Source organism: Streptomyces sp. NPDC005070 (assembly GCF_053600395.1).
This window is the reverse complement of the sequence record NZ_JBSFZS010000014.1, coordinates 1-56,416: the sequence shown is the minus strand read 5'-3', so window position 1 is coordinate 56,416 and position 56,416 is coordinate 1. Positions and strand designations below refer to the sequence as shown.

The following is a 56,416-nucleotide window of genomic DNA, read 5'->3' as shown; positions in this document are numbered from 1 at the left end:
CTGGCGCGGTTCCCCGACGAGGAGCCGAGCGCGGTGTGGTGGTACGACGCCGCGCTCGCCCACAAGTTCCTGCGGAACTGGGACAAGGCCCTCGACCTCGGACGGGCGGCGGCGGCCCGCTCCCCGCGCGGCGAGGGCGATCCCGCGTACTGGAACCTCGGCATCGCCGCCACGATCCTGCGGGACTGGGCGACGGCCCGCGACGCCTGGGCCGGCTTCGGCATCGAGATCCCCGAGGGGGAGGGCGAGATCGCGGGCCGCTTCGGCGCCGCGTGCGTACGGCTGGACACCGACGGGGAGCGGGAGGTCGTGTGGATCGAGCGGTTGTGCCCGACCCGGGGGCGCGTGATGAACGTGCCCGTCACGGGCGGGCGGCGGTACGGCGAGATCGTCGTGCACGACGGCGAACCCAAGGGCGAACGGGTCTACGAGGGCACGGCGTACCCGGTGTTCGACGAGCTCACGCTCTTCGAGCCCTCGCCGCTGCCGACCCTGGAGGTGACGGTCGCCGCCGGCGAGGCGGGGGACCTGGAAGCCCTGCTCGCCCTGTTCACCGAGCACGGCTTCGGCGCCGAGCCCGCCAGTGCCGTACGCGTCCTGTGCGCCTGCTGCAGCGAGGGCACCCATCAGCAGGAGGGCGCCCAGGCGGTGTCGCTCGCGGCCCCGGAGCCGGAGGCGCGACGGCTGCTGGAGCGCTGGGCGGCAGAGACGGCGATCGGCCGGAGCTGGAGCGGCCTGGAGCGGGTGGGCTAGGAGCGGCACACCAGCACCCGTTCGTGCCGGCGTTCCCGTTGGCACGGGCGCACCCGTTCGTTCCGGCGACTCCGTTGGCACGGGCGCACCCGTTCCTTCCGGCGCTCCTCCTCGTACGGGTGCTTCCGTTCGTACCGGAGTTACCGGTCGTCCGGGCCGGTCAGGTCGATCAGGCGGCAGACCGTCTCGATGTCTATCTTGACCTGGGCGATCGAGGCACGGCCCGAGAGCCAGGTGATCAGGGCCGAATGCCAGGTGTGCTCGATGACCCGGACGGCGGAGAGCTGGTCCGGCGTCGGGTCGTCGAGGCCCATCGCGTCCAGGATGATCACCGTGGTCTGCCGCGAGACCTGGTCGACCTCGGGACTGACACTGCGGTCCGCGAAAGTGAGCGCGCGGACCATCGCGTCGGCCAGGTGCGGCTCCCGCTGGAGGGCGCGGAACGCCCGCATCAGGGTCTCCGCCACCCGCTCGGCGGCCGTGTCCCCGGCCGGAGGCTTCTTGCGCAGCGTGCCGTGCATGTGCTCGAGCTGGTCCTGCATCGTGGCGACCAGCAGATGCACCTTCGAGGGGAAGTAGCGGTACAAGGTGCCGAGAGCGACCTGCGACGACTCCGCGACCTCGCGCATCTGCACGGCGTCGAAACCGCCCCGGCTGGCGAGCTGCGCGCTCGCGTGCAGGATCCGGCGGCGGCGCGCCTCCTGCCGCTGGGTGAGCGGCGGAGAGGCGGGATGCGCGATGGAGTGCGGCCGGCTGTGCGCGCCGCCGGAGGACGCGGCGGGCGTGCTGGCCCCCGGCGCCGGTCGCGCGTTGTTCGAGTCCGCCTTGGCTTCCGCAGGCATGGGTCCGTTCCGTGACATCAGCGAGGGGGAGCGACGAGCCGGCCCGGCAGGGCGTGACACCACCGGGTGAACCAGGCGATCCAGCCGCCCGGTCGTGGCGTGAATCACCTGATCCACCGCTCACAGCGGCGCTACCTGCCGGTAGATTCAGTGCTCCGTGAACGATCAAGTCTGAAACTTGTTCTAGATTAGCGTCCCGGCGTAATCTCGCGGGAAAGTGCAGGGAGAAGGGGACCGGAAGTGACCGCTGAGGCCATGGAGGCGGACCCCGGGAAGGGCGCGGCAGCCGACAGGGACCGACCCCTGCGCATCGCGCTCCTCACGTACAAGGGAAACCCGTTCTGCGGCGGCCAGGGTGTCTATGTACGGCATCTCTCCCGCGAACTCGCCCGCCTCGGGCACCGCGTCGAGGTCATCGGCTCCCAGCCTTACCCCGTGCTCGACGAGGGCCTGCCCGCCCTGAGTCTCACCGAGCTGCCCAGCCTGGACCTGTACCGCCAGCCCGATCCCTTCCGCACCCCCGGGCGCGACGAGTACCGCGACTGGATCGACGCCCTCGAGGTCGGCACGATGTGGACCGGCGGCTTCCCCGAGCCGCTGACCTTCTCGCTGCGCGCCCGCCGTCATCTGCGGGCCCGGCGCGGCGAGTTCGACGTCGTCCACGACAACCAGACCCTCGGCTACGGCCTCCTCGGGGACGTCGGCGCCCCGCTGGTCACCACCATCCATCACCCCATCACCGTCGACCGGCAGCTCGAACTGGACGCCGCCGAGGGCTGGCAGCGACGCGCCTCCGTCCGCCGCTGGTACGCCTTCACCCGCATGCAGAAGCGCGTCGCGCGCCGCCTGCCGTCCGTGCTCACCGTCTCCGGAACCTCCCGTCAGGAGATCGTCGACCACCTGAGGGTCGAGCAGGAGCGCATCCACGTCGTCCACATCGGCGCGGACACCGACCTCTTCTCGCCGGATCCGTCCGTGCCCCAGGTGCCGGGCCGCATCGTCACCACGTCCAGCGCCGACGTACCCCTCAAGGGTCTGGTGTTCCTCGTCGAGGCGCTCGCGAAGCTGCGGACCGAACACCCGGGCGCGCACCTCGTCGTCGTCGGCAAGCGCGCCGAGGACGGCCCGGTCGCCCAGGCCATCGAGCGGTACGGCCTCGACGGCGCCGTCGAGTTCGTCAAGGGCATCTCCGACGCCGAACTCGTCGACCTCGTCCGCTCGGCCGAGGTCGCCTGCGTGCCCTCCCTGTACGAGGGCTTCTCGCTGCCCGCCGCCGAGGCCATGGCCACCGGGACACCGCTGGTGGCCACCACCGGCGGAGCGATCCCGGAGGTCGCGGGCCCCGACGGCGAGACCTGCCTCGCGGTTCCGCCGGGCGACCCGGGAGCGCTGGCGGCGGCCCTCGGCCGGCTCCTCGGCGACCCCGCGCTGCGGGCACGGCTCGGCGCCGCCGGGCGCGAGCGCGTCCTCGCGCGCTTCACCTGGGCCAAGGCGGCCGAGGGCACGGTGGCCCACTACCGTGCGGCGATGGCCCTCCCCGCGTCCCGGCTCCGCTCGCGCGCGGCCGCCGCGGGCACCGACGGGCGCGGCGGCTCCCCGGCGACCCCGGGACCCGACCGCGCCGAGGCCGCGGAAGCCACTCCCGCCGCCGTAGAACTAGTTGCAGCCAACCGCGAAAGCAGGGCCACGTGCTGACCGTCGACTTCTCCCGGTTCCCGCTCGCCCCCGGCGACCGCGTCCTGGACCTCGGATGCGGTGCCGGCCGGCACGCGTTCGAGTGCTACCGGCGCGGCGCGCAGGTCGTGGCGCTGGACCAGAACGGCGAGGAGATCCGCGAGGTCGCGAAGTGGTTCGCGGCGATGAAGGAGGCCGGGGAGGCGCCCGCCGGGGCCACCGCGACGGCCATGGAAGGCGACGCGCTCGCGCTGCCCTTCCCCGACGAGTCCTTCGACGTCGTGATCATCTCCGAGGTCATGGAGCACATCCCCGACGACAAGGGCGTCCTCGCCGAGATGGTCCGCGTGCTCAAGCCGGGCGGACGCATCGCCATCACCGTGCCGCGCTACGGCCCGGAGAAGGTCTGCTGGGCACTGTCCGACGCCTACCACGAGGTCGAGGGCGGCCACATCCGCATCTACAAGGCGGACGAACTGCTCGGGAAGATCCGCGAGGCCGGTCTGCGGCCCTACGGCTCGCACCACGCGCACGCGCTGCACTCGCCGTACTGGTGGCTGAAGTGCGCGTTCGGCGTCGACAACGACAAGGCGCTGCCCGTGCGGGCGTACCACAAGCTGCTGGTCTGGGACATCATGAAGAAGCCGCTGGCCACCCGGGTCGTCGAGCAGGCGCTGAACCCGCTGATCGGCAAGAGCTTCGTGGCGTACGCGACCAAGCCCCACCTGCCGGCGCTCGCCGGCACGTCGGACTCCGCGCAGGCCGCTTCCGAGGCGGACGCCACGTGACCACTCCCCGGCGGACCGAACACCTCGTCCTGCCCGGGGTCCTCACCGCGGAGGAGGCCGCCGCCACGGTGCGCGGGATCCTCGCGGTGCAGCGCCCCGACGGAGCCATCCCGTGGTTCCGCGGCCACCACCTCGACCCGTGGGACCACACCGAGGCCGCCATGGCACTCGACGCGGCCGGCGAGCACGAGGCCGCCGAGCGGGCCTACGAGTGGCTGGCACGGCACCAGAACGAGGACGGGTCCTGGTACGCGGCCTACGCCGACGGGGACTTCGAGGACGTCACCGACCGCGGCCGTGAGACCAACTTCTGCGCGTACATCGCGGTGGGTGTCTGGCACCACTACCTGGCGACCGGCGACGACGTCTTCCTGGACCGCATGTGGCCCGCCGTCTACGCGGCCGTGGAGTTCGTGCTGCGGCTCCAGCAGCCCGGCGGACAGATCGGCTGGAAGCGCGAGGACGACGGAACGCCGGTCGACGACGCGCTGCTGACCGGGAGTTCGTCGGTCCACCACGCGCTGCGCTGCGCCCTCGCCGTCGCCGAGCAGCGCGAAGAGCCGCAGCCCGACTGGGAGCTGGCCGTCGGCGCGCTGCGGCACGCCATCCGGCTGCACCCGGAGCGGTTCCTCGACAAGGACCGCTACTCCATGGACTGGTACTACCCGGTGCTCGGGGGCGCGTTGACGGGCGCCGAGGCCAAGTCCCGCATAGAGGAGGGCTGGGACCGCTTCGTGGTGCCCGGTCTCGGGGTGCGCTGCGTGGTTCCCAACCCGTGGGTGACCGGCGGCGAATCGGCCGAACTCGCCCTGGCGCTCTGGGTGATGGGTGAGTCGGACCGTGCCCTGGAGATCCTCCAGTCCATCCAGCACCTGCGCGATCCGCAGTCCGGTCTGTACTGGACGGGCTACGTCTTCGAGGACCGGGCCGTCTGGCCCGAGGAGCTCACCACCTGGACGGCGGGTTCCCTGCTCCTCGCGGTCGCCGCACTGGGCGGCGACGAGCCCACCTGCGCGGTGTTCGGCGGCGAGCGTCTGCCGGCCGGCCTGGATCCCGACTGCTGCACGCCGACCCGCTGAAGGTCCGGACGGTCCCCGTTTCTCGGACCGTCCGGACGCTCCGGATTCTTCGAACTCGTTGAACTCTTAGGACTCTTCGGGTGTTCCCGGCCGTTTCGGTGCCGGTCAGTGACGGTGGATGCGGTTGGCCACCGCGTGGCCGATGAACAGATAGACGACGGCGGCGAGACCGTAGCCCGCGACGACACGCGCCCACTCCTTGTCGAAGGTGAACAGGTCGCGCGACCAGCCGGCGAGCCAGGCCGCGGTGTTGTGGATGAACTGCACGAGGTCGTTGCCACGATTGGCGTCGAGCAGATACATCAGGATCCAGAGACCGAGGATGACGGCCATGACGTCCGCGACGATCGCGATGACCGTCCCCGCCTGATTCGAACCGTTGCGATATCTAGGGGACATGACCAGCGGATTGCCCGTCGTTCCCGGATGAAACCCGAACGGCTCCCGCAGGGTGGCACGGCCGCCGGGCCCGGGGCGGGCCGAAGCGGGAGGGAACGGCCGTACCCTCCCTAGGAGTTCAGCTCGGCCAGCACGCGCAGGGTGCGGGGATCCGGGGACAGCACCAGCAGGTCGGTCACCGGGCCCTTGCGCCACGACTCCAGTCGCTCGGCGATGCGTTCACGCGGTCCGACGAGGGAGATCTCGTCCGCGAAGGCGTCGGGGACGGCCAGGACGGCCTCTTCCCGGCGTCCTTCCAGGAACAGCCGCTGGATCCTGCGGGCCTCTTCCCCGAAGCCCATCCGGGCCATCAGATCGGCGTGGAAGTTGCGGGCCGCGTGCCCCATCCCGCCGATGTAGAAGCCGAGCATCGCCTTGACCGGCAGCAGCCCTTCGGCGACGTCGTCACAGACGTGCGCACGGGCCATCGGCGCGACGAGGAAGCCCTCGGGCAGGTCGGTGAGCGAGGCCTCGTACGCCTGAGGACGGGTCGGCGACCAGTACAGCGGCAGCCAGCCGTCGGCGATCCGGGTCGTCTGCGCGATGTTCTTCGGCCCCTCGGCGCCGAGCAGGAGCGGCAGTTCGGCCCGCAGCGGATGCGTGATCGGCTTCAGCGCCTTGCCGAGCCCCGTGCCGTCGGCACCCCGGTACGGGTGGGAGTGGAAGCGGCCGTCCAGCTCGACCGGTCCCTTGCGCCGCAGGACCTGGCGTACGACGTCGACGTACTCCCGGGTCGCGGTCAGCGGCGACTTCGGGAACGGCCGTCCGTACCAGCCCTCGACGACCTGGGGCCCCGACAGGCCGAGGCCGAGCATCATGCGCCCGCCGGAGAGATGGTCGAGCGTGAGCGCGTGCATCGCGGTCGTGGTGGGGGAGCGGGCGGCCATCTGCGCGACGGCCGTGCCGAGCCGGATGCGCGTGGTCCGCGCGGCGATCCAGGTGAGCGGGGTGAACGCGTCCGAGCCCCAGGACTCCGCGGTCCACACCGAGTGATAGCCGAGCCGCTCCGCCTCCTGGGCGAGCGGCACATGGTCCGCCGAGGGACCGCGCCCCCAGTAGCCGAGCGCGAGACCGAGCCGCATGGCACCTCCAGAAGCAGAATTCTGACGATCCGTCAGTTCCTGGCGTGCTGCGACTGTACGACAACGGCCCCTCGCCGGAAAGGGCGAGGGGCCGTCGCGAGAACGAGGAGCGGATCAGCCGCGCTGGATCCCCGAGGTGTCCTGCAGCACACCACGACGGCCGTCCTGGGTCTGCGCCACGATGGTCGCACCACGCTGCTCGACGGCCAGGTACCAGGTGCCCGGCGCCAGTTCGGCGATCGGCGACGAGGCGCCGTCCTCCGAGAAGAGCGGCCGGGCGACCGGGACGGCGAACCAGAACGGCGAGAAGTCCTGGGCCGGCGACTGCGTCTGCGGAGCCGACGGCTGGCTCGGCTGTCCGCCGAACGGCTGCGTGGGCTGGGAGGGCTGGGAGGGCTGGGCGCCGTAGGGCTGCTGGCCGGGCTGACCGGGCTGCGAGGCGCCCGGGTAGCCGTAACCGCCCTGCGGCTGACCGCCGTAGGGCGCCGGGGCGATCGCCGTCGGGGCACCCGTGAGGGCGGCCTGGAGGGCGGGGACGAGCGGGGTCGCGACGGCCGCGCCGGCCAGGACGAGGGCGGCGATGAAGCCGAGGATGAGACCTGCGGCGGCGCTCGCGCCTTGGCCGACGTCCACGAGCGACCAGAACAGGGTCCACGCGACGAGAACCGTGAACGCCACGCCGACCGCGCCCAGGTCGAGCCCGAGCACCTTGCGCGGCTGCGGCAGGCACCGGTTGATCACGATCAGGGCGGCGCCGACGACCCCGCCCATGTAGACGCCGAGGCCGTAACCGAGGTTGTCCCAGGCGTTCGTGTCCAGGCTGTACCCGGAAACGGAGTAGAGGTGCAGGAAAGACGCGATGAAGAGCAACACCGCTGCTCCGATCACCACGCCGTCGCCTCGAGTGAGGGAGCGGATATTCACTTCAGGTCCTTCGTCAGTCGTCTCGTCGTCGGTGAGGCATCGCAGTACGCCGTGTCGCCGAACATGGTGCCGTTGTCGGGACTCGGTGTGAAGCACGGGGGGTGGCCCTTTATCGTACGGACGACACTATCGTCCGGACGATCAGGGTGTCCGCCGGGTTGGGACCGTAGATCACTACCCGTGCAGGAAACCAACGATTCCTTCAGAGATCCCCCGTGCCGCTTTCTCTCGCCAGGCGCCACTGGTGAGCAGCGCAGCGTCCTTCGTATCGCGCATGTTGCCGCACTCGATGAACACCTTCGGAACCGTTGACAGATTGAGACCGCCGAGATCCTTACGGACCACCAGTCCGGTGCCGTCACCGACGTAGTTGGAGGGTGCGCTGCCCGTCTCGCGGACGAACAGGCCGGCGATGTGCTCGCCGAGGTCGCGGGAGGCGGAGACGATCGGGCGGGTGTCGGCGGCCCCCGCGTGCACGGATGCCGGAAGGATCACGTGGAAGCCGCGGTTGCCGGCCGCCGATCCGTCGGCGTGCAGGGAGACGACCGCGTCCGCGTGCGCCGCGTTGCCGATACGGGCGCGCTCGTCGACGCAGGGGCCGAAGGAGCGGTCGCCGTCCTGGGTCAACTTCACCGTGGCGCCCTGCTTTTCGAGGATGGCCCGCATCCGGTGCGCGACGTCGAGGGTGAACCGGGCTTCCGTGTAACCCGCGTTGGTCGACGTGCCGGTGGTGTCGCACTCTTTCCAGTTCGTTCCGATGTTCACCTTGCGGTTGATCTCGGACGCATGCTGGAAGTTGTCGGGGTTGTGCCCCGGGTCGATGACGATGACCTTGCCCTTGAGGGAGCCGGACGCGGCGGGCTTCGAGGACGAGGGCGAGGAGGAGGACGAGGGGGGTGCCGAGGACCTACTCGGCTTGCCGTCGTCCTTCGTGGAGGCGGACGCCGGCGCGGAAGGGGAGTCGGAGCCGGGCGCGGAGGACGAGGCCGGGGAGACGGCCCGGTCGGACCCGCCCCCCGAGTCGTCTCCCACGGCCTGCCACACCAGGTATCCGGCCAGTGCGCCGGGTACGAGCGCGGCGAGCGCGACGGTGAGCGGACCTCGCCGGGAACGGCGGGGTCGGGGCGGTTCGAAGTCTGGGCCTACGTACGACACGTCAGCGACTCTAACCGTGCGCTCAGATCCCTGCTCCGGTTCGCCGCAGTACGCGCAGTGAGCCGGTCGCCGAGGTCTCGGTGAACGCGCCCGATTCCAGGGCCCGGAGGTAGACGCGGTACGGCGCCTGGCCGGTGAACTCGTCGACGGGGTCCGGGAACACGTCGTGGATGACGAGGAGGCCGCCCTCGGCGACATGCGGCGCCCAGCCCTCGTAGTCGCCGCTCGCGTGCTCGTCGGTGTGGCCGCCGTCGATGAAGACGAGGCCGAGGGGCGTGCCCCAGAACGCGGCGATCTGCGGCGAGCGGCCGACGAGCGCGACCACGTGCTCCTCCAGGCCCGCCCGGTGCAGGGTGCGGCGGAAGGTGGGGAGCGTGTCCATCAGGCCGATCTCCGGGTCGACCGTGGACGGGTCGTGGTACTCCCAGCCCGGCTGCTGCTCCTCGCTGCCCCGGTGGTGGTCGACCGTGATGGCGGTCACCCCGGCCTCGCGGGCCGCGTCCGCGAGCAGGATCGTGGAACGGCCGCAGTAGGTGCCGACCTCCAGGAGCGGCAGCCCGAGCCGTCCGGCCGCGACCGCGGCCTCGTGGAGCGCGAGACCCTCACCGCGCGGCATGAACCCCTTCGCGGCCTCGAAGGCGGCGAGGATCTCGGGCTTGGGTGCCGAGGACATGGGGTTTCCCTCCATCGGTGCGAACTCCATCGGTGCGAACAACGGGTACGCGCAGCATCGTGCACCACACCCCCGCCGCGTGGGCGGCGGGGGTGGCGATGATCACTCGCGGGGAGCCCGCGCGTCAGGCCGTGACGTCGGCGTTCTCGCCCGGGAGCGACAGGTCGAGGGCGACCGGCCGGTCGTCGCCCGTGTGCGTGGCCGACGAGGCGAGCGGGCCGTGTCCGGCGGCCCGTGCGGCGAGCACGTACGCGCCCCGGTCCGGCACGGCGAGCGCGTAGCTGCCGTCCTCGGCGGAGAGGGTGGCGCCCGCCTGGCGGCCGCGCCGGTCGATCAGGGTGACCTTGGCGCGGGGGACCGGGCCGCCGTCGGCGTCCAGCACCCGGCCGCGGAAACCGCCGAGTACCTCGTGCGCCCGCTCCAGCGCCGCGTCCTCCTCGCTGCTCGCCAGCAGCGAGGGCTTGGTGGCCGGGCGGCGGCCCGGCAGGAACAGCGCCATCAGCACGCCGACCGCGACCGCGCCCGTGGCGATCAGGAAGGACACGTGGAAGCCGCGCATGGTCGGGACGGCGACCCCGCCGACGTGGTGCGCCGTGTTGGCGAGCACCATGCCGATGACGGCGCTCGACACCGATGTGCCGATGGACCGCATCAGGGTGTTCAGACCGTTGGCCGCGCCCGTCTCCGAGGCCGGGACCGAACCGATGATCAGGGCGGGCAGCGAGGAGTAGGCGAGGCCGATGCCCGCGCCGAGGATCACCGCGATGACCAGCGACTGCCAGGCGGCGCTCATCAGGCCGAGTCCGGCGCCGTAGCCGATTCCGATGATCACCATGCCGATGATCAGGGTGACCTTCGGGCCGTACTTCGCCGACAGACGGGCGTACACGGGCGCCGTGACCATCATCGTCAGGCCGAGCGGCATGACGAGCAGACCCGCGCTCACCATCGACTGGCCGAGGCCGTAGCCCGTGGACTTCGGGAGCTGGAGCAGTTGCGGCAGGACCAGCGAGACGACGTAGAACGAGACGCCGACCATGATCGAGGCGAGGTTGGTGAAGAGGACGGCGGGGCGGGCCGTGGTGCGCAGATCGACCAGCGGGGCCTTCAGGCGGAGCTCCATCACGCCCCACAGGAGCAGGACGGCGATCGACGCGCCGAACAGGCCGAGCGTGGTGGGCGCGGTCCAGCCCCAGTCGCTGCCCTTGGTGATCGGCAGCAGGAAGAGCACGAGTCCGATGGACAGGCCGATCGCGCCGAGTACGTCGAAGGTGCCCTTGGCCCGCATCGGGGACTCCGGCACGACGAGGAGGGTGAGGACGATCGAGAGGACGCCGAGGCCGGCGGCGCCGTAGAAGAGGGCGTGCCAGTTCGCGTGCTGGGCGACGAGGGCCGCGGCGGGCAGCGCGAGTCCGCCGCCGACGCCGATCGAGGAGCTCATCAGGGCCATCGCGGAGCCGAGCTTCTCGCGGGGGAGCAGGTCGCGCATCAGGCCGATGCCGAGCGGGATCGCGCCCATCGCGAAGCCCTGGAGCGAACGGCCCACGATCATCGGCAGCAGGGTGCTGGTCAGCGCGCTGATCAGGGCGCCGATCACCATGATGGACAGGCTGGTCAGCAGCATGCGCCGCTTGCCGAAGAGGTCGCCGAGGCGGCCCATGATCGGGGTGGCCACGGCACCCGCGAGCAGGGTCGAGGTCAGGACCCAGGTGGCGTTGCTGGGAGCGGTGTCCAGCAGCGTCGGCAGATCCTTGATGACCGGGACGAGCAGGGTCTGCATCACCGCGACAACGATGCCCGCGAAGGCGAGCACCGGGACGGTCGCGGCGCCGGGCCTCGGCGCGGGCCGGCCGGTCGTCGTGTGCGTCATTGAGGGGGGCCTCCAGGCCGTAGCGAAGGGAGCTCTCGGGAGCGGAGCGAGGGGGTCCGTGCGGATGCGGGGGGACGGTCGGCCGGGTGATCCATAGGGATGCGGGGGCGTCGGTCGGGTGATCCACGCGAGGTACGTGCAGAGGGAACCCGGTGTGCCCGGGCAACTATTCCGATGCTTCGGCGTACTAACGAATCCTTGACCGATCCATGGGTATCTGACCTATCGTCAGAATGGAACGTGTTCTAGTCTGGCGCCGATCCACGCACCTTGGGCCTTTGGGGAGGCATGCATGGGCATCGCGGTCACGCCGGAGCAAGGGGAGCTGGCCGAGGCCGTGCGCGGCTGGATCGCCCGCGCCGTGCCGCCCGAGGAGGTCCGCAAACTCCTGGACGTGCCGGGCGGCGGCAGGCCTCCGTTCTGGGACGCGCTGGCGGCGCAGGGGCTGCTCGCCGTGCACCTGCCCGAGGCGTACGGGGGTGGCGGCGGCGGCCTGGTCGACCTCGCCGTCGTCGTGGAGGAGGCCGCGCGGGCGGCGCTGCCCGGACCCTTCGTGGCGAACGTCCTGGCGTCGGCGGTGCTGGCGGCGGAACCGGCGGCTGAACCGGGTCTATCGGTTTTATCGGGTGATTCCGTACGGAGTTCAGGGCGCGCCGATCTCGTACGGGCCCTGGGGTGCGGGGAGCGCATCGGTGCCGTCGCGTTCGGCGCCGGTTCCCTGACGGCTCTGGCGGTGGACGGCGGATACGTGCTGGACGGGACGGCGCCGCCCGTGCTGTCCGGAGCCGACGCGGACGTGCTCGTGCTGGCGGCGACGATCGCCGGGCCCGGCCGCCTCCGCGACGCGGGCAGCGGGGCCGCTCCGGCCTCCGGATCGGGCGCGCCGCCGGATCCGGCCTCCGGCGGGGGCACCGCGGCCGCCTCGGCTTCCGGCGCGGGTGCTGTGGCCGCCTCGGCTTCCGATGCGGGTGCCGTGGCCGCCCCGGCCTCCGGCGCGGGTGCCGCTCCCGCTTCGGCTGCCGATGCGGGCGCCGCGCCCGGCGGCACGCTCTGGGTGGTGGTGGACGCCGCCGGCCTGGCCGTCCGGCCGCACGAGAGTGCCGATCCGACCCGGGCGACCGCCGAGGTCCGGGCCCGAGGGTTACGGGTCCCCGCCGACCGCGTCCTCGCGGTCGGCCCGTCGCTGGTCCCGGACCTCGCCGCCGTCGTCCTCGCCGCCGACGCCTGCGGCACCGCGGCCTGGTCGCTGGAGACGGCCGCCGGGCACGCCAGGGTCCGCGAGCAGTTCGGCCGCCCGATCGGACAATTCCAGGGCGTCAAGCACCTGTGCGCCGACATGCTGCTGCGGCTGGAACAGGCGAGAGCGCTCACCTGGGACGCGGCACGCGCCGCACAGGAGCCGCCCGGTGTACGGGAACTGGTGGCCGCGCTCGCCGCCGGCACCGCCCTCGACGCCGCCGGTTCCTGCGCCAAGGACTGCGTCCAGATCCTCGGCGGCATCGGGTTCACCTGGGAGCACGACGCCCATCTGTATCTGCGCCGGGCCCTGGTGGCACGGCAGTTGCTCGGCGCCGGGAGCGGACACCTGCGACGGGCCGTACGGCTCGCGCGCGACGGCGTACGGCGGGAACTGCGCCTGGAGCTGCCGCCGGAGGCGTCCGCGTACCGGGCCGAGGCCCGTGCGGTGACCGACCGGGTGCGCGGGCTCGGCCCGGCCGAGGTCCGCCGGGCCCTGGCGCCCACCGGCTACGCCGCCCCGCATCTGCCCCCGCCGTACGGCCTCGGCGCGGGCCCGGTCCAACAGCTCGCCGTGCAGCAGGAGCTGACCGCCGCCGGAGTGCGGATCAGCGACCTGGGGATCGCGACCTGGGTCGTGCCGTCCCTCATCGCGCACGGGACCCGGCGGCAGCAGGAGCGCTATCTGCTGCCCACCCTGCGCGGCGATGTCCTGTGGTGCCAGCTCTTCTCCGAGCCCGGCGCCGGATCCGACCTCGCCTCGCTGCGCACCAGCGCCGAGCGCACCGCCGACGGGCGATGGCGGATCAACGGCCAGAAGGTGTGGACGAGCGCGGCGCAGTGGGCCGACCACGGGATCCTCCTCGCCCGGACGAACCCGGCCGCGCCCAAGCACAAGGGGCTCACCTACTTCGTCGTCGACATGAAGACCACGGAGGGCATCGACATCCGCCCCCTGAAGGAGATCACCGGGGACTCCCTCTTCAACGAGGTCTGGTTCGACGACGTACTGCTGCCCGCGGACGCGGTCGTCGGCGAGGTCGACGACGGCTGGCGGGTCGCCCGCAACACGCTCGGCAACGAACGCGTCCACATGGCCGACCAGTTGACCTTCGACACCGGCCTGGAGGCGCTGATACCGGCCGACGTCGACGGCCCCCGGCTGGGGGCGCTGCTGGCCGAGGCGCACGCCCTGGCCTGCATCACGCTGCGCACCACCCTCCGCCGGGTCTCCGGCGTGGAGCCGGGCGCGGGCGCCTCCGTCCGCAAACTGGTGCAGACCGCGCACCAGCAGAAGGTCGCCGAACTCGCGCTCGAACTCCTCGGTCCCGAAGGCGCGTTGTGCGAGGGCCCCGGCAAGCGCGCCGTGCACGGGTTCCTGCTCTCCCGGTGCCTGACCATCGCGGGCGGCACCACCCAGGTCCAGCTCAATGTCGTCGCCGAGCGCCTGCTCGGTCTGCCACGGGACTAGGAGCGCCATGAGGACGTACGTCGTCGGTGTCGGTATGACCAGGTTCGAGAAGCCCGAGACCCGGGAGTGGCAGTACTGGGACATGGTCCGCGAGGCCGGCTCCAACGCCCTGGCCGACGCGGGGATCTCCTACACGGACGTGGAACAGGTCCCCGTCGGCTACTGCTTCCAGCCGTCCACCGCCGGTCAGCGGGCCGCCTACGAACTCGGCCTGACCGGCGTGCCCGTCTACAACGTGAACAACAACTGCGCCACCGGGGCGAGCGCGTTGATGCTGGCCCGGCAGTTCGTGGAGGGCGGCATCAGCGACTGCGTCCTGGCGCTGGGCTTCGAGAAGATGAAGCGGGGATCGCTCGGGTCGGGCGCCGACGGCGGCGACTTCTCCACGTCGCCCGTCGCCCGCCACTACGGGATCATGGCCGCCCGGCACGGCTTCGAGATGTCGCCGCCCACCGCGCAGATCTTCGGCGACGCGGCCCGCGAGCACATGGAGCGGTACGGCACGACCGAGGCCCAGCTCGCCGCCGTCGGCGCCAAGAACCACCGCCACTCGGCGCACAACCCCTACGCCCAGTTCCAGGACGTGTACTCCGTCGACGAGATCCTCGCCGCCAAGGCCGTCCACCGGCCGCTGACCAGACTCCAGTGCTCGCCCACCTCCGACGGAGCCGCCGCGGCCGTCGTCGTGTCCGAACGGTTCGCCGAGCGGCACGCGTTGGAGGACAAGGCGGTGGAGATCGTCGCGCAGGCGATGGCCACCGACACCGAGGAGTCCTTCGCCTCCGGCTCCTGCATCGACGTCGTCGGCCGGCCGATGTCGCGGGAGGCCGCGCGCCGGGTGTACGAGCGCTCCGGGCTCGGCATCGAGGACGTGGACGTCGTGGAGCTCCACGACTGCTTCTCCGTCAACGAACTGCTGACCTACGAGGCGCTCGGCATGTGCGCGGAGGGGGAGTCGGGCGAACTCGTCGAGTCCGGGGCGACGACGTACGGCGGACGCTGGGTGGTGAATCCCTCCGGCGGGCTGATCTCCAAGGGCCACCCCCTGGGGGCCACCGGGATCGCTCAAGTGGTCGAACTGGTCTGGCAGCTGCGGGGACAGGCCGAGGCGCGCCAGGTCCAGGGGGCACGGGTCGGGCTCGCCCACAACATCGGACTGGGCGGCGCGGCGGTGGTCACGCTGCTGCGCAGGCCGTAGGACCTGCCGGGCGGACGCGACGTCGCGGGCACGCCCTAGGTCCGGTGCCCTACGTCCGGCTGCGCCGAAATACCGATGCAAGGAGCGTCGGTGGGTTGAGAGCATGACAGCCATGCTCCGAGCCGCTGAAGACATCCGGACGACCGACCGTACCGCCCCGCCCACCTGGGTGGTGATCGCGCTCGCGTGTGCCGGACAGTTCCTGGTCGTCCTGGACGTGTCCGTCGTCAACGTGGCCCTGCCCTCCATGCGCACGGACCTGGGGCTGAGCGCCCCCGGACTGCAGTGGGTGGTGAACGCCTACTCCATCGCCTTCGCCGGATTCATGCTCCTCGGCGGGCGGGCCGGTGACCTGTACGGGCGCAAGCGGATGTTCCTGGTGGGTCTCGCGCTCTTCACGCTCGCCTCGGCCGCCGGCGGCCTCGCCCAGGAGGGCACCCACCTGCTCCTGGCGCGCGCCGCGCAGGGCCTGGGGGCCGCGGTGCTCGCCCCCTCGACCCTGACGATCCTGACGTCGGCCGTCCCCGAGGGTCCCGCACGCGCGCGGGCCATCGCGACCTGGACCGCCGTGGGAGCGGGTGGCGGCGCGGCGGGCGGGCTCGTCGGCGGACTGCTGGTCGACGGGCTGTCGTGGCGCTGGGTGCTCCTCATCAACGTACCCGTCGGCGCGATCGTGCTGGCCGGCGCGGCGTACCGGCTGGTGGAGAGCCGGGCCGGGGACGGGCGGCGGCTCGACCTGCCGGGCGCGCTCCTGGTGACCGCGGGACTCGCGACCTTGGCGTACGGGATCGTGCAGACGGAGGCCGAGGGCTGGACCGCGGCGGCGACGCTCGTACCGCTGTGCGCGGGAGCGGCGCTCATCGGGGTCTTCCTGGCCGTCGAGGCGCGGACCAAGGCGCCGTTGATGCCGCTGAAGCTGTTGCGGCTGCGCTCGGTGGCGTCGGCGAACGCGGCCATGTTCGTCTCCGGCTCGGCGATGTTCTGCATGTGGTTCTTCATGACGCTGTACGCGCAGAACGTGCTCGGCTACTCGCCGCTCGGCGCGGGCCTCGCCCTGGTGCCGAGCTCGCTCGCCGTGGTCATCGGCTCGAAGTCGGCGCCCCGCCTCATGCCGGTCGTCGGCGCGCGCAACGTGGCGGTCCTCGGCACGCTCCTGGCCGCGGCCGGCTTCGGCTGGCAGTCGACCATGACGGCGGACGGCCCGTACGTCACGGCCATCATGCTGCCCGGCGTCCTGATGATGGCGGGCGCCGGTCTGGCCGCGACACCGCTGGCCGCGATCGCGACCTCGGGTGCGGTGCCGGAGGACGCGGGGGTGGTCTCGGGCCTGGTCAACACCTCGCGGGTGATGGGCGGTTCCCTGGGGCTCGCGGTCATGTCCACGATCGCCGCGGCCCGTACCGGGGGCAGCGTCGCCGGGGAGGCGCTGACCGCCGGGTACGCGCTGGCGTTCCGCGTCAGCGGCGTGATGCTGCTCGCCGGGGCCGTCCTGATGTTCGTGTGGCTGCCCCGGACGATGTCACGGCGGTGAGGCAACGAATTCAGGTTCCTGTGGACTCCTTGAGTCACTAGGAGGTGCCCATGGGGGTTCGGAAGCAGGCTCGGGACGAGGAGTTCCAGAGCTTCGTGGTCGGTCGCTGGCCGCGGCTGATGCGTACGGCGTTTCTGCTGACGGGGGAGCAGCACGCCGCCGAGGACCTGGTCCAGACGACACTGGAGCAGGTCTACGTGGCATGGCGCCGGGTCGGCTCGGCCGATGAACCGGACGCGTATGTGCGGCGCATGATGATCAACGCGCACGCTCGAAGACACCGCAGAAGACTCAAGGAGTTCCTCGCGCCGAGGGACGACTCGGGGATCGGCCGCGAGGTCCCCGACAGCGCCGACCCGATCGCGCGCGCCGACGACCGCGGCGCCCTGATCGCCGCGCTGTCCGGGCTGCCCCCGCGTCAGCGCGAGGCGGTGGTCCTGCGCTACTGGGAGGACCTGAGCGAGAGCCAGGCGGCCGAGGCGATGGGCTGCTCGGTGGGCGCGGTGAAGAGCAACGCGGCCAAGGGGATCGCGAAACTCCGTGTCGTACCGGGCCTGGCGAACACGATGGCGCAGGGAGGGCGGATCCGATGAGCGCGAACCGGGAGACGAATCACGACATGGCGGCGACGGACGCGGACATCTCCTTCCTGCTGGCCGAGGCGGCGGACGAGGTCGAGATCGGTACGGCCCCCTGCCGGGCGGTGCTGCGCGGCGGCCGGCGCCGCAGGGCGCGCCGCTGGGCGACGGCGGCGGCGGTCGCCCTGGTCGTCGCGGGGTCCACGGGGACCCTGGCGCTGACGGGCGGGACGGGCGACGATGCCCGGGGGGTCGCGCCGGCCGGTGAGCACGCCAGGCGGGTAACGCCGCCCGACCGCGGGCGGCCGCAGGTCTGGCGGACCCTCGGGCCACGGGGGACGTTCGTGACGCAATGGACCGACCACGGCAGAAGCTGGGGCGTCCTCGTGGAGATGTGGCCGGCGTCGAAGGACGAGGCGGAGGCGCGGCAGCAGCGCACGATGATGCGGCAGTACGGCGTCACGCCGACGGGTGTCAGGAACGCTTCGGACCTCGCGGGCAAGCGATGGGTCTTCGTCAAACTGATCCCGGAGGGAGGGCCTCCGAGGACGGTGATCGACGGAGCGGTCCCGAAGGACGAATCGTTCTCGGGCAAGGACATCGAGGCCTTCTCGCTGCCGTTGAACGGCGAGGCGCCCAAGGGGGCGAAGGTGCCTTCTCGGGGGCTCGTGATCGGCAAGGTCGCCCAGACCGCCGAGGAGGTCACCTGCGCCTGGGACGAGGGCACGACGGTCAAGGCCCGGAGGGTCGCTCACCAGGGCACCATGCTTCCCACGGGCGTCTCGAACCTGATCTGGCAGGTGGCCGGTTCCCGGTCCGACTGGTTCGTGTGTGTGGCACCGGAGGGCAAGGGGCGCGGGTCGGCGGAAGCGGTGGTGACGAAGCCCTGAGGATCTCCCGGGGCAGAGCCTGGCGCCGGCCTGGTCCGCCGGGACCGCGGGACCGGTCGGACCGTCCGGACCGGAGACGGGTCGGCGCGCGGTCGCGCGGTCGTGACCGGCCCGGACAGGGCCTACAGCCAGCCCTGTTGACGGGCTTCCCGCATCGCCTCCATGCGGTTGCGGGTGCCCGTCTTGCCGATCGCGGACGAGAGGTAGTTGCGGACGGTCGACTCGGAGAGGTGCAGCTTGCCGGCGATGTCGGCGACGGTGGCACCGTCCACCGAGGCCTTCAGCACGTCGCACTCGCGGGCCGTGAGCGGATTGGGGCCGGCGCTCAGCGCGGCGGCGGCGAGCGCCGGATCGATGACGGTCTCCCCGGTCAGCACCCGCCGGATCGCCTCGGCCAGTTCCTCCACGGGTCCGTCCTTGACCAGGAACCCGGCGGCGCCCGCCTCCATGGCCCGGCGCAGATAGCCCGGGCGGCCGAAGGTGGTGAGGATCAGCACCCGGCAGTCGGGCGCCTGCTCCCGCAGTTCGGCGGCTGCGTCCAGTCCGCTCATCCCCGGCAACTCGATGTCCAGCAGGGCCACATCGGGCCGGCCGACCAGCACCGCGTCCACGATCTCGTCGCCCGCGGACACCTGCGCGACCACCTCGATGTCCGGCTCCATCCCGAGCAGCAGAGCGAGTGCCCCGCGCATCATCTGCTGGTCCTCGGCGAGCAGGACACGGACGGACTTGGCGGGCCGGTGGTCCCGGGGCATCTCGTTCACGCGGCCAAGCGTAAGGCGAGAGGGGTGTCCCGCGGCCCGCCCCGCGCGTTCCGGCGGACCCCGGAAATCGTCCCCGTCCCCGTCCGCGCGTCTTGACGGCCCCCGGCCACGGGCAAATAATCGCCTCGGAATTCAGCGCTCCCCTTGGCCATTCCCGAGCCGGGCCGTTTTCCGCAAACGTTCGGAATTTCGACCGGGAATTGGTTCGGCATATCGATCGAACGATGTCCGGTATTTCGACCGGGCACCCGCACTGTCCTACCAGGAACGGAAGAGGTGCACCGTGTTGTCATCCTTCGTGCGCTTACAGCGCCTGAGGAACACAGTCCTGGCCGTGCTGTCGGTGATGGCGGCCGTCCTCGCGTTCGCCGTCGGCGCGCCGCAGGCCACCGCCGCGGGGTCGCTCCCGTGCGACATCTACGCCACCGCCGGCACCCCCTGTGTCGCCGCGCACAGCCTCGTCAGGGCGCTCTACTCGTCGTACAACGGATCGCTCTACCAGGTGCAGCGCGCCTCCGACAGCGCCACCGCGAACATCGGTCTCCTCGCGGCCGGCGGGTACGCGAACGCGGCGGCGCAGGACTCCTTCTGCGGCGGCACCACCTGCATCGTCACGAAGATCTACGACCAGTCCTCGCGCCACAACGACCTCACGATCGAGGGTGCGGGCGGGGCGGGAGCCGCCGATGTCGGGGCGCCCGCGGACGCCCTGCCGGTGACCGCCGGCGGCCATCAGGTCTACGGTCTGGAGATCTCCGCCGGCATGGGCTACCGGGACAACTCCACCTCGGGAGTCGCCACCAACGGTGCCGCCGAGGGGATGTACATGGTGACCTCCGGCACCCACGTCAACGGGAGCTGCTGTTTCGACTACGGCAACGCCGAGACCAACAACCTCGACACCGGCAACGGCCACATGGACGCGATCAACTTCGGCACCGAGTGCTGGTTCTCGCCCTGTTACGGCCAGGGCCCGTGGGTGCAGGCCGACCTGGAGAACGGGCTCTTCCAGTCGGACGCCGGATACAGCAAGAACACGTCGAACACCGGCACCGGTGCGCTGCCGTTCGTGACCGCTTTGCTGAAGAACAACGGTCAGGACCATTTCGCGCTGAAATACGGCAACGCCCGATCGGGCAGTCTCACGACCACCTATTCCGGCGGTGAACCCACCGCCGGAGGGTACTCGCCCATGCACCAGGAAGGCGCGATCGTCCTCGGCACCGGCGGCGACAACAGCAACGGTTCCATCGGGTCCTTCTTCGAGGGCGTCATGACCTCGGGCATCCCGACGGACGCCGCGGACGACCAGGTGCAGTCGAACATCGTCTCCATCGGCTACGGCGGCTCGACCGGCAGCACGGGCTCGCTGACGGCCGGGTCCGAGATCTCGCTGCGCGCGACCACCTCGTGCTGCACGACCGGCTACATCCGCCACCAGAACAACGCGGCGGTCGTCTCGACGATCACGTCGAGCAGTTCGGCCCTCGACAAGGGCGACGCCACCTGGATCGTCCGCCGGGGGCTCGCCGACAGCTCCTGCTACTCCTTCGAGTCGCGGAACTATCCGGGCGACTTCCTGCGGCACTTCAACTACCAGCTCTCCCGGCAACCCATGACCGGCACCACGCAGTTCAGACAGGACGCCACGTTCTGCGCCCAGACCGGCAAGAGCGGTACGGGGACCTCGTTCGCGTCGTACAACTACCCGACGCGATACCTCCGGCACTACAACCACAACGTCTACATAGCGAGCGACGGAGGCTCGAACGCCTTCGACAGCGCCACCTCGTGGACGGACGACGTGAGCTGGGCCGTCACGTCCCCCTGGGCACCGTAGCCCCGGCCGCCCGGCGGCGGGCCGGCCCACGGGGGCCCGCCCGCCGCCGCGCGGTGTTCCGTCCCTCAGACCGACGCCTCCGTCAAGTCGGCCGCCTCCAGCGGGAGTTCGGCCCTCACCTCGAAACCGCCGCGCGCGGTCCGGCCCGCCCGCAGGGAGCCGCCGGCCGTCGCGAGGCGTTCGGTGAGGCCCTTGATGCCGGTGCCGCCGACGCCCGGTTCGGGGTCCGCCGGGGAGGCGTCGGTGCCGTTGTCCGAGACGGTCAGCCGGACCAGGTCCGCGGTGCCGTCGACGGTGATCTCGCAGCGCGTCGCGTCGCTGTGGCGCACGACATTGGTGACGGCCTCGCGGAGCACCCAGCCGAGCAGGGCCTCGGTCTGCGGGACCAGCGGCGGCCCCGACTGCCGGACGACCGGCTCCACCCGCGCCGCGGACAGCGCCGAGCGGGCCCGGTCCAGCTCCGTGGCGAGGCTGCCCTCGCGATAGCCGGTGACCGCCTCACGGATCTCCGTCAGCGCCTGCCGGCCGACCGACTCGATGTCCGTGACCTGCACGAGTGCCGCGTCCAGATCCCGGGGAGCCAGCCTGCGGGCCGCCTCCGACTTCACCACGATGACGGAGAGCGTGTGCCCGAGCAGGTCGTGCAGGTCGCGGGAGAAGCGCATCCGCTCCTTCTCCACGGCCCGGCGCGCCAACTCCTCGCGGGCCGCTCGCAGTTCCCGTACCGCCTCGGAGAGGGAGAGGATCGCGGCCGTCACCATCGTGGACAGGAAGGTGCCGTAGGCGACGTTCACCGCGTCCCAGCCCGCCCGGAAGACGGACACCGACGCGGCGAGCGCCGTCAGACCGAGCCCGATCTTCCCGAGCCAGGGGCCGCGCACCACCGCCCCGGTGGCCAGCCCGAGCAGCGGGAAGAAATAGAGCCAGGTTCCGCCGTACCCGATGGCCAGTACGCAGGTGACCACGCCCATCAGGACGAGCGCCACCCGGGTCGAGCGGGCCTCCCGTGTCGCCTTCGTGAACGCGCGGAACGTCACGTAGATGTACAGCGAGTTGAAGGCCAGCAGGCCCACCCCGCCGACCCAGGGCTGCGGAGTCCTGCCCTGGAAGAGGTTGGAGAACGCGCCCATCCCCAGCAGCAGCCACGGCAGCAGCGCGAAGCCGGTCGGCGGCGGCCCGGGATTCTCCGGCATCGCGCCGCCGCTCCTGCGCGCGGCCCGCTGTTCCTCCTTGAACCGCTCCATGTCGGCCTTCCAGCGCCGCCGTTCGGCCCGCAACGCGCGGACCTGGCAGCCGATGCCTCTCATCCAGGACATGTCCCGCTCCCCGTTCAGACAGTTCGTGCGGATCGACGGTACGAGACCACGGCGTACGAACCGAACGCCAGCAGCCAGGCGCCCAGCACCGCCACCGCCGTGAGGCCGGGTGCCCGGCCCTCGGTGACCGACACACCGAGCTGCGCGAACCGGTTCGTGGGCGTGTACGCGGCGACCGAGCGCAGCCAGCCGGGGAAGAGGGCGAGCGGGAACCACAGGCCGCCCACGACCGCCAGCCCCAGATTGCACACCATGTTCGCGACACCCGCCGTCTGCGCGGTCATCCGGTAGCCGTTGCCGAGGCCCAGCATGGTGAACGGGACCGAGCCGAGCCACAGCAGCAGGGCCGTCGCGGCCCACTGCCAGACGTCCAGCCGTACGCCGTTGACCAGGCCGCCGGCCGCGAGCACCGCGACGATCGCGGGCAGCACGGTCACCGAACCGGTCAGCGCCCGCCCGAGCACCACCTGGCGCGAGGTCATCGGGGTCACCCGGAGCTGCCGCAGCCAGCCGGTCACCTTGTCCTCGGCGACCCCGCCGCCGGTGTTCAGCGCCGAGCCGACCGCCCCGTAGGCGGCCATGGAGACCATCGAGGCCGTCTTCCACGCGCCGTCGTCACCGCCGCCGAGGTTGGTGAACAGCAGATACATCATCACCGGCATCGCGACGCCGCCGATCACGAAGCCGGTGTCGCGCAGCGTCCGGCGCACTTCGAGCCGCAGATAGTCGAACATCACACCGTCTCCCGGTCGCGCGAGGTGAGGGCCATGAAAGCGTCGTCCAGGGACGCGGGGACGACCTCCAGGCCGCGGATCGCACCCCGTTCGGCCAGCGCGACCACCGTCGCGTCCGAGTCGTCCGTGCGCAGCCGGGCCCGCTCCCCGCGCACCTCCACGGCCACCACGCCGGGCAGCAGCGCCAGACCGTCCGAGGGGACCCCCGCGAGGTCGAAGGAGACCAGATTGCCGCCCGCCGACCGCCGAAGCTCCTCCCCGGTCCCGTTCGCGACGATCCGCCCCCGGTCGACGACGACGATCCGGTCGGCGTGCGCGTCGGCCTCCTCCAGGTAGTGCGTGGAGAACAGCACCGTGTGGCCGCGCCGGGCGTAGGCCCGCATCGACTCCCAGAACGCGTGCCGTGCCTCCACGTCGAGCGCCGCCGTGGGTTCGTCGAGCACGATCAGCGCGGGGTTCCCGGCGAGCGCCACCGCGAACCGCACCCGCTGCGCCTGCCCTCCGGACAGCCGGTCGACGCGCCGCCCGGCCAGTTCCGTGATGCCCGCGAGCCGCAGCGCCTCGGCCACCGGCAGGGGCGCCGGATAGCGTCCCGCCACGAAGGAGACCAGCTCCCGGACGGTGACCCGCGGCACCGGCCGGGTGTCCTGGAGCATCGCGCCGACCCGTCCTGCGCGCACCGACTCCTGCGGGCGGCCGCCGAAGAGCGCGACCGAGCCCTCGTCCGGCTCGTTCAGGCCGAGGAGCAGGGAGATCGCCGTCGACTTCCCCGCGCCGTTGCGTCCCAGCAGCGCCACCGTCTCGCCGCTCGCCACGTCGAGGTCGAGACCGTCCACGGCGCGCACGTCGCCGAAGGTCTTGACCGCACCCCTGAAGCGCACCGCCGGCGCCGTCCCCGTCACCGGCGGTGCGCACGTTCCCGCCGGCTTTCCCGCCGTCGTCCCCGTTGTCCGTGTCATGAGGACGACGCTAGAGGCCCGGGCGGTGCCCCGGCAGATGCACTTGTCGGCGATCGGCCGGGACAAATGTCACGGCCGCCGACCGAGCGGCGACCCGCCGCGAGCCGGGCGACGACTCGATCTGACATGGCGTCAGTAGTCTTCACAAGTGCTGGGCGCTCGGCTATACAAGGGTTCGCCGTACTGGAACGCGTTCTAGAACGAGCGGGTTCCACGGCCCGGTGTCGACCTCGGTGCGGCCGACGGTGCGGACGGCCGCACCGAGGTCTTTCGCGCAGTCGAGCAAGGAGCCCCATGCCCATTGACGCCGCCAAGGCCGTCGCAGCCCAGCCGCGGACCGGCGAGATCGCCTGGAGCCACAAGGACGTCCAGCTCTATCACCTCGGCCTCGGGGCGGGCGTTCCCGCGACCGACCCCGACGAGCTGCGGTACACCCTCGAATCCAGGCTGCACGTCCTGCCGAGCTTCGCCACCGTCGCGGGCGCCGGCTCACCGGGCGTGATCAGCGGACTGTCCATGCCCGGCGTCGACGTCGATCTCGCCCGCGTCCTGCACGGCGGCCAGAGTGTCCGGCTGCACCGCCCGATCCCCGCCGACGGCACGGCCACCGCCACCGGCCGCATCGCCGCCGTCTACGACAAGGGCACCGCCGCCGTCCTCGTCATGCGTACCGAAGTGACCGACGCCGAGGGCCCGTTGTGGACCAACGACGCCCAGATCTTCGTACGCGGCGAGGGCGGCTGGGGCGGCGACCGTGGACCCGGTGCCCGCCTCGAAGCCCCCTCGGGCCCGCCGGCCCGGACCGTCGAACGTCCGATCCGCGAGGAACAGGCGCTGCTCTACCGGCTCTCCGGGGACTGGAACCCGCTCCACGCCGACCCCGAGTTCGCCAAGCTCGCCGGCTTCGACCGGCCCATCCTGCACGGGCTGTGCACGTACGGCATGACGCTCAAGGCCGTCGTCGACACCCTGCTCGGCGGCGATGTGACCCGGGTCCGCGCCTACACCACCCGCTTCGCCGGAGTCGTCTTCCCCGGCGAGACCCTGCGCATCCGGATGTGGCCGGGCGACGGCGCGGTCCGGGTGGCGGTGAGCGCGGTCGAGCGGGACGACGCGCCGGTCCTCGCCGACACCGTCGTCGAACACGTCTGACACCCATGCGAACCGTCCCGAGGGGAGCCGCACCATGCGCGCAGCCGTACTGCACGAGACAGGCCAGGACAAACTCGAGGTCCTCGACGACGTCGAGGCGGTGGGCTTCGGGCCCGGCAAGGTGCGCATCCGGGTGCGGGCCACGGGACTGTGCCACTCGGACCTGTCCGCGATGAACGGCGTCCTGCCGCAGCCCGCGCCGTTCGTGCCCGGACACGAGGGCGCCGGCGAGATCACCGAGGTCGGCGAGGGCGTCACCCATGTGAAGCCCGGCGACCGTGTCGTCATCTGCTGGCTGCCCGCCTGCGGCGCCTGTCCCTCCTGCAAGCGGGGCCAGACCGAACTGTGCCTGGCCGGCTTCATGAACGCGGGCACCCCCAACTTCAAGCGCCCCGGCGGCGACGTCTTCGGCTTCGCCGGCACCGGCACCTTCGCCGAGGAGGTCGTCGTGGCCGCCGGCTGCGCGGTCCCCATCCCCGACGACGTGCCCTTCGACATAGCCGCCCTGATCGGCTGCGGCGTCACCACCGGACTCGGCGCGGCCCTCAACACCGCCGACGTGGAGGCCGGTTCGTCGGTCGCCGTCATCGGCTGCGGAGGCGTCGGCATCTCCGCGATCCAGGGCGCCCGGCTCAAGGGAGCCGCGGAGATCGTCGCCGTCGACCCGGTCGCCTCCCGCCGCGAGGCCGCGCTCGGCTTCGGCGCCACCCGGGCCGTCTCGCCCGACGAACTCGCCGACGCCAAGCAGTCGGTCACCGCGGGCGAGGGCTTCGACTACGTCTTCGAGGTCGTCGGCAAGTCGGCCACCGCACGCACCGCCTACGACCACACCCGCCGCGGCGGCACCCTCGTCGTCGTCGGAGCCGGCGCCATGGACGACGTCCTCCAGCTCAACATGTTCGAGCTGTTCTTCGACGAGAAGCGCATCCTGCCCTCCATGTACGGCGGCGGGGACGTCCTCCGTTCCTACGAGCGCACGATCGCCCTGTGGCGTGCGGGCCGCATCGACCTCGAAGGCCTGATCACCCACCGGGTGCCGCTGGCCGGGATCAACGAGGCGCTGGACCAGATGCGTTCGGGCACCGCCCTGCGGACGTGCATCGAGATCTGACCGGGCGGCCGCCGGTGCGGACCTCCACCCCAACCGCTAAGGACCCTGATGTCACTGCCACTTGAAGGGCTCACCGCGATCGTCACCGGCGCGGGGCGCGGGCTCGGCCGGGCCGAGGCGCTGGAACTCGGCCGGCTGGGCGCCGCCGTCGTCGTCAACGACTACGGGCAGCCCGGCCGGGACGGATCGGGCGCGGCCTCGGCCACCCCGGCCGAAGAGGTCGCCGCCGAGATCCGCGACGCCGGCGGCCGGGCCGTCGCCCACACCGGGGACGTCGCCGATCATGAACAGGCCCGCGAACTGGTCGAGTCGGCCGTCACCGCGTTCGGGAAACTGGACATCCTCGTCAACAACGCGGGCATCCTGCGCGACCGGATGGTCTTCTCGATGTCCGAGGACGAGTGGGACTCGGTCGTCAGGGTCCACCTCAAAGGCCATTTCAACACCATCCACTTCGCCTCCGCGCACTGGCGGGCCCGCTGCAAGGCGGCCGACGGGCCCGTCTACGGGCGGATCGTGAACACCTCCTCCGAGGCGTTCCTCGCCGGCTCCGCCGGACAGCCCAACTACGCGGCGGCGAAAGGCGGGATCGTCGGCCTGACCACCTCGACGGCGCTGGCACTCGCCAAGTACGGCGTCACGGCCAACGTCATCTGCCCACGCGCCCGCACCCGTATGACGGAGGACGTCTTCGCCGGATTCGGGCAGCCGGACGAGGGCCTGGACCCGCTCGCGCCCGAGCATGTCGCTCCGCTCGTGGGCTACTTGGCCTCGCCCGCCGCCGCGCACGTCAACGGACAGCTCCTCGTCGTGCACGGCGGAATGGTCGCCGTCGTCGAACGGCCGCGGGTGGCGGCGAAGTTCGACAGCAAGCAGGACACCTTCAGCCACGACGAACTCGACGCGCTGCTCACCCCGTACTACGCGGACCGGCCGAGCGGCGAGACCTTCGCGGCGATGGAGGTGCTGGGGCTCAAACGGGAGGGCTCGCCTCGCTGAGCGGTCGCCTCGTTGAGCGCTCGCCGCCTCGTCGGGCGGTCGCCTCGCCGAGCGGACGTCCGTCGGCGGACCGCGGGCTTTGGACCGGGCTGGGGGAGCCCCCTACGGAGACGGCCCCGCTCGCCATGGTGCGAGCGGGGCCGTACGCCGGTTTCGGCTGTCGTGAGGTCCGTCAGACCGTCGTGGCCGACTGGCCGGACGGCTTGCGGTGGCGGCCCTGAGGGGTCGCCTCGTCGTCGTGGCCGGAGACCGGGCCGCGGTGTCTGCCGTGGCCTTCGGACCGGGCGGCCGACGTCTCGTGGACGTCCGTTCCCGGCGCTTCCATGGTGCTCGAGTCGTTCATTGAAGTGTTCACCCCGTATGCAAGATCCTTCTTTACAGCCGGGGGAGTCTAACGTGCGGTCATCGAGCGGGAGTCGGAGGGTGACGTTTCTTCGCCCGTGCTGCCCCTTTTCTCCTCGTCCGTGTGGGCCAACACACTCGGAACCCCGGACTCCGCGGGTAGGTGCGCCACGGCGGCGAGGGGCCTCAGGACGACCTGCCCCCTGAACTCGCCTGCGGTCGGCACCGCGTCGGTGATCCCGTCCCCGGAAACCGTGCCGCCCGCGGGTGTCGCGCCGGGCATGGCACCGATGTTCATGCCGGGCGGGGGAGTCTCGGCGACCTTGGTCCAGAGGACGGGTTCGGTGCGGGCGGGCTGGGTGCGGTCGGCCCGCGCGCGACCGGGTTCGGCGGTGCGACCGGGTTCGGCAGCCGAGGCAGCCTCGGTGGGGGCCTCCGTCACGATGTCCGCCTCGGTCTGCGTGACGGACCCGGCCTCGGTGATGGCCCCGATGGCGGCGGCGGTGGCGTGGTCGGTGCCGATCGTCGTGGCCGGCGGAAGCGGTCCGGCCGGTTCGAGGGTGACGGTCATGCCGCCCGGGAGTGTCCCGTCGGCCCGGGTCCTGAGACTCATGCCGGGCGGGGGAGTCTCGGCGACCTTGGTCCAGAGGCCCGCCTCGGTCGTGGGCGTCCCGGCGGGTGCGGTCCGGCGGCTCCGCTCCGGCGCCGGTCTTCCGGCGGCTTCGGTCCCGTGTCTCTGTTCCGGACCCGGTGTTCCGGGGGGTCCGGTCGGATGTCCCTGATCCGGCGCCGGCGTTCCGGGAGGCCGGCGCCAGGTGCCCTGCTCCCGCGCGGGTGGTCCGGCGGGTTCGGTCCGGCGGCTCTGTTCCGGTGCGAGGGGCAGGGGAACCCTGGTCCAGCGGCTCGGCTGGGGCCGGGCGGGCCGCCCGGGCTCGGGGGCGCGTCGGGCGACCGGCCGGACCGGTTCGGTCCCTTCACCGGCGAGCCGCACGACGGGCGGGAGCGCCCCGCCCGTCGCGAGGCCGGAGTTCGTGTCCCCCCGCCGCGCTTCGCCGGGCGAGGTCCTCGGAGTGAGGCTCGTCACCGTCGACAGCGGCTCCTGGCCCCCGGGCACGGGACCCGTACCGGCGGGTGTTCCCCCCGCTCCGTCGACGGCGCGGACCGCTTCGTCCCTCGGGGCGCGGGCGGTGCCGCCGCTCAGGGTCAGGTGGACCGGGAGCGCCCGGGGCTGCTCGGTTCCCGGGGCCGGGTGCGGTGAACCGGCCGGCGACGCGGTCCGCAGAGGAGCGTGCTGGAGGGGGACCGGCCGCGGTGCGGGGAGACCGGGGGAAGCAGGCTCCCCCGATTCCGGCTCCCCCGCCCTCTCGGTCGCCGCCAGCCGGGCGACACCACACGGGACGGCCCCTGTCACGTACGGCAGGTGGAGCACCCCCTCGGCGGTCCACAGTCCGGTGCCGGGCAGCCAGCCCTCCGGCGCCGGGCGATGGTGGATCCGGCGCTCGGCCGGACGCCACACGCCCACCCAGGTGCCGCCCGGCCCGTCCATGCGCAGGGCGACCGCGCAGGACTCCGGGGTCAGCACCTGGCCCGGCTGGATCGCGAACGGGCTGATCGAACAGCCCGTCGCGCTCAGACAGTCCGGGAAGCGGACGGGCAGGGTGCTGCCGAGCACGCCCCAGCCGAGCCGGTCCCGGCCGGGCGACGGCGCGTCGGAGCGGATGAGCAGGAGTCCGCTGTCCGCGTCCGCGATGAGCAGCCGGTCGTTGCTGTGCTCGGAGATCTGGAGGAGCGGCGACACCTCTCCGCCACGTTCCAGGTCGACGACCACGGTCTTCGTGCGGCCGTCCTGGAAGCGGTCCAGCGCGAGCAGGCGTCCCGTGCGGTCCAGCCACACCCCTCCCGAGCAGTGGCCCGGGACCTCCGCCAGATGCTCCGGGCCGAACGCGCCGCCCGCCACCAGCCACACCGCCGTCGACCCCCGGCCCACCGCGAGGGCGTACGCGCGCTCCCCGTCCGGCGCGGGCGGCAGAAGCCGCAGCAGGGTGCCCGCGTCGGGGCACTCCACCGCGCCCAGCGGGAGCTCACCGGTGCCCGGACCGGTCGGATACAGGAGGGAGAAGGCGTGGCGTCCGTCGTTCACGCGATGGATCAGCACCCTGCCGTCGGTCAGCGGCAGCACCTCGGTGCCGGGTTGCTCCGGCTGCGGACCGGGCAGCGGCACGGCGTACGGCTCGGGGCCGTCGAGGGTCCAGCGCTCCGGATACCAGGACTCGCCGTCGCGGGCGAGCCGTGCCCCGTAGGCGCCGTCGGCGGTGATCACGCAGACGGGAGGAGCGGCCCACCGACTCGCGGCGTCACCGTACTCGCCGCCGATCGCGCGCTCGCTCCGCACCTCGGGTTCTCTCGCACCGGCCGTCATCGTTCGGTCACCTCCGGCGACGAAGGTAGTTTTCGCACGCACAGGCGGGGGGACGACGGGCTGTTGCTTCACACATAAGGGTGGCCGTGTCGGGATTCGCCTGAGGGAACGGGGCGGATGTGCTGAACGATGGCGGGAAGACGTGCGCCGCACGTGGCGGGAACCCGTCCCGCCCGCCGCCCCGGCGCGCACCCGCGCGTCCGCCGTCCGCCCCCGGTACGGGCCGGTGGCCCACGACCGGTCGGACAGGGACGTGAGCCAGGTAGCCTTTTCCCCGTGCCCCGTCTGTCTGAAGTCATCGCCGCGCTCGACGCCCTCTGGCCCCCCGAGCGGGCCGAGGGGTGGGACGCGGTCGGCACCGTCTGCGGCGACCCCGACCAGGAGGTCACGCGCGTCCTGTTCGCCGTCGACCCGGTCCAGGACATCGTCGACGAGGCGGTGAAGCTGGAAGCCGACCTGCTCGTCACCCACCACCCGCTCTATCTGCGCGGTACGACGACGGTGGCGGCCGGCACCTTCAAGGGCCGGGTCGTGCACACGCTGATCAAGAACGACATCGCGCTGCACGTCGCCCACACCAACGCCGACCGCGCGGACCCGGGAGTCAGCGACGCGCTGGCCGGGGCGCTCGACCTCAGGGTCGTACGGCCCCTCGTGCCGGACACCACCGACCCCGAGGGACGCCGTGGCCTCGGCCGCGTCTGCGAGCTGGACCATCCGCTGACCCTGCGCGAACTCGCCGCGCGGGCCGCCGAGCGGCTGCCCGCCACCGCGCAGGGCATCCGTGTCGCGGGCGACCCCGACGCGCTGGTGCGGACCGTCGCCGTCAGCGGCGGCTCCGGTGACAGCCTCTTCGACGACGTGCGCGCCGCGGGCGTGGACGCGTTCCTCACCGCGGACCTGCGGCACCACCCGGTGTCGGAGGCCCGCGCCCACAGTCCTCTCGCGCTGCTCGACGCGGCGCACTGGGCCACCGAGTGGCCCTGGTGCGAGCTGGCCGCCGCCCAGCTCGACGAGATCTCCGAACGGAAGGGATGGGGACTGCGCGTCCACGTCTCCCGGACGGTCACCGACCCCTGGACCGCCCACGCGGCCTCACACAACGAAACCTCAGGAGCCCCCAACTGAACGCCGCGCCCGCCGACCAGATCCGACTTCTCGACGTCCAGTCCCTCGACTCCCGCCTCCAGCAGCTCGCCCACAAGCGGAAGTCGCTGCCCGAGCACGCCGAGATCGAGTCGCTGAACAAGGACCTCACCCAGCTGCGCGACCTGCTCGTCGCCGCGCAGACGGAGGAGAGCGACTGCGCCCGCGAGCAGACCAAGGCCGAGCAGGACGTGGACCAGGTGCGTCAGCGCGCCGTCCGCGACCAGCAGCGCCTCGACTCGGGCGCCGTCACCTCCCCCAAGGACCTGGAGAACCTCCAGCGCGAGATCGTCTCCCTCGCCAAGCGCCAGGGCGACCTGGAGGACGTCGTCCTCGAGGTCATGGAGCGCCGCGAGTCCGCCCAGGAGCGGGTCTCCGAGCTGACCGAGCGCGTCTCCTCCGTCCAGGCGAAGATCGACGACGCGACCGGGCGCCGTGACGCGGCCTTCGAGCAGTTCGACGGCGAGGCGGCCTCGGCCACCAAGGAGCGCGAGGTCATCTCCGCCTCCGTGCCCGCCGATCTCCTCAAGCTCTACGACAAGCTGCGCCTCCAGCAGGGTGGCGTCGGCGCCGCCCGGCTCTACCAGCGCCGTTGCGAGGGCTGCCGCCTGGAGCTCAACATCACCGAGGTCAACGAGGTGAAGGCGGCCTCTCCCGACACCGTGCTGCGCTGCGAGAACTGCCAGCGCATCCTGGTGCGCACGTCCGAGTCCGGCCTGTAGGGAGTCCGGCCGTGCGGGAGTTCATCGTCGAGGCCGACGGAGGTTCCCGGGGCAACCCGGGGCCCGCGGGCTACGGCTCCGTGGTCATCGACGCGGCCACCGGGGAGACGCTGGCGGAGCGCGCCGAGTACATCGGCGTCGCCACCAACAACGTCGCCGAGTACCGGGGCCTGGTCGCGGGTCTGGAGGCGGCCCGCGACCTCGACGCGACCGCACGGGTCAGGGTCCGGATGGACTCCAAGCTCGTCGTGGAGCAGATGTCCGGGCGCTGGAAGATCAAGCACCCGGACATGAAGCCGCTGGCGGCACGGGCGGCCGGGGTCCTTCCGGGCTCCCAGGTCACGTACGAGTGGATGCCGCGCGAGCGCAACAAGCACGCGGACCGTCTGGCCAACGAGGCGATGGACGCCGGCAAGCGCGGCGAGACCTGGTCCCCGTCGGCGTCGACGGCCGAACTGAACGCCCGCGCCGCCCGCTCCGCGCCCCCCGAGCCGACGGGCCCACCCGGCGACGCGACAGCGGGCGCGGCAAGGGCCCGAGCAGCCCTGAAAGAAACCCGAGGCGAAGCCCCCCGCGAGGCGCGCGAGGAACTGCGCGCCCAGCCCACGCCGAGCGGCACCCGGCCGACGGCGCCGGGCGGCACGGACGTGCCCCGTAAGGGGCGCGGGGAACTGCGCGACGAGCCCGCGCCGGGCGGTAGTCGGCCGACGGCGACGGGTGGCACCCCGTCCCCCGGCGGCGAAGCCGCGATTCCGGCGGGGGCAGCGCCCCGTGAGGGGCGCGGGGAACTGCGCGCCCAGCCCGCACCGGGCGGCACCCGGGAGACGGCGACGGGTGGCACCCCGTCCCCCGGCGGCGACGCCGGCCAGGCGCCCGCAGGGCGGGATGACGCCGGCCGAGCCGAAAAGCCCGGTGACGCCGGCCGAGCCGGAAAGGCGGGCGACGACCAGCGAGCCGCGAGAAACGTGACCGCCACCACGCCCGCCGCAGGCTGGAGCGCACCCCCGGACATGGGCGCCCCCGCCACCTTCGTCCTGCTGCGCCACGGCGAGACCCTCCTGACCCCGCAGAAGCGGTTCTCGGGCAGCGGCGGCAGCGACCCGTCGCTGTCCGACGCGGGCCGCGAACAGGCCGAGCGCGTCGCCACGGCACTGGCGGCGCGCGGCACCATCCAGGCCGTCGTGGCGTCCCCACTGGCCCGGACCCGCGAGACCGCCGGCGCCGTCGCCGCCCGGCTGGGCCTCGACGTCGTCATCGAGGACGGCCTGCGCGAGACGGACTTCGGCGCCTGGGAGGGGCTGACCTTCGGCGAGGTACGCGAACGCCACCCGGACGACCTGAACGCCTGGCTCGCCTCCCCGGAGGCCGAACCGACCGGCGGTGGAGAGAGCTTCGCCGCGACGGCGCTCCGCATGGCCGTCACCCGCGACAAGCTGATCGCCGCCTACGCCGGCCGCACGGTCCTGCTCGTCACGCACGTCACCCCGATCAAGACCCTCGTACGACTGGCCCTCGGCGCCCCGCCGGAGTCCCTGTTCCGGATGGAACTGTCGGCGGCGTCGCTGTCGGCGGTGGCGTACTACGGGGACGGCAACGCGAGCGTCCGCCTGTTCAACGACACCTCGCATCTCCGCTGACCCCGACCGCCTCGGTCCCGGCCCCGCCCGGCGGCCTCATCCCCGCCGCGCGGCCCGGTCGCGGAGGATCCCGGCGGTCTCCGGGTCTGCCGGGAGGAACGCCTCCAGATGGAGTTCGGCGAGCGTGACGTCCACCGCGGTGGCGAACGACGTCAGCGTCGTGAGCAGCCTCAACTCGCCCTCCGGGCACCGCAGTCGCAGCGGCACGGCGAAGCCGAGATAGTCCGAGCCCGGCTCGCTCTCCGGCACGTACGCCGTCAACTCCTCGACCAGCGCGTCGAGGCGGGGGTCGGGGCTGCGCAGGCAACGGGCCCGCAGGTTCTCCACGATGTGCCGGCCCCACGCGTCCAGGTTCACCACCCGTGACGCCATCCCGCGCGGATGAAGGGCCAACCGCAGGACGTTCACCGGCGGTTCCAGCAGCGCGGGTTCGACACCTTCCGACAGAACGTCGAACGCCGCGTTGGCGGCGACGAGTTCACCGCGCGGCCCGGCCACCACCGCCGGATACGGCAGATGCCCTTCGAGGATGCTGTCCAGCGCCTCGCGTACGGGCTTCAGCGCGGCCGCGTCGAGCGACGACTCGGTGAACGCGGGAGCGTAACCGGCCGCCAGGAGAAGCGCGTTGCGCTCCCGCAGGGTCAGGCCCAGCGACTCGGCGAGCCGGATCACGATCTCTCTGCCGGGGACCGATCGTCCGCGCTCGATGAAACTGACGTACCGCTGGGTCGTGCCCGCCCGGGAGGCGAGCTCCAGTTGGCTCACCCTGCGCGCGTGCCGCCAGCGCAGCAGCTCCCGGGCGAAAGGCGGGGGCTCGGTGGAGATACCGGTCGTCATGCGATCAGTTGTACGTCACGGGTACGACGGCGGCACGGCGGCAGTCGTCGTACTCGCCGGGAATCACTCGTCATACCCTGCCGGGAATTGAGCGGGACCCTCGGCGCGGACAGCATGGACGCATCCACGCAGGAGCCCACCCAGGGAGCGGACATGCGCGCCTACCACCTCGAAACGCCCGGCACCGTCGACGGGATCGTGCCGCGCGATTCGCCCCGCCCCGAACCGGGGCCCCGGGACATCCTCGTCCGCGTCCGTGCCGTCTCCCTCAACAAGCGCGACCTGCTGCTCCTGAAGGGGACCTACCCCCTGAAGGCCGTGCCCGACGTGATCCCACTGAGCGACGGAGCCGGGGAGGTCGTCGCGGTGGGGGCGGAGGTGACCCGGTTCGCGGTGGGCGACCGGGTGGCCGGCACATACTTCCCGAACTGGCTGGACGGCCGGATCACCCCGGACCGGTTCGACCAGCCCGGCGCCACCCTCGACGGCATGCTGACCGAGTACGCCTGCCTGGGCCAGGAGGCCGCCGTGCGCGTTCCCGGCCATCTGACCTGGGAGGAGGCGGCCTGTCTGCCCTGTGCCGGGGTGACCGCCTGGCACAGTCTGACCGGCGGCGAGCCCGTCACCCCCGGCCAGACCGTGCTCACCCTCGGCACCGGCGCGCTGTCCCTCTTCGTCGTGCAGTTCGCCAAGACGCTGGGTGCCGAGGTGATCGCGACGACATCGAGCGAGGCCAAGGCGGACCGCCTCAAGGCTCTCGGCGCGGACCACGTCGTCGACTACGTCCAGAACCCCGAATGGGGGCGCGCCGTCAGGGAGTTGACCGGTGGTCGCGGCGCCGACCTCGTCGTGGAGACCAACGGGCCCGACACCATCGAGCAGTCGGTGCGCGCCGCCGCGCTCTACGGCCAGATCGTGCTCCTGATCACCGGCAACGGGCGCGGGTCCGGGATCGAGATCTCCAACGCGGCGTACGCGGCGAGTCTGGCCACGATCCGCCGGGTCTTCGTGGGCAGCCGCGCGCACTTCGAGTCCATGAACAGGGCTCTGGAACTGCACGGCACCCGCCCGGTCGTGGACCGCGTCCTCGGCTTCGACGAGGTGCGGGAGGCGTTCCGGTACTACGAGAGCGGCGCGGCCTTCGGCAAGGTGGTGATCCGCGTGAGCTGAGCGGGGCTGAGCTGAGCAGGGTGGAGCAGGGCGGAGCGGTCGGCGCGATCACCGCCGTGTGGGCGGGCGCGACTACCGCCGCAGTGCCGACGCCTCCCGTGCCAGGTTCTCCACCCGGCGCCAGTCCCGCGCAGCGACCGCGTCGGCCGGGAGCATCCAACTGCCGCCCACGCAGCCGACGTTGGAGAGTGCGAGGTAGTCCGGCGCACAGTCGGGGCCGATGCCGCCCGTCGGGCAGAACCGCGCCTGCGGGAGCGGTCCCGCCAGCGACTTCAGGTAGGCCGTGCCGCCGGCGGCCTGTGCGGGGAAGAACTTCATCTCGCGCACCCCCCGCTCCAGCAGCGCCACCACCTCGGTGGTCGTGGACACACCCGGCAGGAAGGGCAACCCGGACGCCTTCATCGCGTCCAGCAGCCCGTCCGTCCAGCCGGGGCTGACCAGGAAGCGGGCGCCCGCCGCCACCGACCCGGCCACGTGCTCCGGCGTCAGGACCGTGCCCGCGCCCACCACCGCGTCGGGCACCTCGGCCGCGATGGCCCGGATCGCGTCGAGCGCCGCCGGGGTCCGCAGGGTCACCTCGATGGCGGGCAGCCCGCCGGCGACCAGCGCCCGCGCCAGCGGCACCGCGTCGGAGACGTCCGCGACCACGACGACGGGGACGACGGGCGCGAGATCCAGGACGGAGGCGTGCGGAGACGAGGGCGACGACGAAGTCATGCCCTCATCCTGCCCGGGGTGCGCATCATGCGCAAAGACCGTTGCGCATGGTGCAACGCTGGTGCGGGTGCCTCTCGACGGACAACCACCACGCCCGGCGAACGCCCCTCAGCGGAGCCCGATCCACGGAGCCCTCAGCGCAGCCCGATCGGCTGAGCCCTCAGCGCAGCCCGATTCGCGCAGCCCGATCGGCTGAGCCCGATCAGTGGATCTCCCTCACCACCACGTCGAGCGCCCAAGACGTGCCCGCCCTGCGGGGAGCCTCCGCCTCCACCGTGTACCCGAGGTCCCGCAGCGCCTCCGCCAGCTCCGCCGGGTTCTTCGGCGCGGCGTTCGCGGTCAGCAGGCTGCGGACGATCCGGCCCTTGGTCGCCTTGTTGAAGTGGCTGACGACGGAACGCTTCTCGACCCCGTTCACCTGTTGCGCGTGCAGCACCCGCACGGTCGCCGTCCGCCCGGCCACCTCGCCCTTGGGCTTCCACGCCGCGGTGTACGCCGAGGAGCGCAGGTCCAGCACGAGTCCGTCGCCCGCGGCTTCGGGGAGCGCGGCGGCCATCGGCGTGCGCCAGTGCGCGCCCAGCGCTCCGAGGCCCGGCAGCTTCACACCCATCGAGCAGCGGTACGAGGGGATGCGGTCGGTCACCCGCACCGCGCCCCACAGCCCGGAGAAGACGAGCAGCGAACGGCCCGCCCGCCGCTTGGCGGCCGTGTCCAGCGAGGCCAGGTCCAGGGCGTCGTACAGGACCCCCGTGTAGATCTCCCCGGCCGGGCGCGTGCCCGCGGTCCGCAGTTCCGTGTTCTTCGCGATCTCGCCCCGCAGGCCCTCGCTCAGTCCGAGCACCTCGCGGGCCTTCTCCTCGTCGGCCACGCACAGCTCGACCAGCTCGTCGAGGACCGCCCGACGTGCCTCCGCGAGCGCGGGCAGGGACAGCGACTCCGGCTTGAGCGCGGTTCCCCGGCCGGAGGGTGCCTTGCCCTCGGAGGGCGGCAGCAGCACGAGCACGGTTGGTTCTCCTCACGATGGACACGGACCGCCGCCAGCCTACGGCGTACCCCCGAACCCCCTCCCCGCCCGGCCCCGCGCCCACCGGGCCGCCCGAACCCACCGGACCTGCTTGTCGGACCCCCGGCACGCGCCCGCCACGCGGTGCCGGCACGGCGGCGGCACGGCGCGGCAGGCATGAACCGGGCTCCCCTCGCCCGGAGGGCGCCCCGCTCCGCGTGCTCAACTGTTGCCCCCGGCCTACGCTCGACCCATGCCTCGCCGTCACGTCCGCGTCACCGGTGCCCCGCAGGCCCCGCTGCGAGCCGCTCTCCGCGCGCTGCGGACCGAGCTCGGCGTCCCCGGGAGTTTCCCGGCCGACGTCCTCGCGGAGGCCGGGAGGCCGGCCCGCCTGCCCGCGTACGACGCGACGGACATTCCCCTCTTCACCATCGACCCGCCCTCCTCCGAGGACCTCGACCAGGCGATGCACCTCGCGCGCCGCGAGGGGGGCGGCTACCGCGTCCAGTACGCCATCGCCGACGTCGGCGCCTTCGTGGCACCCGGCGGAGCCCTGGACGCCGAGGCGCACCGGCGCGTGATGACGCTCTACTTCCCCGACGGCAGGATCCCCCTCCACCCGCCCGCGCTCTCCGAAGGCGTCGCGAGCCTCCTCCCGGGCCAGACCTGCCCGGCCGTCCTGTGGACGATCGACCTCGGCCCGGACGGCCGTACGGAGATCGTCGACGTCCGCCGTGCCCTGGTCCGCAGCCGCGCCAAACTGGACTACGCGACCGTGCAGCACCGCATCGACACGGGAACGGCGGAGGAACCGCTCGCCCTGCTCAAGGAGGTCGGCGAACGGCGCGAGGCCCTGGAGATCGAGCGCGGCGGCATTTCGCTCAACGTGCCCGAGCAGGAGATCGTCGAGAAGGACGGGACGTACGAACTCGCCTACCGCGCCCCACTGCCCGCCGACGGCTGGAACGCGCAGATCTCCCTGCTCACCGGTATGGCGGCGGCCGAGCTGATGCTCGACCACGGCACGGGCGTGCTGCGGACACTGCCCGCCGCACCCGACGGAGCGGTCGGACGGCTGCGCCGGACCGCGCGCGCCCTGCGCATCGACTGGCCGCACCACGTCTCGTACGCGCAGCTCGTCCGCTCCCTCGACCCGCACCGGCCGCACCACGCCGCCTTCCTCCAGGAGTGCACGACCCTGCTGCGCGGCGCCGGGTACACCGTCTTCCGGGACGGGGCGCTGCCCGAGGTCACCGCGCACGCCGCCGTCGCCGCGCCCTACGCCCACTGCACGGCCCCGCTGCGCCGGCTCGTCGACCGCTACGCCTCGGAGATCTGCCTCGCGGCCGCCGCCGGTCTGCCGACTCCCGAGTGGGTCCTCGCGGCACTGGACGCCCTGCCCAAGGAGATGGCCGAGGGCAGCAGACGCGCGGGCACCGTCGAGCGCGAGTGCGTCGACATCGTGGAGGCCGCACTCCTCAAGGACCGCGTCGGCGACCTGTTCGAAGCCTGCGTGGTGGACGTACAGGAACACGACCCGACGGCCGGGACCGTGCAACTGGAGTCCCCGGCGGTCTTCGCCCGGATCTCCGGCGGGACGACGGAACTGCCGCTCGGCGAACGCCTGCGGGTCCGGCTCGCCCAGGCGGACCCCGGAACGGCGAAGGTGCGGTTCGAACCCGCCTGATCCCGGCGACGGCCTCCGGCATGGAAACGGGGGACGCGGGTGTTGCCTCCGTAGAGCGAGCGCGGTGAACGCGACCGGCCACGGTCGCGAGGGGGGGTACGGCCATGACCGGACGGGGAGAGGCGACGACCGGGACCGCACGGCGCCCGGCGACCGCCGTGGTCCGTGGGGCGACCCCGCCCGCGCGGCGGTCCACGAAGCACCTCGTGAAGGAGGAGGCCCGCTGGACCCGGGCCACCCTCGGGCGGGACGGCCGGCCCCTGGACCTGCTGACCGCGCGCTTCGACCAGCACCGCTACGCCCCGCACACCCACGACGAGTTCACCATCGGCGTCAGCGTCGGCGGCTCGGAGCTCATCGGCTACCGCGGCGGCCACATCAGGACCGGCCCGGGGTCCATCGTCGTGCTGGCCCCCGGCGAGATGCACACCGGCGGCCCCGCCGCCTGCGACGGCTACGCCTACCGGGCCCTGTACGCGGAGCCGTCCCTGCTCTCCGAGGGCGCGGTCGGCGGTCTCCCGCACTTCCGGGAACCGCTGCTCGACGACCCCGAGCTCGCCGCCGCGCTGCGCGCCGCGCACGCCGAACTGAGCACCTGCCCGGACCCGTTGGAGGCCGAGTCCCGCCTGCCGTGGCTGCTCGCCGCGCTGACCCGGCGGCACTCCACGGCCCGCCCGGAACGCGACGAGGTCCCCGGCGCCGCGCGCATAGCCGACGCCGTACGGGACCGCCTGGCCGGTGAACTCCAGGCCCCGCCCTCCCTCGCCTCCCTCGCCGGCGACCTGGGCCTGTCCCGCTACCAGCTCCTGCGCGCCTTCCGTACGACGACGGGGATACCGCCGTACGCCTGGCTGGCCCAGCACCGGGTGAACCGGGCCCGCCGGCTCCTGGAGTCCGGACTGCGCCCCGCCGAGGTCGCCGGACTCGTGGGCTTCGCCGACCAGGCGCATCTGACCCGCTGGTTCCGCCGCGTGCTGGGCGTGACCCCGGCGGCGTACCGGGCGAGCGTGCTCACGCCCCCGGCCGGAGCGCAACAGCGTTCAAGACGCCCCGCGGGGCGGTGACCGAGACTGACCGCATGACTGCACGCGGCTGGTTTCTGTTCTCCCTGATGGGAGTGATCTGGGGCATCCCCTACCTGATGATCAAGGTGGCGGTGGACGAGGTGTCCCCGTCGGTGGTGGTGTTCACGCGCTGCGCGGTCGGCGCCGCGCTGCTGCTCCCCTTCGCGATCCGGCAGGGTGGCCTGGCCGGGACCGTACGGGCCCACTGGCGGCCGATGCTGGCCTTCGCGGTCATCGAGATCATGGTCCCCTGGTGGACGCTCACGGACGCCGAACGCCATCTGTCCAGCTCCACCGCGGGCCTGCTGATCGCCGGTGTGCCGATCGTCGGCGTCGTCGCGGCCCGTTTCCTCGGCGACACGGAACGGCTCGGCGCCCGGCGCGTCACGGGCCTCGCCCTCGGCCTGGCCGGAGTCGGGGTCCTCACGGCACCGCATCTGACCGGCGGCGACACCCGGTCCCTCGTCGAGGTGCTGCTCACGGTCATCGGCTACGCCACCGCGCCGCTCATCGTCGCCCGCCGCCTCAAGGACGTGCCCTCGCTCCATCTGACGGCCCCCTGCCTGGCGCTGGCGGCACTGGTCTACGCGCCCGCGGCGGCCTTCACCCGGCCGGAGGCGATACCGTCCGGACAGGTCCTGGCCGCCCTCGCGGGCCTCGGCGTCGTCTGCACGGCCGTCGCCTTCGTGGCCTTCCTGGAACTGATCAAGGAGGCGGGCCCGACCCGGGCGACGGTGATCACGTACGTCAATCCGGCGGTCGCGGTCGCGGCGGGTGCCCTCCTCCTGGACGAACGCCTGACCGCCGGGATCCTCGCCGCCTTCGCCCTCATCCTGGCGGGCTCCGTCCTGGCCACGGCGACCGCCGGTCCCCGGCGTCCCTCCCGCCCGGTACCATGGTCGGCACGGCAGACGAGCCGGGCGGACGGCCGCGTGAAGTCCCCTTCGGGGGTGCTTCCCGAGGAACGTCCGGGCTCCACAGGGCAGGGTGGTGGCTAACGGCCACCCGGGGTGACCCGCGGGACAGTGCCACAGAAAGTAAACCGCCGAGAACTCCGGTTCCCGGTAAGGGTGAAACGGTGGTGTAAGAGACCACCAGCGCCTGAGGTGACTCAGGCGGCTAGGTAAACCCCACCCGGAGCAAGGTCAAGAGGAGCCGCTGTAAAAGGTGGCTCTGCGCGGACGTTCGAGGGCTGCCCGCCCGAGTCCGCGGGTAGACCGCACGAGGCCGGCGGCAACGCCGGCCCTAGATGGATGGCCGTCTCCCCGGCCGCCGCGAGGCGACCGGGCGACAGAACCCGGCGTACAGCCCGACTCGTCTGCCCTATTCCTCGAACAGGGCCTCCTGTTTGCCCTCGCGTGCCGTGCGCACCCGGTTGTTCCGGATGCCCACGACCACCGCGGTGACCGCAGCCGTCGTACCCAGCGCGATCGGCACCATCCAGCCACGGTTCACCGCGTGACCCATCAGATGGTCGAGGGACAGCCGGCCGGGGCCCGTCACCGCGAGGCCCGCCGCCGACAGGCCGAGCGAGGCCGCGTACTCGTAGCCGCCGCTGTGCGCGAAGAACCCGTTCGGCAGGTGCACCGCCGCCGCGCCCGCCATCGCGCCGGCCGCCGCCGCACCGGCCGCGGGCGTGGCGAGCCCCAGCGCCAGGAGGACGCCGCCGCCCGTCTCCGCGAGGCCCGCGGCCGTGGCGCTCGCCTTCCCGGGCGCGTACCCCATGGCCTCCATGGCCTGTCCGGTGCCCTCGATGCCGCCGCCCCCGAACCAGCCGAACAGCTTCTGCGCTCCGTGCACCGCCAGCACCCCGCCCGTGCTCAGACGGAGCAGCAGCAGTCCCAGATCACGCCGGTCGATACAGGTCACGGTGACTCCCAGTCCAGACGGTGGCAACGGTTTCCTCCCGAGTGTCCACCGTCGCACCGATCGCACCGGCCCGGCGGGCCCGCGCCGCCGTTCGGGTGGCGGGTGCGGGGAGCCGGTGTGAGGGTGGCTCCCATGACCATTCAGCCAACGCGCCTCAGCGATCCGGCCGTCCGGGCCTTCGTCACCGCGGTGAACGCCCATGACCGGGACGCGTTCGAGGCCCTTCTCGCGCCGGACGCCACCATGTCGGACGACGGCTCCGACCGTGACCTCGCCGACTGGACCGACCGGGAGATCTTCTCCTCGCGCGGCCACATGGATGTCGACAGCGAGTCCGACGGGGGGCGTTCCCTCCTCGTGCGCTACCGCAACGACACCTGGGGCGAGATGAAGACCCGGTGGAGCTTCACCGTCGCCGGCGGCGGCAGGATCAGCCGCTTCGAGACCGGCCAGGCGTGAACACCGACGGGCCGCTCACCGAGGTTCGGCGGGCGGCCCGTCGGCGCGGGGAACGCGAGGAGCGGGGTGGGTGCGGAGGCCGGGGCCACCGTGGGACTCAGTAGCCCTGGGCGGCCCCGTACTGTTCCCGCGCGTACTGCGCCTGCGCGTACTCCTGCGGCGTGAACTGCTGCTGTGGGGCGGGGTGTCCGGCCCGCTCGGAGACGGCCCGGCGGGCACCCTGCTCGGTCAGGGTGATCTCCCCCGCCTTGATGGTCGCGAGGCGCGGCGCGCGGCGGGCGATGGACGAGTCGTGGGTGACCATGATGAACGTCAGCCCGTACTCGTGCCACAGCCCTTCGAGCAGGCCCATGATGTCGTCGCGGGTGCCCTCGTCGAGGTTGCCGGTCGGCTCGTCGGCGAGCAGCACCTTCGGCTTCTTGACCAGGGCCCGGGCGATGGCCACGCGCTGCTGCTGACCGCCCGACAGCTCGGTCGGGACGTGTGTGAGCCGTTCGCCGAGACCGACCGAGCGGAGCGCCTCCGCGGCTCGCTCGCGCCGCTCGGCGGGCTTGACCCCGAGGGGGACGAGGGCGGTCTCGACGTTCTCCTGCGCGGTCAGCGTCGGGATGAGGTTGAACGACTGGAAGATGATGCCGATCTTCTCGGCCCGCAGCCGGGTCAGCTTGGCCTCGCTGATGGTGCCGAGGTCCACGCCGTCCAGCTCGACCGAACCGGAGGTCGGCCGGTCGAGCCCGCCGATCATCTGGAGCAGTGTCGACTTGCCGCCGCCCGTGGGGCCCTGGATGACGAGCTGGTCGCCGTCCTCGATGGTGAGGTCGACGCCCCGCAGGGCCTCGACCGTCTCCTTGCCCCGCGTATAGCGCTTGGTGACGCCGGTGAGCTTGTACATGAAGGTTCTCCGAGGATGAAGGGGGTGGGGCGCCGCGGCCCGGGGGGAGTGGACGCGGCGCCCCGACTCGTGGGGTGTGCCCGGGGGTGGGTCAGGAGACGCTGCGGAGCGCGTCCGCCGGGCGCATCCGGGAGGCGCGCCAGCCGCCCATCGCGCCGGCGATCAGACCGCCGGTGACGGCCAGGCCCACGGCGAGCGCGATGGTGGTCACCGACACCGGCGCGGACAGCGCGATGTCGATGGTGTTCTTGGCGGCGGAGGCCGCCTGCCCGCCGGGACCGCCGCCGCCGGGGCCGCCCGGGCCGCCGGTGGAGCCGGTGGAGCCGGTGGAGCCGAGCTCCGCCGTCAGCTTCGGGCTGATCGCGGTGACGGTGTAGGCCGCCGCGAGTCCGAGGCCGATGCCGAGGACGCCGCCGAGCAGACCGTTCACGATCGACTCGCCGACGACCTGGCGGGTGACCTTGCGGGACGGCCAGCCGAGCGCCTTCAGCGTGCCGAACTCACGCACGCGGCGGGAGACGGCGGAGGAGGTGAGCAGCGCCGCGACCAGGAACGCGGCGATCAGGACGGCGATGGACAGCCACTTTCCGACGCTCGTCGCGAGGTTCGAGGCGGTCGACAGCGAGCCGGAGACGGTGTCCGCGAGGTCGGCGGAGGTGGTGACGGTCGTCCCGGAGATGTTCTTCTGGATGGTCGTCTTGACCGTGGAGATCTGCTTCGAGTCGGTCGCCTTGACGTAGATCGTGGTGACCTTGTTCTTGGCGTCGCCGAGGGTCTGGGCCTGCTTCAGCGGCAGGTAGACGTCGGTGGTCGACTCGCTGCTGTCGGGCGTCGCGATGCCGATGACCTTGTACTTCTTGCCGGAGATCTTGAGGGTCGAGCCGACCTTGTACTTGTTCTCCTTGGCGTACGACTTGCTGAGCACCGCGACCTTCGCGGAGCTCTGCGCGGCCGTGAACGTCGCGCCCGTGGTGATCTTCGAGGTGGCCAGAGGGCCGAGTTCCTGGTGGCTCACGTCGACGCCCGCGACGGAGTAGGAGTTCACGTCGAAGGAGGCGCCGCCGCCCTGGACCTGGGGCGCGCCGGTGCTGCCGCCCTGGCCGCCGGGGCCGCCCTGGGAGTTCGACGTCGAGGACTTCGCCTTGCCCTGGGTGAACGAGCCGTCGACCTTGACGACGTTCAGGCTGATCGAGCCGACGGCGCTCGACACGCCCTTCTGCGCGGCGACTTCGGTGACCAGCGAGGACTTCAGCGTCTGTCCGCCCTGGGTCATCACCCGGTCCGAGCTCTGCTGCTTGCTGCTGCTCGACTTGGCGTCGAAGTCGAACTTCGGGCGGCTCGAGGAACCGCTCGTCGGCGCCGTCTGGGCCTTGGTGACGGTCATGTCCGTGCCGAGCCCGTACAGCGACTTCAGGACTTTCTCCTGGGCCTGCTGCATGCCGGCCGACACCGAGTTGACGGTGATGACCAGCGCGATACCGAGCGCCAGACCCATGGCGATCACCAGCGCCGCCTTCTTCCGCCGGCTCAGTTCACGCTTGAGATAGATGCCAAACATCCCGTTCCTCAAAGGTTCTTGGCGCCCCCCTGTGGGCGCAGTCACAAGCTAGGGAGGAACCTTTGCGCCGGGCTGAGTAAGGGATGTGTGAGGGCTGAGAATCGGGACCCCGGAATCAATATTGGGTCAGACAGCCCATTCCCAGGCTTTCGAGGGCTCTTTGCCAGGAAACGCCTGTTGACTGCGCCCGCGCCGGGGTTTCCCGCCCCCGCCCCCGCGCGCGGGCGAGGGAAGGGGCCGGGTGTCCCGACAGGACGGCCGTGTTCTCGTGCGGCCTGTTTGCCGCTGCTTTGGAAACGGCGTTCCTTCTCTTTGTCACCCCGCTGTCGAGCTTCTCCGGCGGACTTTGTACGGTCCCGGGATGCGTGATTCTTCCGGGCTCTCCCGCCGTGCCGCTCTCGGCCTCGCCGCAGCCGTCCCCCTCGCCGCCGCGACGGCCACGACCGCGTACGCCACGACGACGATCGGCGGTGCCCGACTGGCCGGTGCCGGGATACAGGTGAGCGGTGCGTCGGGGCTGCCCAAGCACCTCACCGCCCGCTCCTGGCTGGTCGCCGACCTCACCACGGGCGAGGTGCTCGCCGCGTACAACGCCCACCGGCGTCTCGCGCCCGCCTCCACCCTGAAGATGCTGTTCGCGGGCACGGTCCTGAAGAAGTTCGAGCGCGCCCGGACGTACAAGGTGGTCGACGCCGACATCGCCGACGTGCCCGCGGGCTCCAGCCTCGTCGGTATCAAGCCCGGCATCACCTACACCGTCGAGCAGTTGTGGCAGGGCGTCTTCCTGCGTTCCGGCAACGACGCGGTGCACGTGCTCAGCCACATGAACGGCGGGATCGAGGCCACCGTCGCCGAGATGCAGGCGCTCGCGAAGGATCTGCAGGCCCTCGACACCCACGTGGTCAGCCCCGACGGCTTCGACCACAAGGGCCAGCTCTCGTCCGCGTACGACCTGACGCTCTTCGCCCGGCACGGGCTCGCGGACGCCGACTTCCGCGGCTACTGCTCGACGAGGACCGCCGACTTCCCCGCCGGCGGCAAGAAGACCTTCCAGATACAGAACACCGACCGTCTGCTGACGGGCGCGTGGGGCATGAAGCCGTACGAGGGTCTGATCGGGGTGAAGAACGGCTACACCAGCCATGCCGGCAACACCTTCACCGGCGCGGCGACCCGCGACGGACGGACCCTGCTCGTCACGGTGATGCACCCCAAGAGCGGCGGCAACGGTGTCTACGAGGAGACGGCGCAGCTCCTCGACTGGGGTTTCGGCAAGGGCGCGAACGCCGAGCCGGTCGGCGCGCTGGTCGATCCGCTCAGCGCGGGCGCCGCGAGCGCGAACCCCACGCGGAAGGCGGCGAAGGCCGCGGCGGGCGCTCCGGCCCCGGCCTCCGCCGGGCACGGCGGCGGCGCGCCGTGGGGGCTGATGGGCGCGGCCGGGGCGGCGGTGGCGCTCCTCGCGGGCGGTGCGCTCGCGCTGCGCGCCCGCGGGCGCCGGTCGGCCGGGCAGCCGGTCGCGGAGCCGGCTCAGGATCCGGCCGAGGCACCGACCAAGAAGCCGGCCGAGGTGCCGGATGTGAAGCAGGACGTGAAGCCGGCCGAGGCGCCGGATGTTAAGCCGGCCGAGGTGCCGGACGTGAAGCAGGACGTGAAGCCGGTCGCGGCGGACGGCGGCGACCAGGGCTGACGACGGGGGCAGCCGCTCCGCGGTCCGGTGCGCGCCCCGCGGTCCTGCGCGAGGTCGGCCCCCACCCGGGCCGCGGAGCGGCTGCCACCTCCCCCTCGGAGTGGACCGTGGTCGTACCGAAGCCGTGGGCTCCAACTGTGAAGCTCTGATGGGGAGATGACGAGCATAAGCGCACCAACGGCTTATATGGTCCGGAGAGTCAGCTTCCGTATGTGTGGGTTGCGGCGTTTGCCGTTCCTTGGTGAACCGCCGGACTCCGGCGTACGTGGGCGCCGGTCGCGTCCGGTCCGCTACGCCGTCGCCTCGCCGGGATAGCGGACGCCGATGCGCTCGCGGATCGTGTCGAGCGTCCGCATCACGGCGAGCGTGCCGTCGAGGGGGACGAGGGGGGACTCGGTCTCGCCGGCCCGCAGGGCGCGCATCACCTCGGCGGCCTCGTGCTTGAGGCTGTTGCGGGGGCCGGAGGCGGGGTCGGTGCGGAAGGTCTCCGGCTCGCGGCCGTCGCGGTGCAGGACGAAGTGGTCCGGGAAGAAGAAGCCGCCCGGGATGTCGATGCGGCCCGCGGAGCCGGTGACGGAGGCGGCGACGGGAGTGCCGCCGTTGATGGAGCAGTGCACCGAAGCCAGAGCACCGCTCTCGAAGGAGAGCAGCGCACCCGTCTGGAGATCGACGCCCTCCTCGGAGAGCACCGCTCTCGCGACGATGTCCGAGGGCTCCCCGAGCAGCAACTGGGCGAACGACACCGGATAGACGCCGAGATCGAGCAGCGCGCCGCCGCCCTGCGCGGGGTCCCGCAGCCGGTGCGAGGGCGGGAACGGCCCGGCCAGACCGAAGTCGGCCTGCACCGTGCGCACGTCACCGATCACCCCGTCGTCGACCAGCGCCTTCAGCCGCACGACCAGCGGATTGCAGTACATCCACATGGCCTCCATCAGGAAGCGGTCGTTCCCGCGTGCGAGCGCGACCAGCTCCTCGGCCTCGCGCGCGTTCAGCGTGAACGCCTTCTCGCACAGCACATGGCGCCCCGCCTCCAGGCACATCCCGGCGGCCACCCGGTGCGCCGAGTGCGGCGTGGCGACGTACACGACGTCGACGTCCTCGTCCGCGGCGAGCGACGCCCAGTCCCCGTACGCCCGGGGAATCCCGAACCGCTCCGCGAACGCCTTCGCCGAGGAGTCCGAGCGTGAGGCGACGGCCACCACCTCGGCGTCCGGCATGTCCACCAGGTCCGCCGTGAACGCCGCGGCGATCCCGCCGGTCGCCAGAATCCCCCACCGCACGCGTTCACGCTCGCCCGTCATGCCCGCCCCTTGATCCGTGACTCCGAACTCGCTGTTCGAACTGAGAGCATAGGGGCCGCATCTTACGGAGAGGGGGGCACATGTCCGAGCGTGGCCGCACCGCGCGGGACCAGGAAGACCCGCGAGGGCATATACCGGAGGCAGCGACCGCGGGCACCGCGCCGGCGGTCGTCGAGGTCTCGGCTCCGGCCGCCGGGGCGCCGGTGCCCGCGTCCGGAGCGCGGGCGTCCGTCCCCGAGACGCCGGCCCTCGCCTCCGGGGCGTCAGCCCCCGCCGCCGAGGCGAGAGCCGACGCCGTACAGCGACCGCACGCCGGACCCGCCGGCCCGCGCCGCACCGGACTCCTCGTCACCCTCGTCCTCGGCGGCCTGACCGCCACACCCCCGCTCGCGATGGACATGTACCTTCCCTCGCTGCCGGAGGTCACCGGCTCCCTGCACGCCCCGGCCGCCACCGTCCAGCTCACGCTCACCGCGTGCCTCGCGGGCATGGCGCTCGGACAGCTCGTCGTCGGGCCGATGAGCGACCGGTGGGGCCGCAGACGCCCGCTGCTCGCCGGCCTCGCCGTCTACGTCCTCGCCACCGTCCTGTGCGCCCTCGCGCCCGGCATCGGCCTCCTCGTCGCCTTCCGCCTCGTCCAGGGACTCGCCGGCGCGGCCGGGATAGTGATCGCCCGCGCGGTCGTCCGCGACCTGTACGACGGCGTCGCGATGGCCCGCTTCTTCTCCACCCTCATGCTGATCTCCGGCGTCGCCCCGGTCGTCGCGCCGCTCATCGGCGGGCAGATCCTGCGCTTCACCGACTGGCGGGGCGTGTTCGTGGTCCTCACCGCCGTCGGCATCGCGCTGTCGGCCCTCGTCTGGGCGAAACTGCCCGAGACCCTCGAACCCGCCGACCGGCACGGCGGCGGCGTCGGCGAGGCCCTGCGCGCCATGCGCCACCTGCTCGCCGACCGCGTCTTCACCGGGTACATGCTCGCGGGCGGCTTCACCTTCGCGGCCCTCTTCGCCTATATCTCGGCCTCCCCGTTCGTGATCCAGGACCTGTACGGCGCCTCCCCGCAGACCTTCAGCCTGCTCTTCGGCGCGAACTCCGTCGGCCTCGTGATCGCCGGGCAGATCAACGGCAAACTGCTGGTCGGCCGGGTCGCCCTCGAAAAGGTCCTCGCCACCGGCCTCGCCCTCGTCGTCCTCGCCGCGACCGCGCTGCTGCTCATGTCCACCGGTGCCCTCGGGCGGGTCGGGCTAGCCCCGGTCGCCGCCGCGCTGTTCGTGCTGATGTCCGCCATGGGCCTCGCCCTGCCCAACACCCAGGCCCTCGCCCTCATGCGCGTACGGCACGCGGCCGGTTCCGCCTCCGCGCTGCTCGGCACCTCCTCCTTCCTCGTCGGCGCGGTCGCCTCACCGCTCGTCGGCATCGCGGGCGAGCACACCGCCGTCCCGATGGCCGTCGTCCAACTGGTGGCCGCGTTGGTGGCCGTCGGCTGCTTCATGGGACTGTGCCGTCCCCGGCGGACGGGACGCACTTCGAACGGAAAAGAGGCGGGGAACTGAGCGCACCAAGACTGCGGAACGGTACGCCGGAACGCGCCGGACTCGACGCGGGTGAACTGCGCGGGCTCGTCCAGGAGGTCCGTTCCCTCACCCGCGGGCCCGACCCTTGGGCGGCGGGCGTGGTGGTGGTCGCGGGGCGGGGCCCGGTCATCGCCGTCGAGGAGGCGGCCGGCTGGGCGGTGCGTTACTCCGCCCACGACGAGGGCAAGGACACCGGGGTCGAGCTGCCACCGCACGCGCGGGTGCCGATGACCGTGCACACCCCCTTCGACCTGGCCTCCCTCACCAAGCTGTTCACGGCGGTCGCCGCGGTGCAGCAACTGGAGCGTGGGACGCTGGGCATCGAGGCGCGCGTCGGTGCGTACCTGCCGGAGTTCCGCGCGGCCCGCGAGCACGGCATCACCGTACGGCAGCTCCTCACCCACACCTCCGGGCTGCGCCCCGAGCTCCCGCTGTACGACTGCCCGGACGACACGGCCCGGCTGGCGATGCTGCGGGCCGAAGCCCCCTCGTCGAAGCCGGGCGAGTACCGCTACTCCGACGTCAACCTGCTCCTCCTGCAGTACGTGCTGGAACGCGTCACCGGCCGCGGGCTCGACGTTCTCGTCCGGGACGGCATCACCCGCCCGCTCGGGATGAACGCCACCTCCTTCGGACCCTGCCCCGGCGCGGCGGCCACGGAGGACCAGCGGCGGCCGTGGGCCAAGGCGGACCGGCGCATGCTGCGGGGCGTGGTGCACGACGAGAACGCCTGGGCGCTCGGCGGGGTGGCCGGGCACGCCGGGCTGTTCTCCACCGCGCGCGATCTGGCCGTCTTCTGCCGCACCCTGCTCGCGGGCGGCTCGTACGGCCCCGCGCGCATCCTCGGTCCCGACTTCGTCGAACTCCTCCTCACCCCGCCCGGCCTCGGGTTCGCCCTCGACCAGCCCTGGTTCATGGGAACCCTCGCGGGCCGCGGCGCGGCCGGCCACACCGGGTTCACCGGCACCTCCCTGGTCCTGGACCCGGCGACGGACACGTTCCTGGTCCTGCTCGCCAACACGGTCCACCCCCGGCGCCGCCCGGCCGACAACGCGCCCCGCGCGGCGGCGGCCACCCGGCTGCGACGGGCGGTGCGCGGCACCTGAGAGGGCGCCCGGCCGGTACGGGGGCGCCACCTGCGAGAGACCGCCGGCCGGTACGGGGGGATGCGCGGCACCTGAGAGAATCGGGCCGTGAACGCCCCCGTACCTCCCGCCGACCTCCTGCGCAGCGCCCTCGCCGGACTGCTCGACGGACTACCGCCGAAGGCCGCCGCGCAGGCGGTCGAGCGGCTGATCGCGAACTACCGGGGGACCACCCCGACCCACACCCCGATCCTGCGGGACCGCTCGGACGTGGCCGCGTACGCCGCGTACCGGATGCCCGCGACGTTCGAGGCCGTGCGCGCGGCGCTGGAGGCGTTCGCGGACGCGGCGCCCGGCTGGGTGCCGGCGAGCCATGTGGACGTGGGCGGCGGCACGGGCGCGGCGACCTGGGCGGTGAACGCGACCTGGGAGGGCGGCCGCCCGGTGACCGTGCTCGACTGGGCCGAGCCGGCCCTCGCGCTCGGCCGGGAGATCGCCGCCGCCAACCCGGACCTGCGAGGCGCCGCGTGGCAGCGCTCTCGTATCGGAGCGGCGCTCACCATCGAGAGCACTGATCTCGTCACCGTCTCGTACGTCCTCGGCGAGCTCACCGAGGACGACCGCGCCTCGGTCGTGGACGCGGCCGCGAGCGCCGCCCGGGCGGTGGTGATCATCGAGCCCGGCACCCCGGACGGCTACACCCGGGTCCTCGCCGCCCGCGAGCGACTGATCGGCGCCGGTTTCCATGTCGCCGCGCCCTGCCCGCACAGCACGGCCTGCCCCATCATCCCCGGCCAGGACTGGTGCCACTTCTCCGCGCGTGTCGCCCGTTCCTCCCTGCACCGCCAGGTCAAGGGCGGCTCCCTGCCGTACGAGGACGAGAAGTTCAGCTACGTCGCCGCGACCCGCTTCCCGCCCGAGCCGACGCCCTCCCGCGTCGTGCGCAAACCGCAGATCCGCAAGGGCCAGGTCCTGCTCGACCTGTGCGAGCCGGACGAGTCGCTGCGCCGGGAGACGGTCACCAAGCGCCACGGACCGCTGTACAAGGCGGCCCGCGACGCCGAGTGGGGCGACTCGTGGCCGCCGCCCGCGGACGCCTCCTAGGTCATCCCCGGGTCGCCCCGGGTCGGCTCACCCCGGGCTTCCGGGCAGGCCTCGCAGCTCCTGCGTGCAGCACTTCACGCTTCCGCCGCCCTTGAGGAGTTCGCCGAGGTCGACGCCGACGGGAACGAAGCCGCGTTCCCGGAGCGGCTCGAACAGGCCCGCCGCCTCCTGGGGCAGCAGCACGTGCAGACCGTCCGAGACGGCGTTGAGGCCCATTGCGGCGGCGTCCTCCGGCGTGGCGGTCAGCGCGTCCGGGAACAGCCGGCGCAGGACCTCGCGGCTGCCGGGGGAGAACGCGGGCGGGTAGTACATGATCTCGTCGGTGCGGTCGTCGAGGACGGCGAGTGCCGTGTCCAGGTGGTAGTAGCGCGGGTCGACGAGGTCCAGCCCGATCACCGGCCGGCCGAAGAACTCCTGTGCCTCCCCGTGCGAGAGCGGGCTCGCGCGAAAGCCCCGGCCCGCGAGCAGGAGGGAGCCCGTGACGACGAAGTCGCCCTCTCCCTCGTTGACGTGTTCCGGTTCGCGGACCCGCCCGAACCCGCGGGCGCGGAACCACTCCAGATGCGCCTCCGCCTCCGCCTCGCGCTGCGGGTACGCGAACCGCGCGCCCAGCACACGGCCGTCCACGACCGTCGCGCCGTTCGCCGCGAAGACCATGTCCGGCAGGCCCGGACGCGGGGCGAGTTCCTCGACCTGGTGGCCGAGGGAGCGGTAGCGGTCCCGCAGGTCCTCCCACTGGGCGAGCGCGAGCGGCACGTCGACCGGCTTGGCGGGGTTCATCCACGGATTGATCGCGTACGTGACGTCGAAGTGCACCGGTGGGCACATGAGGTAGCGCCGGGGCGTGGCGCGGCGAAGAGGGTGCAAGGAAGGCTCCTTACGCAACCGCACGGGCAGTTGATGCTCATGGTGCGGTGTGCCCGGCCCCGGGAGCGGGAGGCGTACGGGTGGTGTCCACCGGAGCCGCCCCGCCCCGTCCACCGGAACCGCCCCGCCCTGCCTGAGTGGCATCGGTCTCGTACGACTACGCGGGCGCGCCGGCCGACTACTCCCCGCACCGGCCGGACCTCCGCCGAGCGCCCGTGAAATCACCTCTAATCATGCAATAACACCTGATCAGGGCCTGGTGGACGCATCGCCCCACCTACCCCGGTTGTCGGCTCCGGCCACCCGGAGCCCAGGATGGTGGGACGATGGGGCGAGGACGAGTCGCACTACGGCGAGGCAGGCGAGGGGATAGATGAGCGCAGAGTTCGGCCGCCGCTCCGGCACGTGGGACAGGTTCTCGAAGTGGCTGCGCGGAGGCCGGCCCAAAGCCCCGGCGGAGACGACCGCCGACGGCCGTGAGGCCCTGCTGCTCGCCGCCGCCGACGCGGGGCTGCCGCTCGCGCAGGCCGCGTACCCCTCCGGCTACCGCTGTTCCTGTGACCGCGTCGGCTGTCCCACGCCCGCGCGCCACCCCGTCTCCTTCGCCTGGCAGACGCAGTCGACGACCGACCGCGCCCAGATCGAGCGCTGGGCCCGGCACCAGCCGAAGGCGAACTTCATCACCGCGACCGGCCTGGTGCACGACGTCCTGGACGTCCCCCTGGACGCGGGCCGCGAGGCGCTGGTGCGCCTGCTCGCCTCCGACATCGAGGTCGGACCCGTCGCGGAGACCGGCGACGGCCGGATGCTGTTCTTCACTCTCACCCGCGGTACGCCCGAGGACGAGGACGAGTGGTGGCCCTGCGAGCTGGACTGCCACCCCGAGACGATGGACGAACACCCCGGCTTCCGCTGGCACTGCCGCGGCTCGTACGTCCTCGTGCCGCCGGCCCAGCTCCCCGGCGGTCTGAGCGTCGACTGGGTGCGCGGCCCCGAGCATCCGCTGCCGGACCCGCTCACGCTCCTGGAGACCCTGACGGACGAATGTGCCCGTTACGCCGGGGAGAACGGCGCGGACCAGCTCGCCGCCTGGCCCCACCGGGGCTGAGCACCCGCCCGGGCAGCCGTCCGGAGTGCGTTCCGGGGTGCGGCCGGGCTACTCGCCCTTGGCGCCCGTCAGGCCTTCGACCCGTCCGAGGACGGACACCTGCCCCCGGCCCGCGCCCTTCGGCGGGTCCAGGACGACCTGGTTGGAGACGAACTCCAGGGTCAGGGACTGGTTGATCTCACCGGTCGTCAGAGCCTGCACCTCAGCGGTGGGCGAGGGGATCTCGGTGCCCGCCGCAGCGGTCTCCTTCTCGAAGCGGTGCGTGGCGAAGAACACGAGCGCCCCGCCGTCCGCGGTGCGCAGCCCCACCGGCGCGTAGTCGCCCGAGGCCAGCGGCTCGTCGATGTACTGCCGGGCGAGGCCGGGCCGGCTCGCGAACTTCTCGCGCTGGGACCGCCACTGCGAGGTGTGGACGCCCGCGGCGAAGGTGTCGCCGCCGTCCTTCAGATAGGCCGCGTACGACCGGCCGAGCTTCCGCGGCGCGACCGCGAGCGCCGTGTCGTCGGCGGTGACGGCCTGCGCCCAGCCGCCGCCGTCCGTCGCGAACTTCGGTACGTCACCGGTCCCGAGGACCGTCAGAAACGAGGCCTGCCACTGTTCACGGGCGTTGTCCCGGGTGAAGACGAGCAGCCAGCGACTGCCCGGCACGCCCTTGTTGGCGGTCGCGTTCGCCACGAACCAGCGGGGCCGGCCCGCCTTGGCGGGGATCGAGAACTCGGCGTCGTCGAACTTCAGCGCCGAATGCGTGGGATTGCCGCCCGGCTTGGTGAGATGCCCGGCCCTCAGCTTGGCGCCGTCGATGTCGGCGAGCGGACCGGTCACCCGGTCCGCGTCCTTCGAACGGTCGTACGTCGCGTCCGCCTTGTTGTAGGCGGCGGTGAACTCCCGCAGCGCGCGGGCGGCTTCGGCACGGGTCGTGGCCGGGACGACCTCCCGCTCGCCGTGCACCACCACGCAGCCGCTCGCCGCCCCCAGCAGCGCGGTCACCGTCGTCGCCGCCAGGGCGAGACGGCCGAGACGGCCGAGGCTACGAGGCCTTCGAGGGCTGCGACCCGTGCGATCCCTGCTCATCAGGTGCCTTCACCTTCTTCTTCCCGGAGGCGAACCCTACCGGGGCGAAGAAGATCGTGAGCGTCGGCACCAAGTACAGCGCCCACACCGTGACCTGAAGGACCGTCGGGTCGGGCTGGAAGTTGAAGACGCCCTTCAGCAGGGTGCCGTACCAGCTCGTCGGGTCGATCGTGCCGCTGATGTCGAAGGCGAGGTTCGTCAGGCCCGGGACGAAGTCGGCCTCCTGAAGGTCGTGGACGCCGTAGGCGAGCACGCCCGCGGCGACGACGACCAGCATGCCGCCGGTCCAGGTGAAGAACTTGGCGAGGTTGATCCTCAGGGCGCCGCGGTAGAACAGCCAGCCGAGCAGGACGGCGGTGGCCAGACCCAGCGCCACGCCGATCAGCGGGCGGGGTGTGCCGTCACTGGCCGCGTGCACCGACGCCCATACGAACAGGGCCGTCTCCAGGCCCTCCCGGCCGACCGCCAGGAACGCGGTCGCCACCAGCGCACCCGTGCCCATGGCGAGCGCCGCGTCCAGCCTGCCGTGCAGCTCGGACTTCAGATGCCGGGCGGTGCGACGCATCCAGAAGACCATCCACGTCACCAGGCCCACGGCGAGGATCGACAGCGAACCGCCGAGCGCCTCCTGGGCCTGGAACGTCATCTCCTGGGAGCCGAACTCGAGGGCGCAGCCGAAACCGAGTGCCACGGCGATCGCGACGCCGATACCGGCCCAGATCGGCCTCAGGGCGTCCCTGCGCTCCGTCTTCACCAGGTAGGCGATGAGGATGCAGACGACGAGGCTGGCCTCCAGGCCCTCGCGCAGACCGATCAGGTAGTTGCTGAACACGGCTACGCCTCCTTGGAGAACAGCGCCCGGCCCCACCAGTCGTCCTTGTCCCGGACGCCGGGCGGAACGGCGAAGACCGCCGAACTCACGTGCTGGATGTACTCGTTGAGCGCGTCGGAGGACGACAGCCGGCGCTGCAGCGGGATGAACCCCCTGCGCACGTCACGCATGTAGGCCAGGAAGAACAGGCCCGCTTCGAGGCGGCCGAGACCGTCCGTGCCGTCGGTGAAGGAGTAGCCCCGGCGCAGGATGGTGATCCCGTCGTTGGAGTCGGGGTGCGCGAGGCGGACATGCGCGTCGGGCTTCATCGCCTTCAGGAACGGCTTGTCGTGCTCCTTGGCCTTGCCGACGGGGGCGCCCTCGCCCTTGTCGCGGCCGAAGATGTCCTCCTGCTCCTGGAGCGGCGTACGGTCCCAGGTCTCGATGTTCATCCGGATGCGCCGGGCGACGAGGTAGGAACCGCCGGTCATCCAGGTGGAGTTCCCGCCGTTGTCCTTCGCGTCGGCCCACACGAACTTCTTCAGCCGCTCGGTCTCGGTGCCCGCGATGTTGCGGGTGCCGTCCTTGAAGCCCATCAGGTTGCGCGGGGTCTGCGCGTCCGGGGTCGTCGACGACGTCTTGCCGAAGCCGAGCTGCGACCAGCGGATGGCGACCTTGCCGAAGCCGATACGGGCGAGGTTGCGGATGGCGTGCACCGCCACCTGCGGGTCGTCCGCGCAGGCCTGGACGCACAGGTCGCCGTCGCTGCGGGCCTTGTCCAGGTTGTCGCCCGAGAACGCCGGCAGATCGACGAGCGCCTCCGGCCGCAGGTCCGCCAGATCGAACTTCCCGAACAGCGACGGACCGAAGCCGATGGTCAGCGTCAGCCGGGAGGGCTTGAGCCCCAGCGCCTCACCGGTGTCGTCCGGCGGCGCCTCGGCCAGACCGCCGTACGCGCCCTCGCCGACCGCGTGTCCGGCGGTCATCCGGGCGGCGGCCTGCGTCCAGTCCTTGAGGAGCTGGACGAACTCGGCGCGGTCCTCCGTCTTCACGTCGAACGCGGCGAAGTGCAGCCGGTCCTGCACCGCGGTCGCGATGCCGGCCTGGTGCGGGCCGTGGAAGGGGACCGCGGCGCCGGTGTCGGCGCCGGCGGGATCGATTCTGTTGGGCATCATGATTCCCGAGTTGGTCGGGGATGCCACGACAACGGCGATCCGGCGGTTGCCGCA

49 protein-coding genes, 1 other RNA gene and 1 pseudogene (1 of these 51 cut by a window edge) are annotated in these 56,416 nt (G+C 72.5%); 27 read left to right on the top strand and 24 right to left on the bottom strand.

Going from position 1 to position 56,416, the window contains the following annotated elements; genetic code table 11:
* A protein-coding gene (locus ACWEBX_RS07460; protein WP_451883949.1) for a tetratricopeptide repeat protein crosses the window boundary here: on the top strand, window positions 1–753 show its 3' portion. Its footprint begins 96 nt before the window's first position; 753 of the gene's 849 nt are visible here — the last part of the coding sequence; its start codon lies off the left edge, out of view; it ends in the stop codon at window positions 751–753.
* 140 nt (window positions 754–893) lie between these two features.
* Here ACWEBX_RS07460 and ACWEBX_RS07455 read toward each other — a convergent pair whose 3' ends face one another.
* On the bottom strand, window positions 894–1,595 hold the full coding sequence (locus tag ACWEBX_RS07455; RefSeq protein ID WP_451883948.1) for a TetR family transcriptional regulator: 702 nt from the start codon (window positions 1,593–1,595) through the stop codon (window positions 894–896).
* A gap of 240 nt (window positions 1,596–1,835) precedes the next feature.
* On the opposite strand from ACWEBX_RS07455, the gene ACWEBX_RS07450 reads away from it, so the two are divergent.
* Genes ACWEBX_RS07450 through ACWEBX_RS07440 form a run of 3 tightly spaced genes read left to right on the top strand, consistent with a single transcriptional unit; the run spans window position 1,836 to window position 5,136 of the window.
* Entirely contained in the window at window positions 1,836–3,290 is a 1,455-nt protein-coding gene (locus ACWEBX_RS07450) for a glycosyltransferase family 4 protein (RefSeq protein ID WP_451883947.1), read from the top strand.
* Entirely contained in the window at window positions 3,284–4,057 is a 774-nt protein-coding gene (locus ACWEBX_RS07445) for a class I SAM-dependent methyltransferase (RefSeq protein ID WP_451883946.1), read from the top strand. The genes ACWEBX_RS07450 and ACWEBX_RS07445 overlap by 7 nt, the downstream gene beginning before the upstream one ends.
* Window positions 4,054–5,136: a prenyltransferase/squalene oxidase repeat-containing protein gene (locus ACWEBX_RS07440; protein ID WP_451883945.1), complete on the top strand. Its 1,083-nt coding sequence runs from the start codon at window positions 4,054–4,056 to the stop codon at window positions 5,134–5,136. The genes ACWEBX_RS07445 and ACWEBX_RS07440 overlap by 4 nt, the downstream gene beginning before the upstream one ends.
* 105 nt (window positions 5,137–5,241) lie before the next feature.
* On the opposite strand, the gene ACWEBX_RS07435 is transcribed toward ACWEBX_RS07440, so the two are convergent.
* From ACWEBX_RS07435 to ACWEBX_RS07410, 6 genes are all read right to left on the bottom strand, one after another.
* A complete protein-coding gene (locus ACWEBX_RS07435; protein ID WP_355766365.1) occupies window positions 5,242–5,535 on the bottom strand; it encodes a hypothetical protein in 294 nt (97 codons plus the stop codon).
* 110 nt (window positions 5,536–5,645) lie between these two features.
* The gene (locus ACWEBX_RS07430; protein WP_451883944.1) at window positions 5,646–6,656 is read right to left on the bottom strand and encodes an LLM class F420-dependent oxidoreductase; all 1,011 of its coding nucleotides are present in this window, start codon (window positions 6,654–6,656) and stop codon (window positions 5,646–5,648) included.
* A gap of 114 nt (window positions 6,657–6,770) precedes the next feature.
* Window positions 6,771–7,580 carry a hypothetical protein gene (locus ACWEBX_RS07425; protein ID WP_451883943.1) on the bottom strand — a complete coding sequence of 270 codons (810 nt, stop codon included), beginning with the start codon at window positions 7,578–7,580 and terminating at the stop codon, window positions 6,771–6,773.
* 174 nt (window positions 7,581–7,754) lie between these two features.
* Window positions 7,755–8,735: an N-acetylmuramoyl-L-alanine amidase gene (locus tag ACWEBX_RS07420; protein WP_451883942.1), complete on the bottom strand. Its 981-nt coding sequence runs from the start codon at window positions 8,733–8,735 to the stop codon at window positions 7,755–7,757.
* A gap of 22 nt (window positions 8,736–8,757) precedes the next feature.
* Window positions 8,758–9,408 carry a class I SAM-dependent methyltransferase gene (locus tag ACWEBX_RS07415; protein ID WP_451883941.1) on the bottom strand — a complete coding sequence of 217 codons (651 nt, stop codon included), beginning with the start codon at window positions 9,406–9,408 and terminating at the stop codon, window positions 8,758–8,760.
* A 124-nt stretch (window positions 9,409–9,532) separates the two neighbouring features.
* On the bottom strand, window positions 9,533–11,278 hold the full coding sequence (locus ACWEBX_RS07410; RefSeq protein WP_451883940.1) for an MFS transporter: 1,746 nt from the start codon (window positions 11,276–11,278) through the stop codon (window positions 9,533–9,535).
* A 292-nt stretch (window positions 11,279–11,570) separates the two neighbouring features.
* Here ACWEBX_RS07410 and ACWEBX_RS07405 point away from each other — a divergent pair, with 292 nt between their 5' ends.
* From ACWEBX_RS07405 to ACWEBX_RS07385, 5 genes are all read left to right on the top strand, one after another.
* Window positions 11,571–13,985 carry an acyl-CoA dehydrogenase gene (locus ACWEBX_RS07405; RefSeq protein WP_451883939.1) on the top strand — a complete coding sequence of 805 codons (2,415 nt, stop codon included), beginning with the start codon at window positions 11,571–11,573 and terminating at the stop codon, window positions 13,983–13,985.
* Window positions 13,986–13,992: 7 nt separating this feature from the next.
* Entirely contained in the window at window positions 13,993–15,183 is a 1,191-nt protein-coding gene (locus ACWEBX_RS07400) for a lipid-transfer protein (RefSeq protein ID WP_451883938.1), read from the top strand.
* 112 nt (window positions 15,184–15,295) lie between these two features.
* Window positions 15,296–16,714: an MFS transporter gene (locus ACWEBX_RS07395; protein ID WP_451883937.1), complete on the top strand. Its 1,419-nt coding sequence runs from the start codon at window positions 15,296–15,298 to the stop codon at window positions 16,712–16,714.
* Window positions 16,715–16,764: 50 nt separating this feature from the next.
* Window positions 16,765–17,307, top strand: a complete 543-nt coding sequence (locus ACWEBX_RS07390) for a SigE family RNA polymerase sigma factor (protein WP_451883936.1) — start codon at window positions 16,765–16,767, stop codon at window positions 17,305–17,307.
* A complete protein-coding gene (locus tag ACWEBX_RS07385; protein ID WP_451883935.1) occupies window positions 17,304–18,182 on the top strand; it encodes a hypothetical protein in 879 nt (292 codons plus the stop codon). Before ACWEBX_RS07390 ends, ACWEBX_RS07385 begins: the two co-directional genes overlap by 4 nt.
* Window positions 18,183–18,304: 122 nt before the next feature.
* On the opposite strand, the gene ACWEBX_RS07380 is transcribed toward ACWEBX_RS07385, so the two are convergent.
* Complete coding sequence (locus tag ACWEBX_RS07380; protein WP_355766397.1) at window positions 18,305–18,937, bottom strand: response regulator transcription factor; 633 nt, start codon at window positions 18,935–18,937, stop codon at window positions 18,305–18,307.
* Window positions 18,938–19,292: 355 nt separating this feature from the next.
* Between ACWEBX_RS07380 and ACWEBX_RS07375 the strand changes: the two genes are divergently transcribed.
* Complete coding sequence (locus ACWEBX_RS07375; RefSeq protein ID WP_451883984.1) at window positions 19,293–20,786, top strand: alpha-L-arabinofuranosidase B; 1,494 nt, start codon at window positions 19,293–19,295, stop codon at window positions 20,784–20,786.
* Window positions 20,787–20,851: 65 nt separating this feature from the next.
* On the opposite strand, the gene ACWEBX_RS07370 is transcribed toward ACWEBX_RS07375, so the two are convergent.
* Genes ACWEBX_RS07370 through ACWEBX_RS07360 form a run of 3 tightly spaced genes read right to left on the bottom strand, consistent with a single transcriptional unit; the run spans window position 20,852 to window position 23,717 of the window.
* Window positions 20,852–22,102 carry a sensor histidine kinase gene (locus ACWEBX_RS07370; protein ID WP_451883934.1) on the bottom strand — a complete coding sequence of 417 codons (1,251 nt, stop codon included), beginning with the start codon at window positions 22,100–22,102 and terminating at the stop codon, window positions 20,852–20,854.
* 14 nt (window positions 22,103–22,116) lie between these two features.
* Window positions 22,117–22,836: an ABC transporter permease gene (locus ACWEBX_RS07365; RefSeq protein WP_451883933.1), complete on the bottom strand. Its 720-nt coding sequence runs from the start codon at window positions 22,834–22,836 to the stop codon at window positions 22,117–22,119.
* Entirely contained in the window at window positions 22,836–23,717 is an 882-nt protein-coding gene (locus tag ACWEBX_RS07360) for an ABC transporter ATP-binding protein (RefSeq protein ID WP_451883983.1), read from the bottom strand. The genes ACWEBX_RS07365 and ACWEBX_RS07360 overlap by 1 nt, the downstream gene beginning before the upstream one ends.
* A 372-nt stretch (window positions 23,718–24,089) precedes the next feature.
* On the opposite strand from ACWEBX_RS07360, the gene ACWEBX_RS07355 reads away from it, so the two are divergent.
* From ACWEBX_RS07355 to ACWEBX_RS07345, 3 genes are read left to right on the top strand one after another with little or no spacing between them, the layout of a single operon-like run.
* Window positions 24,090–24,947: a MaoC/PaaZ C-terminal domain-containing protein gene (locus ACWEBX_RS07355; RefSeq protein WP_451883932.1), complete on the top strand. Its 858-nt coding sequence runs from the start codon at window positions 24,090–24,092 to the stop codon at window positions 24,945–24,947.
* Window positions 24,948–24,981: 34 nt separating this feature from the next.
* Complete coding sequence (locus tag ACWEBX_RS07350; protein WP_451883931.1) at window positions 24,982–26,058, top strand: Zn-dependent alcohol dehydrogenase; 1,077 nt, start codon at window positions 24,982–24,984, stop codon at window positions 26,056–26,058.
* Between the two features lie 48 nt (window positions 26,059–26,106).
* Window positions 26,107–27,057, top strand: coding sequence for a 3-oxoacyl-ACP reductase (locus ACWEBX_RS07345; RefSeq protein ID WP_451883930.1), 951 nt, complete (start codon window positions 26,107–26,109; stop codon window positions 27,055–27,057).
* Window positions 27,058–27,229: 172 nt separating this feature from the next.
* On the opposite strand, the gene ACWEBX_RS07340 is transcribed toward ACWEBX_RS07345, so the two are convergent.
* Both ACWEBX_RS07340 and ACWEBX_RS07335 read right to left on the bottom strand, forming a co-directional pair.
* Complete coding sequence (locus ACWEBX_RS07340) at window positions 27,230–27,400, bottom strand: hypothetical protein (RefSeq protein ID WP_355774274.1); 171 nt, start codon at window positions 27,398–27,400, stop codon at window positions 27,230–27,232.
* A gap of 48 nt (window positions 27,401–27,448) precedes the next feature.
* Window positions 27,449–29,818 carry a hypothetical protein gene (locus ACWEBX_RS07335; RefSeq protein WP_451883929.1) on the bottom strand — a complete coding sequence of 790 codons (2,370 nt, stop codon included), beginning with the start codon at window positions 29,816–29,818 and terminating at the stop codon, window positions 27,449–27,451.
* Window positions 29,819–30,094: 276 nt separating this feature from the next.
* On the opposite strand from ACWEBX_RS07335, the gene ACWEBX_RS07330 reads away from it, so the two are divergent.
* Genes ACWEBX_RS07330 through ACWEBX_RS07320 form a run of 3 tightly spaced genes read left to right on the top strand, consistent with a single transcriptional unit; the run spans window position 30,095 to window position 33,323 of the window.
* The gene (locus ACWEBX_RS07330) at window positions 30,095–30,946 is read left to right on the top strand and encodes a Nif3-like dinuclear metal center hexameric protein (RefSeq protein ID WP_451883928.1); all 852 of its coding nucleotides are present in this window, start codon (window positions 30,095–30,097) and stop codon (window positions 30,944–30,946) included.
* Window positions 30,943–31,686 carry a zinc ribbon domain-containing protein gene (locus ACWEBX_RS07325; RefSeq protein WP_451883982.1) on the top strand — a complete coding sequence of 248 codons (744 nt, stop codon included), beginning with the start codon at window positions 30,943–30,945 and terminating at the stop codon, window positions 31,684–31,686. Before ACWEBX_RS07330 ends, ACWEBX_RS07325 begins: the two co-directional genes overlap by 4 nt.
* A gap of 11 nt (window positions 31,687–31,697) precedes the next feature.
* Window positions 31,698–33,323, top strand: coding sequence for a bifunctional RNase H/acid phosphatase (locus tag ACWEBX_RS07320; protein ID WP_451883927.1), 1,626 nt, complete (start codon window positions 31,698–31,700; stop codon window positions 33,321–33,323).
* Between the two features lie 36 nt (window positions 33,324–33,359).
* On the opposite strand, the gene ACWEBX_RS07315 is transcribed toward ACWEBX_RS07320, so the two are convergent.
* Window positions 33,360–34,160, bottom strand: coding sequence for a helix-turn-helix domain-containing protein (locus tag ACWEBX_RS07315; protein ID WP_451883926.1), 801 nt, complete (start codon window positions 34,158–34,160; stop codon window positions 33,360–33,362).
* A 114-nt stretch (window positions 34,161–34,274) separates the two neighbouring features.
* Here ACWEBX_RS07315 and ACWEBX_RS07310 point away from each other — a divergent pair, with 114 nt between their 5' ends.
* Entirely contained in the window at window positions 34,275–35,330 is a 1,056-nt protein-coding gene (locus ACWEBX_RS07310; RefSeq protein ID WP_451883925.1) for a zinc-dependent alcohol dehydrogenase family protein, read from the top strand.
* Window positions 35,331–35,402: 72 nt separating this feature from the next.
* Here the strand turns inward: ACWEBX_RS07310 and eda are convergent, their stop codons facing one another.
* Entirely contained in the window at window positions 35,403–36,047 is a 645-nt protein-coding gene (gene eda, locus ACWEBX_RS07305; RefSeq protein WP_451883924.1) for a bifunctional 4-hydroxy-2-oxoglutarate aldolase/2-dehydro-3-deoxy-phosphogluconate aldolase, read from the bottom strand.
* A 202-nt stretch (window positions 36,048–36,249) separates the two neighbouring features.
* Window positions 36,250–37,050 (bottom strand): peroxide stress protein YaaA, encoded by an 801-nt coding sequence (gene yaaA, locus ACWEBX_RS07300; protein WP_451883923.1) that lies wholly within the window; start codon window positions 37,048–37,050, stop codon window positions 36,250–36,252.
* Between the two features lie 253 nt (window positions 37,051–37,303).
* Here yaaA and ACWEBX_RS07295 point away from each other — a divergent pair, with 253 nt between their 5' ends.
* The 4 genes and pseudogenes from ACWEBX_RS07295 (at window position 37,304) to rnpB (ending at window position 41,122) form a co-directional block, all read left to right on the top strand.
* On the top strand, window positions 37,304–38,737 hold the full coding sequence (locus ACWEBX_RS07295) for an RNB domain-containing ribonuclease (protein WP_451883922.1): 1,434 nt from the start codon (window positions 37,304–37,306) through the stop codon (window positions 38,735–38,737).
* Between the two features lie 206 nt (window positions 38,738–38,943).
* Window positions 38,944–39,801: a helix-turn-helix domain-containing protein gene (locus tag ACWEBX_RS07290; RefSeq protein WP_451883981.1), complete on the top strand. Its 858-nt coding sequence runs from the start codon at window positions 38,944–38,946 to the stop codon at window positions 39,799–39,801.
* Window positions 39,802–39,815: 14 nt separating this feature from the next.
* Window positions 39,816–40,643, top strand: a pseudogene (locus ACWEBX_RS07285) (DMT family transporter); the annotation flags it as partial.
* 70 nt (window positions 40,644–40,713) lie between these two features.
* Window positions 40,714–41,122, top strand: an RNA gene (gene rnpB, locus ACWEBX_RS07280) — RNase P RNA component class A.
* A gap of 2 nt (window positions 41,123–41,124) precedes the next feature.
* On the opposite strand, the gene ACWEBX_RS07275 is transcribed toward rnpB, so the two are convergent.
* Complete coding sequence (locus ACWEBX_RS07275) at window positions 41,125–41,670, bottom strand: DoxX family protein (protein WP_451883921.1); 546 nt, start codon at window positions 41,668–41,670, stop codon at window positions 41,125–41,127.
* Between the two features lie 132 nt (window positions 41,671–41,802).
* Between ACWEBX_RS07275 and ACWEBX_RS07270 the strand changes: the two genes are divergently transcribed.
* A complete protein-coding gene (locus ACWEBX_RS07270; RefSeq protein WP_451883920.1) occupies window positions 41,803–42,129 on the top strand; it encodes a nuclear transport factor 2 family protein in 327 nt (108 codons plus the stop codon).
* A 97-nt stretch (window positions 42,130–42,226) separates the two neighbouring features.
* Here ACWEBX_RS07270 and ACWEBX_RS07265 read toward each other — a convergent pair whose 3' ends face one another.
* Both ACWEBX_RS07265 and ACWEBX_RS07260 read right to left on the bottom strand, forming a co-directional pair.
* Window positions 42,227–43,021: an ABC transporter ATP-binding protein gene (locus ACWEBX_RS07265; RefSeq protein WP_451883919.1), complete on the bottom strand. Its 795-nt coding sequence runs from the start codon at window positions 43,019–43,021 to the stop codon at window positions 42,227–42,229.
* Between the two features lie 91 nt (window positions 43,022–43,112).
* Window positions 43,113–44,579: an ABC transporter permease gene (locus tag ACWEBX_RS07260; protein WP_451883918.1), complete on the bottom strand. Its 1,467-nt coding sequence runs from the start codon at window positions 44,577–44,579 to the stop codon at window positions 43,113–43,115.
* Window positions 44,580–44,940: 361 nt separating this feature from the next.
* Between ACWEBX_RS07260 and ACWEBX_RS07255 the strand changes: the two genes are divergently transcribed.
* Window positions 44,941–46,266 carry a serine hydrolase gene (locus ACWEBX_RS07255; RefSeq protein WP_451883917.1) on the top strand — a complete coding sequence of 442 codons (1,326 nt, stop codon included), beginning with the start codon at window positions 44,941–44,943 and terminating at the stop codon, window positions 46,264–46,266.
* 290 nt (window positions 46,267–46,556) lie between these two features.
* Here the strand turns inward: ACWEBX_RS07255 and ACWEBX_RS07250 are convergent, their stop codons facing one another.
* Entirely contained in the window at window positions 46,557–47,567 is a 1,011-nt protein-coding gene (locus tag ACWEBX_RS07250; RefSeq protein ID WP_451883916.1) for a Gfo/Idh/MocA family protein, read from the bottom strand.
* 80 nt (window positions 47,568–47,647) lie between these two features.
* Between ACWEBX_RS07250 and ACWEBX_RS07245 the strand changes: the two genes are divergently transcribed.
* The 3 genes from ACWEBX_RS07245 (at window position 47,648) to ACWEBX_RS07235 (ending at window position 51,330) form a co-directional block, all read left to right on the top strand.
* A complete protein-coding gene (locus tag ACWEBX_RS07245; protein WP_451883915.1) occupies window positions 47,648–49,120 on the top strand; it encodes a multidrug effflux MFS transporter in 1,473 nt (490 codons plus the stop codon).
* The gene (locus ACWEBX_RS07240) at window positions 49,066–50,247 is read left to right on the top strand and encodes a serine hydrolase domain-containing protein (protein WP_451883914.1); all 1,182 of its coding nucleotides are present in this window, start codon (window positions 49,066–49,068) and stop codon (window positions 50,245–50,247) included. The genes ACWEBX_RS07245 and ACWEBX_RS07240 overlap by 55 nt, the downstream gene beginning before the upstream one ends.
* Window positions 50,248–50,334: 87 nt before the next feature.
* The gene (locus tag ACWEBX_RS07235; RefSeq protein WP_451883913.1) at window positions 50,335–51,330 is read left to right on the top strand and encodes a small ribosomal subunit Rsm22 family protein; all 996 of its coding nucleotides are present in this window, start codon (window positions 50,335–50,337) and stop codon (window positions 51,328–51,330) included.
* Between the two features lie 27 nt (window positions 51,331–51,357).
* Here ACWEBX_RS07235 and ddaH read toward each other — a convergent pair whose 3' ends face one another.
* Complete coding sequence (gene ddaH, locus ACWEBX_RS07230) at window positions 51,358–52,197, bottom strand: dimethylargininase (protein ID WP_451883912.1); 840 nt, start codon at window positions 52,195–52,197, stop codon at window positions 51,358–51,360.
* A 373-nt stretch (window positions 52,198–52,570) separates the two neighbouring features.
* Here ddaH and ACWEBX_RS07225 point away from each other — a divergent pair, with 373 nt between their 5' ends.
* On the top strand, window positions 52,571–53,305 hold the full coding sequence (locus ACWEBX_RS07225) for a bifunctional DNA primase/polymerase (RefSeq protein ID WP_451883911.1): 735 nt from the start codon (window positions 52,571–52,573) through the stop codon (window positions 53,303–53,305).
* 48 nt (window positions 53,306–53,353) lie between these two features.
* Here ACWEBX_RS07225 and ACWEBX_RS07220 read toward each other — a convergent pair whose 3' ends face one another.
* Genes ACWEBX_RS07220 through efeB form a run of 3 tightly spaced genes read right to left on the bottom strand, consistent with a single transcriptional unit; the run spans window position 53,354 to window position 56,401 of the window.
* Complete coding sequence (locus ACWEBX_RS07220; protein ID WP_451883910.1) at window positions 53,354–54,376, bottom strand: hypothetical protein; 1,023 nt, start codon at window positions 54,374–54,376, stop codon at window positions 53,354–53,356.
* Window positions 54,333–55,208 (bottom strand): iron uptake transporter permease EfeU, encoded by an 876-nt coding sequence (gene efeU / locus ACWEBX_RS07215; RefSeq protein WP_451883909.1) that lies wholly within the window; start codon window positions 55,206–55,208, stop codon window positions 54,333–54,335. The genes ACWEBX_RS07220 and efeU overlap by 44 nt, the downstream gene beginning before the upstream one ends.
* 2 nt (window positions 55,209–55,210) lie before the next feature.
* A complete protein-coding gene (gene efeB, locus ACWEBX_RS07210) occupies window positions 55,211–56,401 on the bottom strand; it encodes an iron uptake transporter deferrochelatase/peroxidase subunit (RefSeq protein WP_451883980.1) in 1,191 nt (396 codons plus the stop codon).
* Window positions 56,402–56,416 lie beyond the last annotated feature (15 nt).

Excerpts from the sequence above, each read along its gene's own strand:
- ACWEBX_RS07455 (WP_451883948.1), bottom strand. The coding sequence starts at position 1,595 with ATGCCTGCGGAAGCCAAGGCGGACTCGAACAACGCGCGACCGGCGCCG.
- ACWEBX_RS07435 (WP_355766365.1), bottom strand. The coding sequence starts at position 5,535 with ATGTCCCCTAGATATCGCAACGGTTCGAATCAGGCGGGGACGGTCATC.
- ACWEBX_RS07430 (WP_451883944.1), bottom strand. The coding sequence starts at position 6,656 with ATGCGGCTCGGTCTCGCGCTCGGCTACTGGGGGCGCGGTCCCTCGGCG.
- ACWEBX_RS07415 (WP_451883941.1), bottom strand. The coding sequence starts at position 9,408 with ATGTCCTCGGCACCCAAGCCCGAGATCCTCGCCGCCTTCGAGGCCGCG.
- ACWEBX_RS07410 (WP_451883940.1), bottom strand. The coding sequence starts at position 11,278 with ATGACGCACACGACGACCGGCCGGCCCGCGCCGAGGCCCGGCGCCGCG.
- ACWEBX_RS07405 (WP_451883939.1), top strand. The coding sequence starts at position 11,571 with ATGGGCATCGCGGTCACGCCGGAGCAAGGGGAGCTGGCCGAGGCCGTG.
- ACWEBX_RS07400 (WP_451883938.1), top strand. The coding sequence starts at position 13,993 with ATGAGGACGTACGTCGTCGGTGTCGGTATGACCAGGTTCGAGAAGCCC.
- ACWEBX_RS07395 (WP_451883937.1), top strand. The coding sequence starts at position 15,296 with ATGCTCCGAGCCGCTGAAGACATCCGGACGACCGACCGTACCGCCCCG.
- ACWEBX_RS07390 (WP_451883936.1), top strand. The coding sequence starts at position 16,765 with ATGGGGGTTCGGAAGCAGGCTCGGGACGAGGAGTTCCAGAGCTTCGTG.
- ACWEBX_RS07385 (WP_451883935.1), top strand. The coding sequence starts at position 17,304 with ATGAGCGCGAACCGGGAGACGAATCACGACATGGCGGCGACGGACGCG.
- ACWEBX_RS07380 (WP_355766397.1), bottom strand. The coding sequence starts at position 18,937 with ATGCCCCGGGACCACCGGCCCGCCAAGTCCGTCCGTGTCCTGCTCGCC.
- ACWEBX_RS07375 (WP_451883984.1), top strand. The coding sequence starts at position 19,293 with ATGGCGGCCGTCCTCGCGTTCGCCGTCGGCGCGCCGCAGGCCACCGCC.
- ACWEBX_RS07370 (WP_451883934.1), bottom strand. The coding sequence starts at position 22,102 with ATGTCCTGGATGAGAGGCATCGGCTGCCAGGTCCGCGCGTTGCGGGCC.
- ACWEBX_RS07365 (WP_451883933.1), bottom strand. The coding sequence starts at position 22,836 with ATGTTCGACTATCTGCGGCTCGAAGTGCGCCGGACGCTGCGCGACACC.
- ACWEBX_RS07355 (WP_451883932.1), top strand. The coding sequence starts at position 24,090 with ATGCCCATTGACGCCGCCAAGGCCGTCGCAGCCCAGCCGCGGACCGGC.
- ACWEBX_RS07350 (WP_451883931.1), top strand. The coding sequence starts at position 24,982 with ATGCGCGCAGCCGTACTGCACGAGACAGGCCAGGACAAACTCGAGGTC.
- ACWEBX_RS07345 (WP_451883930.1), top strand. The coding sequence starts at position 26,107 with ATGTCACTGCCACTTGAAGGGCTCACCGCGATCGTCACCGGCGCGGGG.
- ACWEBX_RS07340 (WP_355774274.1), bottom strand. The coding sequence starts at position 27,400 with ATGAACGACTCGAGCACCATGGAAGCGCCGGGAACGGACGTCCACGAG.
- ACWEBX_RS07335 (WP_451883929.1), bottom strand. The coding sequence starts at position 29,818 with ATGACGGCCGGTGCGAGAGAACCCGAGGTGCGGAGCGAGCGCGCGATC.
- ACWEBX_RS07315 (WP_451883926.1), bottom strand. The coding sequence starts at position 34,160 with ATGACGACCGGTATCTCCACCGAGCCCCCGCCTTTCGCCCGGGAGCTG.
- ACWEBX_RS07310 (WP_451883925.1), top strand. The coding sequence starts at position 34,275 with ATGGACGCATCCACGCAGGAGCCCACCCAGGGAGCGGACATGCGCGCC.
- eda (WP_451883924.1), bottom strand. The coding sequence starts at position 36,047 with ATGACTTCGTCGTCGCCCTCGTCTCCGCACGCCTCCGTCCTGGATCTC.
- ACWEBX_RS07295 (WP_451883922.1), top strand. The coding sequence starts at position 37,304 with ATGCCTCGCCGTCACGTCCGCGTCACCGGTGCCCCGCAGGCCCCGCTG.
- ACWEBX_RS07270 (WP_451883920.1), top strand. The coding sequence starts at position 41,803 with ATGACCATTCAGCCAACGCGCCTCAGCGATCCGGCCGTCCGGGCCTTC.
- ACWEBX_RS07265 (WP_451883919.1), bottom strand. The coding sequence starts at position 43,021 with ATGTACAAGCTCACCGGCGTCACCAAGCGCTATACGCGGGGCAAGGAG.
- ACWEBX_RS07260 (WP_451883918.1), bottom strand. The coding sequence starts at position 44,579 with ATGTTTGGCATCTATCTCAAGCGTGAACTGAGCCGGCGGAAGAAGGCG.
- ACWEBX_RS07255 (WP_451883917.1), top strand. The coding sequence starts at position 44,941 with ATGCGTGATTCTTCCGGGCTCTCCCGCCGTGCCGCTCTCGGCCTCGCC.
- ACWEBX_RS07250 (WP_451883916.1), bottom strand. The coding sequence starts at position 47,567 with ATGACGGGCGAGCGTGAACGCGTGCGGTGGGGGATTCTGGCGACCGGC.
- ACWEBX_RS07245 (WP_451883915.1), top strand. The coding sequence starts at position 47,648 with ATGTCCGAGCGTGGCCGCACCGCGCGGGACCAGGAAGACCCGCGAGGG.
- ACWEBX_RS07225 (WP_451883911.1), top strand. The coding sequence starts at position 52,571 with ATGAGCGCAGAGTTCGGCCGCCGCTCCGGCACGTGGGACAGGTTCTCG.
- ACWEBX_RS07220 (WP_451883910.1), bottom strand. The coding sequence starts at position 54,376 with ATGAGCAGGGATCGCACGGGTCGCAGCCCTCGAAGGCCTCGTAGCCTC.